Here is a 55,597-nt window from a genome sequence, read left to right as displayed (position 1 = left end):
CTGCGCAGGGTGGTGGACAGCTCCCGCGCCAGGACCTCGGAGTCGCTCATACTTAGACAGTCTAAGTTAGACTGTCTAAGTATTCAATCACCGGCGCTCGGTCACGGGCGCTCGGTCTCCAGGCGGACCGTCTCCTCCACCGTCATCTCGGTCGCGGCCATCAGCGTCGGGTCGAGCGGGCGCAGATAGGTCTGCTGCACGCCGGGGACCCGGTCCTCCACGACGAAGGTCGCGCGCGTGTAGACCTCGGAGCCGGGCGTCTGCACACGCGGCACCACCTTGAAGTCGGCGGTCATCCTCTCGCGCTCGATCTTCGTCAGCACGTATCCGCGCTGGTTGTTGTAGAACTTCAGATGCGGATTGATCTTGAGGAAGGGATGCGTGGCCGGGTCGGAGTCGGCCCCGTCTCCCCCGGTGCTGATCGAGGTGGCCACCAGCTCCGAGCCTACGGAAGGGCCGGTCGGGTCGTCGTAGTCGAGCTTGAGGTCGGAGGCCCAGTGGGCGTGCACGTCACCGGTGATCACGACCGCGTTGCGCACCTCGGCGTCGATCCACCCCTGGGTGATCCGCCGGCGCGAGGCCACGTAGCCGTCCCAGGCGTCCTGCGAGGTCACCTTGGCGGGCCCGGCGTTGTTGTCACGCTGGGCGAAGAAGACCTGCTGGCCCAGGATGTCCCACTGGGCGCGCGAGTGGCGGAAGCCGTCGAGCAGCCACGCCTCCTGCTCGGCCCCGGTGATGGAACGCGCCGGGTCGACCGCGGCCGGGCAGTCGCGGTAGCCGTCGCCGCACCCCTGGTCGTCGCGGTACTGACGGGTGTCGAGCATGTGGAAGGTGGCCGTGCGTCCCCACCGGACACGCCGGTAGAGCTGCATGTCGATGCCGCGCGGGATGCTCGTACGGCGCAGCGGCATGTTCTCGTAGTAGGCGCGGAAGGCGGCCTCGCGGCGCGACAGGAAGTTCGGCTGAGGCACCTCCGGCTTCTCCGGTACCTCGTCGGCCCAGTTGTTGTCGAGCTCGTGGTCGTCCCACACGACCAGCCACGGCGAGGCGGCGTGGGCGGCCTGCAGGTCGGGGTCGGACTTGTACTGGGCGTGGCGCTGGCGGTAGCCGGCCAGGGTCTCGGTCTCGGGACCCTCGTGGTGGCGGACGTTGCCGCCGGGGATGGTGTAGGTGTTCTTCGTGTACTCGTACTGGTAGTCGCCCAGGTGCAGCACCAGGTCGGGGCGCTCGGCGGCCAGGTGCCGGTAGGAGGTGAAGAAGCCGTGCTCGTACTGCGCGCAGGAGACGAAGGCCATCGACAACGCTCCGCCGTACGACAACGGGTGGGGCGCGGTGCGGGCCCGGCCCAGCGGCGAGACGTACGGCCCGACACGGAAGCGGTACCAGTACTCACGGTCCGACGGCAGGGAGTCGACCTCCACGTGGACGCTGTGACCCCATTCCGGCGCGGCGACGGCCACGCCCGCGCGCACCACACGCCTGGCCCGCTCGTCGGCGTAGATCTGCCACTGCACCGTGAAGGGCCGCTGCGGCATGCCGCCCAGTCCGTCCTCGGCCATCGGCTGCTGGGCCAGCCTGGTCCAGATGACGAAGCCGCCGTGGTCGGGGTCGCCGCTGGCGACTCCGAGGGTGAAGGGATCGGTGCGCAGGCCCCGGCCCGCCAGTGTCGCGGCGGTCTCGGAGCTCGGGTCGGGGTCGGCCAGGGCCGGGGTGGCCGGGAGGACGGCGGCCGCCGCTAAACCGGTCACGAGGAAGGATCTGCGGTTCAATCGGGACATGTCGCTGAGCTTTGACCACATTCATGAACATGTCGTGGACATCGCTGAAAAATCGCGACAACTTACTCGCGCGGAGCGAGGTTTCCTTCAGACCGAAAAAGGGCGGCACCCGGGCGCCGCCCTTTCGCGAGTGCTACCAGCCGCGCTCGGCCAGGCGGTGCGGCACCGGGATGTCGTCGACGTTGATGCCGACCATGGCCTCGCCCAGGCCGCGCGAGACCTTGGCGATGACGTCGGGGTCGTCGTAGAACGTCGTCGCCTTGACGATGGCGGCGGCACGCTCGGCCGGGTTGCCCGACTTGAAGATGCCGGAGCCCACGAAGACGCCCTCGGCGCCCAGCTGCATCATCATCGCGGCGTCGGCCGGGGTGGCGATGCCGCCCGCGGTGAACAGCACGACGGGCAGCTTGCCGGTCCTGGCGACCTCGACGACCAGCTCGTACGGCGCCTGCAGCTCCTTGGCGGCCACGTAGAGCTCGTCCTCGGGCAGCGAGGTGAGGCGCTTGATCTCCTGGCGGATCGTGCGCATGTGCGTGACGGCGTTGGAGACGTCGCCCGTGCCCGCCTCACCCTTGGAGCGGATCATGGCCGCGCCCTCGGTGATGCGGCGAAGGGCCTCGCCCAGGTTGGTCGCGCCGCACACGAAGGGCACGGTGAAGCGCCACTTGTCGATGTGGTTGGCGTAGTCGGCCGGGGTGAGCACCTCGGACTCGTCGATGTAGTCGACACCCAGCGACATGAGCACCTGGGCCTCGACGAAGTGGCCGATGCGGGCCTTGGCCATGACCGGGATGGAGACGGCGGCGATGATGCCGTCGATCATGTCGGGGTCGCTCATCCGCGACACGCCGCCCTGCGCGCGGATGTCGGCGGGGACCCGCTCCAGAGCCATGACGGCGACGGCGCCCGCGTCCTCGGCGATCTTCGCCTGCTCCGGCGTGACGACGTCCATGATGACGCCGCCCTTGAGCATCTCCGCCATGCCCCGCTTGACGCGAGCGGTTCCAGTGGCTGTTTCGGACACGTTTATGCACCTCACGAATGACTTGGGTTGGCTACTCCAGTTTACGGAGCATCCAGTGGCATCCGTTAAGGACCACTTCCGCGCTGCGGCTTCAGACCACTTCTACGGGGTGACCGGCTTCTTGGCGGCCAGGGCCACCCAGACCTGCCCGGGAGCGAAGTTCATCGGCTCGCCGTCGGGCGTGGTGAAGGTGGTGCCCTCCTCCTCGGAGGCACGCTTCCACTTGGCCTTGAAGGCCTTGCCGTCGCGCAGCACGATCGCGTCGCCCTTGCCGACGGTGTGCACCAGCGGCGTGTAGCTGGAGTTCTTGTCGTGGAACTGCGAGCGCTCGGTCTTGACCCACTGGACCACCACGGTCGGCGCGGACAGCTGGCCGCCCTCGGCCGCCATGTCCTTCTTGCCGTCCTGGTAGATCATCCACTGCTCCTCGTCCGCGGACCACACGAAGTCGAAGCGCGCGGCGGGCCAGCGCACGGTCTGCCGCTTCTTGTCCACCCCGCCCGTCTCGGGGGCCTCACCGAAGGTGAAGCCGATGTCCTTGGCCTTGCTCGCCTTCGGCGCGGCCTTGAGCAGGCTCCTGGTGGTGGCGAACAGGTTGTAGGGGGCGTAGCGGCCCGGCTGGCGGAAGTAGGCGCCGGGGTTCCTGGTGTCGCCCACGTCGAACAGCGAGGCCTCGGCGATGAACGGCAGCATCTTGGTCTGCGCCCCGGAGTAGGCGAAGGCCGGCTTGCCGAACATGGGCGCGATGTGCAGGTCGGAGATGCGGGCGCTGCGGACCGGGCCCACCTTGGCCGGGATCTTCGAGGAGAAAATCGCCATCAACCGGGTCAGTCCCGCCTCGACCTGCTCGATGTAGACGATGTCGGCGCTCTTCAGGCCCATCTGCGGCTTGCCCGCCGCGGTGTTCTCGATCTTGACTGCCAGCACCGGCTTGCGCTTGTCGTCGGGCAGGCCGGTGAAGGGGTGCGTGACCGCCTGCTCGGTCGGCTCGACGGAGGGCGAGGCGGAGGCCGCCTGCGGCTGGCTCGCGGGCGGGTCGTCGGAGGAACACGCCGCGACAGGGACCAGCACAGCCAGGGCAAGCAGCATCTTGCGCACGTTTCAGCTCCTCCGTGGGGAAAACGGGAGAAGCCTACCGGGCCAGCTTAAGGACTTGTCACAGTTTGTCCTACGATCACCCTCACTCCTTGGACATCGACTCCGGAGGGGTGTCGTCGATCTCGAAGAACTGGGGGAAGTCGGTCTTGCCCGCCAGGCGCAGGGTCCTGGCCAGCCAGCGGCGCTGCGCGACCCGCGTCACCGAGACGGCGTTGTTGTAGAAGCTGCGGGAGTAGACGACCTTGGCGATCGCCGCGTCGAGCTCCTCCACCAGGTCGGAACCGCCCGGGGACTCGGCCAGCTTCTCGCGGAAACGTTCCTGCTCCAGGGCTGCGCGCAGGGCCTGCGACAGGTTGCTCTCGGCGTGTTCGCGCTCGTCGGGCCCCGCCGTACGGGCCTCGTGGGCGGCGGCGGCCAGCACCAGCGAGGTGGCCGGGTCGAGCAGGCGCGAGCCGGCCAGCTCCAGGACGACCGCGCGGCGGCGGGTCAGCGCCGCCTCCAGCGCCTCGGCCGCGAGCTCCAGGCGGATGTGCAGCCGGTCGAGGCGGCCGGCGCGCCACGAGATGTAGACCGCGGTCAGCACCACCACGATCGCGACGATGAGGTAGATCACGAGCGCTCCATCACAGGTCCTCCGCGGCCCCGGCGGGGGGCGGGCACGGTCACAGGTCCTCGGCCCGGCGGGGCGGGCCGGGCACGGTCACAGGTCCTCCACGACCCGGCCGGCGCCGGCGGTCACCGTCTCGTAGACGCGCACCACGTCGCGCGCGACCGTCGACCAGTCGTACTTGCGCACCGCGACCAGCGCCTCCGCCGACAGCTTGGCCCGGCGCTCCGGGTCGGCCAGCAGCGCGCGGGCCTCCTCGGCCAGCGACTCGGGATCGCCGTTGCGGAACAACGCGCCCGCCTGACCCTCGCCGAGCACCCGGCGGAAGGCCGGGATGTCGCTGGCCAGCACGGTCGCCCCCGACGACATGGCCTCGGCCAGCACGATGCCGAAGCTCTCGCCGCCGGTGTTGGGCGCCACGAACACGTCGACCGAGTGGTAGGCGCGGATCTTGTCGGCCTCGCTCACCATGCCCAGCAGCGTCACCCGGTCGCGGATCGACTTGGGGATCTTGACCTCGCCCGGACCGGCGATCAGCAGCTTGGCGTCGGGGATGCGCTCCATGGCCTCCAGCAGGATCGGCAGGCCCTTGCGCGGTTCGTCCATACGCCCGAGGAAGCCCAGCGTCGTGCCGTCGGGACCCCACCCGTCGAGCGGCTCGGCCTCGGCGAAACGGCTGACGGTCACCCCGTTGGGGATCAGCACGGTGTCGCCGCCGAACTGCTCCACCAAAGACGTGCGCGCCGCGTCGGAGACGGCGATGCGGCCGTGCAGCTTCTCCAGCGCGCTGCGCAGCAGCGGCTCGGCGATCGCGATGGCGCGTGAGCGGTTGAAGGAGGCGTGGAAGGTCGCCACGATCGGCCCGGAGGCCGCCCAGCAGGCCAGCACGCCCAGCGACGGGATCAGCGGCTCGTGGATGTGCAGGACGTCGAAGTCGCCCTCGTTGATCCAGCGGCGCACCCGCGCCGCCGACAGGAACCCGAACGACATGCGCGCCACCGACCCGTTGTACGGCACGGGCACGGCACGGCCGGCGCCCGTCACGTACGGCGGCAGCTCGTCGTCGTCGCTGGCGGGGGCGATGACGGAGACGTCGTGGCCCTGCGCGATGAGCGCCTGCGTGAGGTCGTCGATGTGCTGCTTGACGCCGCCCGGCATGTCCCAGGAGTACGGGCAGACGATTCCCACCCTCACTGGTCGATCCACAGGCGCTGCATCATGTGCCAGTCTTCCGGGTGGTCGGCGATGCCCTTCTCGAAGACCTCCACCAGCCGCTGGGCGACAACGGCGACCTTCTCCTGCCTGGTGCCCTCGACGGGCACGGGGATCTCCGGGTCGATGATCAGACCCCAGTCGTCGCCGTGGAAGTACGGCAGCGCGGGCAGCAGCGCGGCGCCCGTCTGCACGGCCAGCAGGGCGGGGCCTGCGGGCACCTTGGTGGTGTGGCCGAAGAACTGCACCTCGATGCCGTTCTTGGTCAGGTCGCGCTCGGCGGGCAGGCAGACCACGCCGCCCCGCCGTACGCGCGAGGCCAGCGTGCCGATGGTGTGGCCCTCGCCGCCGGTCAGCGGCAGCACCTCCATGCCGAGTCCTTCGCGGAAGGCGGTGTAGCGGCGGTAGAGCGACTCGGGCTTGAGCCGCTCGGCGACCGTGGTGAAGCGGTGGCCGCTGCCGGTCAGCCAGGCGCCCGCCTGGTCCCAGTTGCCGATGTGCGGCAGCGCCAGCACGACGCCCCGGCCGGAGCCGAGGGTGTCGAAGATGTGGTGGCCGCCGGTGACGTGGGTGCGGCGCACGATCTCGTCGCTGGGCATCTTGGGCAGGCGGAAGACCTCGTGGAAGTAGCGGAAGTAGGAGCGCATGCCGCGACGGCTCAGCTCGCGCAGCTGCTCGCCCTCCAGGCCGGTCACCCTGCTCAGGTTGGCCTCCAGGCGCCGCACGCTCGGGCCGCGCCCGCGCCAGACGCGGTCGGCCGCCAGGTCGAAGCCGCGGCCGGTGAGCTTGTGCGGCAGCAGCGGAACCAGCTTCCAGCCGGCGGTGAACCCGGCCGCAACGGCCCGGTCGGCCATCGAGACGCTCATCGTTCTCCAGTCTGCTTGTGGAGTTCTCCGGTCTGCCTGCGGACGTGGACGACACGCTGCACCACGGTGATCGCGCTGCCCAGGGCCAGCAGCACCATGCCCAGGGCCAGCAGGGGCTCCCAGAACTGCGAGAAGCCCACCGCGCACAGGCCCACGACCAGGCGTTCGGGCCGCTCCACCAGGCCCACGTCGCAGGTGAGCCCCAGCCCTTCCGCGCGCGCCTTGACGTACGACACCAGCATCCCGGCCACCAGGCAGAACAGCACGACGGCGGCCAGCACGAGCTGCTCGTTGAGCACCAGGTAGGCGGCGACGCCCGAGAAGATCGCGGCGTCGGCCACCCGGTCGAAGGTGGAGTCGAGGAAGGCGCCCCACGTGCTGCCCCCGCCGCCGCCGAGCCTGGCCACGACGCCGTCGAGCAGGTCGAGCAGGGTGAACAGGCCGATGATGAACGCTCCCCACCACAGGTGGCCCATCGGGAACATCACCAGGGCGGTGACCACGGTGCCCGTGGTGCCGAACGCGGTGACGGCATCGGGGCCGACGCCCCGGCTCACCAGGGCCGTGCCGAGCGGGGTGAGGATCCGGGTCATGGCCGGGCGCAGGAGTTTCAGCATCGCAGCACGATCGTAGGCCATTTTCTTTGACGCTCACCTCTTGTGATATTCGCCACACGGGTATTTGGTGAACACACCGCGTCTTTGCGGTGGCCTTTCCGCCAAGGCGCGGCGTTCGGGACCTCAACCGACGACGCGGGAGGCGATGTGGCCGAGAAGAACCCCATGGGAGCCGCCGGCAGGGCACCCACGGCCGACAGGGCGGACGGCATACGCAACGTCGCACTAGTCGGCCATTCAGGGGCGGGGAAGACCACCCTCGTCGAGCACCTCCTGGCCGCCACCGGCACCATCCAGCGCACCGGCAGGGTGGAGGACGGCACCACGGTCAGCGACTTCGACGAGGTGGAGGTACGGCAGCAAAGGTCGGTGAACCTGTCACTGGCCCCCATGGTCCACAACGGCATCAAGATCAACCTGCTCGACACCCCCGGCTACGCCGACTTCGTCGGAGACCTGCGCGCCGGGCTGCGCGCGGCCGACGCGGCCCTCTTCGTGGTCTCGGCCTCCGACGGCATCGACGGCCTGACCCAGATGCTCTGGGAGGAGTGCGCCCAGGTCGGCATGCCCCGCGCGGTCGTCATCACCAAGATCGACCACCAGCGGGCCGACTTCGACGAGGTGCTGGCCGCCTGCCAGGACGTCTTCGGCGACGGCGTCGCGCCCCTGTATCTCCCCGTGGTGACCAACGGGCACGTCAACGGCCTGATCGGGCTGCTGTCGCAGAAGTTCTACAACTACGCCACCGGCACCCGGCAGGAGAAGGAGCCAGGCGCGGAGTACGAGTCGCAGATCGAGGAGTATCGCGGCAGCCTCATCGAGGGCATCATCCAGGAGAGCGAAGACGAGTCGCTCATGGACCGCTACCTGTCGGGCGACCACATCGAGACCAAGGTGCTCATCGACGACCTGGAGAAGGCGGTCTGCAAGGGCAACTTCTACCCGGTGCTGTGCAGCGGGATGGGCATCGGCGCGGCCGAGATCCTGGAGCTCATCACCCAGGGCTTCCCCTCGCCGCTGGAGCATCCGCTGGCCGAGATCACCACCGTCGACGGCAAGCCGGTCCAGGGCATCTCCTGCGACGCGGAGGGTTCGCTGGTCGCCGAGGTCGTCAAGACCACCAGCGACCCGTACGTGGGCCGCATCAGTCTCGTGCGCGTCTTCTCCGGCACCCTGCGCCCCGACATGACCGTGCACGTCTCCGGGCACGGCCTGGCCGACCGCGGCCACGAGGACCACGACGTCGACGAGCGCATCGGCACCCTGTCGTCGCCGCTGGGCAAGCACCAGCGCACCGTCGCCAAGGCGATCGCCGGCGACATCGTCGCGGTGGCCAAGCTCTCGCGCGCCGAGACCGGCGACACGCTGTCGGACGTGGAGCGTCCGCTGCTGATGACCGCCTGGACGATGCCCGACCCGCTGCTGCCCGTCGCCATCCGCGCCAAGTCCAAGGCCGACGAGGACAAGCTGTCGCAGGCGCTGGGCCGCCTGGTCGCCGAGGATCCGACGCTGCGGCTGGAGAACAACGCCGAGACCCGCCAGCTGGTGCTGTGGTGCATGGGTGAGGCGCACACCGACGTCCTGCTCGACCGGCTGGCCAAACGCCACGGCGTCGAGGTCGAACGGGTGGACCTGCGGGTCCCGCTCCGGGAGACCTTCGGCGGCAAGTGCCAGGCGATGGGCCGCAACGTCAAGCAGACCGGCGGCCACGGGCAGTACGCCATCTGCCACATCGAGGTCGAGCCCCTGCCGTCCGGCGGGGGTTTCGAGTTCGTGGACAAGATCGTGGGCGGCGTGGTGCCGCGGCAGTTCATCCCCTCGGTCGAGAAGGGCGTGCGCGCCCAGATGGACCGTGGCGTGCACGCCGGCTACCCGATGGTGGACGTGCGCGTCACGCTCTACGACGGCAAGGCGCACTCGGTCGACTCCTCCGACATGGCCTTCCAGATCGCCGGCCAGCTGGCGATGAAGGAGTGCGCGCAGAAGGTGCCGGTGCTGCTGCTGGAGCCCGTCGACGAGGTCTCGATCCTGGTGGCCGACGACTACGTCGGCTCCGTCATGTCCGACCTGTCGTCGCGGCGCGGCCGGGTGCTCGGCACCGAGCCGGTCGGCACCGGGCGCACCCTGGTCAAGGCCGAGGTGCCGGAGCTGGAGATCACCCGCTACGCGATCGACCTGCGCTCGATGTCGCACGGGACGGGCACGTTCACCCGGTCCTTCCTGCGTTACGAGCCGCTGCCCTCGCACCTGGCGGGCAAGCTCTCCACGGCCTCCGAGTGACGGGTCGCGGGGCGCCGCCGTGGCGGCGCCCCGCGCAGCTCGGGGAGCACATTTTCCTCTTTAGTCACATCAGCATCACGAATTGATTTCTATTTTCCGGCCAAAGCATCCCGGAGGCGATGCCAGACTGAGGAACCATGCGAACCGCACGACCTCTGCTCGCCGCCGCCGCCCTCGCGATCGTCGCGTCCGGCGCCGCCTACGCGTTCGGCCCTCGTGCGGACGCCGACCCCGCCACCGGCACCCCCTCACGTGCCGCGCTGCAGCCCGTCGGCACCTGCGCGCCCAACCCCAAGTACCCCAAGCGGCAGCTGCGCGGCGTGTGGATCGCCACGGTCAAGAACATCGACTGGCCCTCACGCACCGGCCTGACCGTCGCCAGGCAGCAGGCCGAGTACGTCAAGCTGCTCGACGCCGCCGCGGCGCGGCGCTTCAACGCCGTCTTCTTCCAGGTGCGCCCGGCTTCCGACGCGGTGTACAAGTCGTCGCTCGAGCCGTGGTCGCAGTACCTGACGGGCACCGCGGGCAAGGATCCCGGCTGGGACCCGCTGCCGTTCCTCATCGAGGAGGCGCACAAGCGCGGGCTGGAGTTCCACGCCTGGTTCAACCCCTATCGTGCCGCCTACGACGCCGACACCTCCAAGCTTCCCGCCGCCCACCCGGCGCGCGTGCATCCCGAGTGGACCGTGAAGTACGGCGACCGCCTGTACTACAACCCCGGACTGCCCGAGGTGCGCTCCCACGTCGTCAAGGTCATCTCCGACGTGGTGTCGCGCTACGACATCGACGGCGTGCACTTCGACGACTACTTCTACCCCTACCCGGGCGGCGGCGCCACGTTCGACGACTCCTCGGCCTTCCGCCGTCACGGCGGCGGCAAGAAGCTCGCCGACTGGCGACGCGACAACGTCAACACCCTGGTCGCGCAGGTCGACAAGGCCGTGCACGGGCTGAAGAACCACGTGAAGTTCGGCATCAGCCCGTTCGGCATCTGGCGCAACAAGGCCCAGGACCCCACCGGTTCCGCCACGTCGGGCATGTCGGCCTACGACTCGATCTACGCCGACGCGCGCCACTGGATCAAGTCCGGAACGGTCGACTACATCATGCCGCAGCTCTACTGGCCCCGCGGCTTCAAGATCGCCGACTACAAGGTGCTCGTGCCGTGGTGGGCCGGCGCCGTCAAGGGCACCGACGTCGACCTCTACATCGGCCAGGCGCTCTACCGGGTCGGCACCACCGACCAGGCCGCCTGGACCAAGCCCGGCGAGCTGCCCGCGCACCTGACGCTCAACCAGGCCTACAAGCAGGTCGACGGCGACGTGTACTTCAGCGCCAAGCAGATGCTCTCCAACCCCCTCGGGGTCATGGACCGCCTGGCGGCCGGCCACTACAAGCGCCCGGCCCTGCTGCCGCTCATGAAGGACCGCGCCGGCTCCTCCGCCCCCGCCGCCGCCAAGCCCTCGGGCGTGCAGGCCTCGGGCGCGGCGGTGAAGTGGGCGGACGCCGCCAACGCGCGGGCGTACGCGGTGTACCGCGTGCCCCAGGGCGACGCGGCCTGCGCCTCCGTCGACGGGCGCAACCTGGTCGCGGTGACCACCACGCCGGGCTTCACCGCCCCCGCGTCGGGGACCTACCTGGTGAGCTCGCTCAACCGGCTCCACGAGGAGAGCAAGACCACCAAGGTCAAGGTCACCCTGCCGTAGGCCGCCAGGCCGGCTTTTGATCACCTGGCGGCCCCGCTGCTAGGGTTAGCGGACACCGTCTCCCGGGGGCTGAGGCTGTTCGCGGTGATCGCCGGGACGCTCCCGGGGGCTGAGGCTGTTCGCGGTGATCGCCGGGACGCTCGCGGCGGGTGAGCGGTCTCGGCACGGAGAGTGCCGTCCTTCTCGGCTCGGGCACCGCGTCGCTCGTCCTCTTCGTCATGGGCGGCTACGGCTACCTGGCAACGGCCTGGGGGCTGACGACGCGGTGGTCCTCCGGCAGGCTCCGCGACCACCGAGGAGGACCGCGAGATGCAGGCGTGGGTGGACGACGCGCAGCGGATGTGCGACTCCACCCCGCGCCACCGGCCCCTCATCACCCCCGCCTGGACGACACGCGTGAAGCAGCCCCGTATGACGGATACCGGGCTGGTGGCCGCCGTACCCGGCCATCTGATGGTCCTGACCCACTCCGACCCGTACCTGTGCGTGACCGTGGAGACCTACACGCGGCGCCCGCCGGTGGAGACGAAGGGCTGGGACAACGTCGTCGAGGTCGGCTACCGGAGCCCCACGGGATCGATCGTCCTGCGTGACTCCATGATCGGCACCGAACTTCCCGACCTGTCGCTGCACGGCCGCGCCGGCGACAGGACCGTGACGTACGGGACACCGCGGAACCGCTGAGCGATCACGGGAGCCGGGCCCGGGTCTCCTCCACGAGCACGCGGGCGGCTTCCACTGTCTCCGTCAGGGACGCGGCGTCCTGCCCCGGCGCCCCGAGCAACGCGCGGGCCCGCTCGCCGAACCCCTCGGGCGCCGACGGGAACGCCGAGGCGACCGCCAGCGCGCCCTTCTCGTTGAGGCACCACCGGCGCTCCGCGGCGTACAGCGCCTGCACCAGCACCCCCACCGCCCGGGCCAGGCACAGCGAGACGTGCAGCACGTCGCCCCGCGCCGCGCTCTTGGCGGCGCCGTCGACGAGGAAGCCCGCTTCCCAGGCCCCCGCCACCAGCGCCTCCCGCAGCGCTTCGGGGTAGAGCGCCATCTCCCCGCGCAGCGCGGCCAGGCGGCCGCCGGGGTCGGCCAGGACGCGGGCGAGGGCCAGTTCGCCCGCGTAGCACGACGAGTAGAACCCCAGCGGATGCCCGGGCTGCACCCCGATCTCGTACCGTCCCGCTCTGCACGACTCCCACACGCGCTCGACCCGATCCAGGTCGCGCAGGATCCAGTCCACCGCGACGCCGTCGACGCGCAGCCAGGCGCCGCCGTCCACCCACGGGCCCCACCCGCCGGGTCCCGCCACGGGGGCGCCGGCCAGCCGCTCAAGGGCGGCCTCGTCGAGCCGGCCCCGGTAGTAGACGCCGAGGTCCCAGTCGGAACCGGGGTGGTGTTCGTCCCTGGCGCGGCTGCCGCCGAGCACGACGCCGACGACCCCGGGCACCTCGGCCAGCTCACCGGCCATCCGGGAGATCCGTTCCAGCATGGGAGGCAACGTTAGCCGGTGAACCCCCGCAGGGCGCGACTGGATATCGCCACCCCCGCCGTGACCAGGATGACCACGCCGATCAGCGCCACCGACCTCGCCCCGCCGAGTACCCCCGCCAGGGCGCCTCCCAGGACGGGGCCGATCGGCGCCAGGCCCCTGCCGAGCACGCCGAGCACCGAGGAGACGCGGCCGATCATGTCCTCGGGTACGAGGCGCGTGGTGACGACCGACAGCACGACGTTCAGCGCCGGGGTGGTCACCGACAGGACCATCAGCGGGAGCAGCGGCCACCACGGGCCGAACGGCAAGGCCATGACGAGCAGGCAGGCGCCGAAGACGGCGACGACCGCGACCATCAGCGGTCCCGGCGGGAGCAGGCGGCCGATCCTGGCCGACAGCAGGGCGCCCGCGAGGCCGCCGATCCCGATGCCGGCCATCACCGCCCCGGTGACGCGGGCGTCGCCGCCCCGCTCGGTGACCAGGACGATCAGCGGGATCATGAAGGCGCCGCCGAGCAGGTTGAGCGCGTTGACGAGCAGGGTGGCCTCGCGCAGGCCGCGCTGCCGCCACAACCACGCGAACGACTCGCCCAGCGCCCGGTGCATACGCTGCGGCGGCGCGGCGACCTCGGGACGGCGCGGCACCTTCGCCATGACGGTGAAGACCAGGGCGACCAGGTAGGTGACGGCGTCGAGGACGAACGGCACGGCACGGGCTATGCCGTACAGGAGCCCGCCCAGGGGCGGGCCGAGGAGGCGTGCGGCGTGGTTGCGCGACTCCTCCTGCGCGTAGGCGGTGGCGAGCTGTTGCGGCGGGACGATCGCGCGGATCGCGGTGGTGCGGGCGGGTTCGGTGAAGGCCTGGCAGGCGCCGTCGACGATGCCGAAGACCAGGAACTGCCAGGCGTCGAGCAGCCCGGTCATGACCAGGACGGCGAGCAGGACGGCGTTGGCCAGTTGCAGCGCCTGGGCGGTGATGAGCGTGCGGCGGCGGTCCCAGCGGTCCACCCAGACGCCGGCGGGCAGCTGGACCAGGACGGTGGCGGCGACCTTGGCTCCGGTGACCAGCCCGGCCAGGCCCGGCGAGCTGGTGAGCGCCAGGACCAGCAGCGGCATGGCGAGCTTGGTCAGCTCCACGCCGAGCTGGGAGACGGCGCCGCCGATCCACAACAGCTGGAACGGCCGGTTTCTGCGCAGCGGGGGATGGTCGGCCACGGATCTCCTTCGAGCTGTCGAGTCCGCGCCGGGCTGCGCCGGGGAGGGCAGGAGACGGCGGGGCGGGCGGCGGACGTCGCCGGGCCGGGAGTGAGTGATCCTACCGAGGGAAATTCACCACATAAGCCGCCACTCGCCTACGACAGGAGTCGTTCGCAGGCCCGGCGTGCCCGCTCCACCGCGCGTTCGTCGCGGAAGAGCTGGAGCTGCTGGTTCAGGGCCAGGAAGATCCCGTTGAGCTCGAACACCACCTGCTCGACGTCGGTCCCGGCCGCCAGCTCCCCCTCGCCGATCGCCACCCGCACGTCGTGCGCCAGCCGTACCCTCCACACCCGCAGCAGGCGCGCGACCTCCTCGCGCACGGCCCCGGCGCGGGCGTCGAACTCGATGGAGGCCGTGGCGAACAGGCATCCGCCGGGAAAGGTCTCCCGCTCCTCCACGAGGTAGCGGGCCCACGCATCGCACACGGCCCGCAGCCGCGCGAGGCCGGGCCGTTCGTGCTCGGCGGGTGCCCACACCAGGTGCGTGAAGAGCTCCGCGGCCCGGCGCAGGGTCGCCACCTGCAACCTCTCTTTCGTCCCGAAATGCCCCAGAACGCCGCCTTTGCTCAACCCCAGTTCCGTCGCGAGCCTCCCGATCGTCAGACCCTCCAGCCCTTCGACGGACGCGAGGGCGACGCCACAGGCGAGAATGCGATCACGGGTGTGGCGGGCTTCGGCCACAGAACGGCGAGGACTCACCCCACCCAATATAGCGATCGACCGGTTGCTATATTTCGGGCCAGACCATCACACCCCCGAGGAGACGAGCCCGTGCCGGGATCCCGCATCACCGCCCTGGGACACCACCAGCCCGACCGAGTCCTGACGAACGACGACCTGGCCACCATGGTCGACACCTCCGACGAGTGGATCCGGCGGCGCACCGGCATCGTCACCAGGCATTTGGCGGCCGAGCACGAGTCGGTCGCCGACCTGGCCGGACAGGCGGCCGCCAAGGCGCTGTCGGCCTCGGGCCTGGCCCCGGCCGACATCGGGCTGGTCACCGTGGCGACCTTCACCGCGATGGACCGCATGCCCTCCATCGCCGCCCGGGTCGCCCGGCACCTGGGCATCCCCTCGGCCGTCTGCTACGACCTCAACAACGGCTGCGCGGGTTTCTGCACGGCCCTGGCCACCGCCGACCACGCCGTCCGCGCGGGCGCAGCCGGGCACGCGCTGGTGATCGGCGCGGAGAAGATGTCGGACGTCACCGACTGGAACGACCGCACGAGCTGCGTCCTGCTCGGCGACGGCGCGGGCGCCGCCATCGTGAGCGCCGACGAGACGGCCGGGATCGGGCTGGTGTGCTGGGGTTCCGACCCCTCCCGAGGCGACGCCGTACGGCTTGCGGGCGCGTGGCACCCGCTCTTCGCCCAGGAGGGGCAGACCGTCTTCCGCTGGACGACCACGACCATGCCGGGCGTCGCCAAGGAGGCCTGCAGGCGTGCCGGCCTCGACATCACCGACCTGGCGGCCGTCGTCACCCACCAGGCCAACCTGCGCATCATCGAGGCGATCACGGACCGGCTGGGACTGCCCGAGCGGGCGATCGTCGCCACCGACGTGACCGAGTCGGGCAACACCTCGGCCGCCTCGGTGCCGATCGCGCTGTCGAAACTGGTGGCGCGGGGCGAGGTGCCGCCGGGGGCGCCGGTGCTGCTGCTGTCGTTCGGGGGCGGCCTGTCGTGGGCCGCCCAGGTGATCACCTGCCCCTGACACCCGGCCGGACGCTGGGATGATCCCCCCATGAAGGAACATCCCCTCGAAGGCGGCAACGTCAGCGCCGGTGTCGTCCGCGTCGGCGACACCGTGCGCCGGCCGGCCGGGCCGTGGACGCCTGCCGTCCACGCCCTGCTCACCCACCTCCACGAGGCGGGCTTCCGCGGCGCGCCGCGCCCGCTGGGGCTGGACGAGCAGGGCAGGGAGGTGCTGACGTTCGCCAGGGGCGAGGTGGTCTGGCCCGACCACTTCGCCCTGGTCGAGCCGGACGAACACCTCGCGGGCGTCGCCGCGCTCTTCAGGGAGCTGCACGACGCCTGCGAGGGCTTCACCCCTCCCCCGGACGCCCGCTGGCAGCGGCTGATCCCGCCCGAGGGCGACGACCTGATCGTCCACCACGACCTTGCCCCGTGGAACCTGGTGAAGGGCGACGGGTGGACGATCATCGACTGGGACGGCGCGGGACCGGGCTCCAGGCTCTGGGACCTGGCCTACGCCGTGCACGGATTCGTGCCCCTGATGGCGCACCCGCACTGGCGGCGCGACGACGCCGCCGCCCGGGTGCGGACGTTCGCCGACGCCTACGGCCTGGGCGAGGCCGATCGCCGGGCCCTGGTGCCGATGCTGGCCCGCCGTGCCCGCTCCATGCACGACTTCCTGCGCGACCAGGCGGCCGCCGGCGCGCGGCCCTGGGCCGGGCTGTGGGCGGACGGGCACGGCGCGGTGTGGCTGAACGACGCGGCCTACACCGAGGAACGCGAGCAGGAGTGGCTGACTGCCCTGCTCGCCTAGGGACCCCGGGCTGGGGACGCCGGGCTGGGCTCACAGGGCACGGCTCACAGGGCACGGCTCACAGGGCACGGCTCGCGGGACGTGTCCTGCTCAGCCGACCCAGGCGCGGGCCAGGAGCTCTCGGGTGTCGGCCAGCAGTTGCGGCAGCACCTTGGTGCGCGCGACGACGGGCATGAAGTTGGTGTCGCCGCCCCACCGGGGCACCACGTGCTGGTGCAGGTGGGCGGCGATGCCCGCGCCCGCGACGTGCCCGAGGTTCATGCCGACGTTGAAGCCCTGCGCCCCGCTGGCCTCCCGCAGCGCCCGCAGCGCCTTCTGCGTGAAGTCGCCCAGCTCGGCCACCTCGGTCGCGTCGAGTTCGTCGTAACCGGAGACGTGCCGGTAGGGCACGACCATCAGATGGCCCGAGTTGTACGGATAGAGGTTGAGCACGGCGAACACCGCACTGCCGCGGGCGACCACGAGCCCGTCCTCGTCGCTCAACTTCGGGATCTCGCAGAACGGGCAGCCGTCGTCGGCGCCCGACCCGGTGGGCTTGTTCTCGCCCTTGATGTAGGCCATCCGGTGCGGGGTCCACAAGCGGTCGAAGTTGTCGGGCTCATGCATGCCTAGCAGCATAGAGGGCCGCCCCTGGCGACCCACGGGCACCTGCGGCACAATCCCGGCATGACCCAGGAAACTGTGACAGAGGCTCCCCCCATCGAGACGCTCCCCTCCGAGGCACCCGTCAAGGGCAGCATCACCGTCGCCGACGAGGTGGTCGAGAAGGTGGCCGCGCTGGCCGCCCTGGAGGTGTCGGGGGTGGCCGACATGGGCGGTGACCTGGTGCGCGCCTTCGAGTCGGTCCGCGAGCGCATCGGCATCGGCCAGCGGCGCGCCAACCAGGGCGTGAACGCCACGATCGTAGGCCAGGAGGTCGCGATCGACCTGACCATCGTGGTGGAGTACGGGCATGTCGTGATGGAGGTCGCCACCGAGGTGCGCGCCAACGTGGCCCGGTCGGTCACCCGCATGCTGGGTATGGACGTCACCGAGGTGAATGTGACCGTCGACGACGTGCGCCTGCCCGGCGAGCCTCGTCCCGCCGTACGAGAAGAGGCCGAGTGAATCCGCTGGAGGCCGAGTGAATCCGCTGGAGCCCATGCCCGACGACTGGCAACGCGCGCTGGCCATCGTCGCGCATCCCGACGACCTGGAGTACGGCTGCGCTGCGGCCATCGCCGGCTGGACCGGCGCCGGCAAGCACGTCGCCTACCTCCTGGCCACCAGGGGCGAGGCGGGCATCGACACGCTGGAGCCCGGCAAGGCGGGCCCGCTGCGCGAACAGGAGCAGCGTGCCAGCGCCGCGGTCGTGGGCGTGGACGTGGTGGAGTTCCTCGACCACGCCGACGGGGTGATCACGTACGGCACGCGCCTGCGCGCCGACCTCGCCGCGGCGATCCGCAGGCACCGCCCCGAGCTGGTGATCACGCTCAACCACCACGACACCTGGGGCGGAACCTCCTGGAACACCCCCGACCACCGCGACCTGGGCCGGGCGGTTCTCGACGCCGCGGGCGACGCCGGCAACCGGTGGATCTTCCCCGGCGAGGGCGGCGAGCCGTGGAACGGCGTGCGCTGGGTGGCCGTGGCCGCCTCGCCGCAGGCCACGCATGCCGTGGACGTGACGGACACGCTGGAGCTCGGGGTGCGCTCGCTGGTGGAGCACCGTGCCTACATCAAGGCGCTGACCGACCAGGACCCGGAGGACTACGCGCGTGAGCTGCTCACCGGGTTCGCCACGCGGACGGCCGAGCGATTCGGCGGCCGTCCGGCGGTGACGTTCGAGCTGTTCGCCCGCTGAGAGGTGACGGGGGCGAGCCATGCCGACCCCGCGCGACGGGGGCGGGCCATGCCGACCCCCGCGACGTGGGCGGGGCCTTACCGGCCCCCGGCGACGTGCGCGGGGGGCCGGTAAGGCCCCGCGTACGTCTCACACCTGGACCCGGCGCTCCACGGCGTCGATGATCTCGGCCACGGCCTCGTCGACCGGCACGCCGTTCTTCTGCTCGCCGCTGCGGAAGCGGAAGGAGACGGCCCCGGCGGCGATGTCGTCGTCGCCCGCCAGAAGCATGAAGGGCACCTTCTGCTTCTGGGCGTTGCGGATCTTCTTCTGCATGCGGTCGTCGGAGGAGTCGACCTCGACGCGGATGCCGTGAGCCTTCAGCTTCTTGGCCACGTCGTGCAGGTAGGGCGCGTGCGCCTCGGCGATCGGGATGCCGACCACCTGCACCGGCGCGAGCCAGGCCGGGAAGGCGCCCGCGTAGTGCTCGACCAGCACGCCCAGGAACCGCTCGATGGAGCCGAACAGCGCCCGGTGGATCATGACGGGCGTCTGCCGCGAGCCGTCGGCGGCCTGGTATTCGAGGCCGAAGCGCTTGGGCTGGTTGAGGTCGAGCTGGATCGTCGACAGCTGCCAGGTGCGCCCGATGGCGTCCTTGGCCTGCACCGAGATCTTCGGACCGTAGAAGGCCGCGCCGCCCGGGTCGTCGACGAGCGTCAGCCCTGACTCCTCGGCCGTCTGGCGCAGCGCCTGGGTCGCTTCGTCCCAGTCGGCCTGCTCGCCGATGAACTTGTCGGAGTCGTCGCGGGTCGACAGCTCCAGGTAGAACTCGTCGAGCCCGAAGTCGCGCAGCACCGACAGCACGAAGTTGAGCAGCGACTTGATCTCGTCGGTCATCTGCTCGCGCGTGGTGTAGATGTGGGAGTCGTCCTGCGTCATGCCGCGCACGCGGGTCAGGCCGTGGACCACGCCCGACTTCTCGTAGCGGTAGACCGAGCCGAACTCCGACAGCCGCAGCGGCAGCTCGCGGTAGGAGCGGCCGCGCGCACGGTAGATCAGGTTGTGCATCGGGCAGTTCATCGGCTTGACGCGGTATTCGGTGCCGTCGAGCTCGAAGGCCGGGAACATGTCCTCGCCGTACCAGGGCAGGTGGCCCGAGGTCTCGAACAGCGAGGACTTGGTGAGGTGCGGCGTGTTGACGAACTCGTAGCCCGCCTCCAGCTGCCGCTGGCGCATGTAGTCCTCCATCTGCTTGCGGATGATTCCGCCCTTGGGATGGAAGACCGGCAGGCCGGAGCCGAGCTCCGGCGGGAAGGAGTACAGGTCGAGCTCGGCGCCGAGCTTGCGGTGGTCGCGCTTCTCGGCCTCCTCCAGCAGGTGGAGGTATTCGTCCTGCTTCTCGCGCGACTCCCACGCGGTGCCGTAGATGCGCTGCAGCTGCGGGTTCTTCTCCGAGCCACGCCAGTAGGCGCCGCCGGAGCGCATGAGCTTGAAGGCGGGGATGGACCGGGTGGAGGGCACGTGGGGCCCCCGGCACAGGTCCTTCCAGCACAGCGAACCGTCCTTGGGGTCGAGGTTGTCGTAGATGGTCAGCTGGCCGCCGCCCACCTCGACCGACTCCTCGGCGTCGGCGCCGCCCTTCAGCCCGATGAGCTCCAGCTTGTACGGCTCGGCCGCCAGCTCCTCGCGCGCCTGCTCGTCGGTGACGGGACGGCGCTGGAAGGTCTGCCCCTGCTTGACGATCTCGCGCATGCGCTTCTCGACGCGCTTGAGGTCGTCGGGCTGGAAGGGCTGCTTGACGTCGAAGTCGTAGTAGAAGCCGTTCTCGACGGGCGGGCCGATGCCCAGCTTGGCCTCGGGGAACAGCTCCTGCACGGCCTGGGCCATGACGTGGGCGGTGGAGTGGCGCACGATGGCCCGGCCGTCGGGCGAGCCGACCTCGACGGGCTCGACGACGTCGCCGTCGGCCACCTGGTGGTACAGGTCGCGCAGCTCGCCGTTGACCCGGGCGGCGACGACGGCGCGCCCGTCGGCCTCCAGCGCGTCACCGGCCGTCGTGCCGGCCGCGACCACACGCTCGGCTCCGGCGAGGGTGATGCGTAGCTCGGCTGACACGGTGACTCCCATTCGACAAGGCCTGAAGTGACGAAGGAAGCCTATCGCGGGTGATACCCCAGCCCGGTCAGCTCCTGGCGGGTGCCGTGGAAGACGTTGCGGTCGAGCGGGCTGTTGGAGTACTGGTGGATCGTCCAGTCCGTCCACGGCCCCGGCACCGCGGGGGCGCCGCGCGGGTGGTTGGGCGCGGCGATCCACAGCGGGTATTCGCCGAGCCCGGCGCAGTTGCCCTCCTTGGCGAAGTACACGTAGGTGTAGACGAACGGCCGCACCGTCGTGTGCTTCTCCACGTAGCGGCACCAGCGCCGGGCGTATCTGGCCACCTGCTCGGGCGGCAGGCCGTCGTTGGTCTCCAGGTCGAGGGCGATCAGGTCGCCCCGTCGCAGCCCTCCCGCGGCCTGGAGGCGGGCCAGGAAGTGCTGGGCGTGCGTGGCGGGGTCTCCCTTGGGGCGGGCGAAGTGGTAGGCGCCGCAGACCAGCCAGCTCTCACGCATGCCGGACCAGTTGTGCTCGAAGAACTTGTCGGCGTAGTCGCCGCCCTCGGTGGCCTTGGCGAAGGCGAACGAGACACCGGCCTTGGCGTGCTCGCTCCAGTCGACCCGCCCCTGCCAGTTGGAGACGTCTATGCCGTGCAGCAACCGTTTCACCCTGCGTGAGTGTATTGAGGCGCCCGGTGATCACTCGGGCGCCGCGCCGCTCTCATGCAAGCATAGTTCTCAGCAGTTGTCTGGTCCGGGGGAACTCGGCGTACTCCGAGGCGACGAAGTCGGTCACGCCGGACTTGGCCAGCGCCTCGATCTGGGCGCGCACGCTGTCCTCGTCGCCCACGATGGCCACGTCGCCCGGTCCCGCCGCGCCTTCCCTGTCGAGCATGGCCCGGTAGGAGGGCAGCTGGCCGTAGACGGCGAAGGCCTCGGCCGCCTTGGCCCGCGCGCCGTCCACGTCGTCGGTGACGCACACGGGCAGCGCGCACACGATGCGCTTGCCCGGGCGCAGGGCCGGGGCGACGTGCTCGGCGACGGTCTTGGGCCCGGTCATCCAGAGCACCGTGCCGTCGGCCAGTTCGTCGGCGAGCTTCAGCATGCGCGGGGCGAGCGCCGCGATGAGCACCGGCATGCCCGCTCCCGGCGTGCTCAGGCGCATGTGCCCCTGCAGGGTCTCGCCCGTGAAGTCGGCGGCCTCCCCGCGCACCAGCGGCAGCAGCACGTTGAGGTACTCCCTCATGTGCCTGGCCGGCTTGTCGAAGCTGTAGCCGTACATGTTCTCGATGACGATCTGGTGCGACAGGCCGATGCCCAGCGCCAGGCGGCCCTCCAAGGCCGCGTTGGCGGTCATGGCCTGCTGGGCCATGACGCCGGGGTGGCGCGGGTAGGTCGGCACGACCGCGGTGCCCAGCTCGATGCCGGGGACCTGGCTGCCGGCGACGGCCAGCGCGGTGAGCGCGTCGAGGCCGAAGATGTTGGAGATCCACGCGGAGGGGAATCCGTCGTCGGCGGCCTGCGCGATGCGGTCACGCAGTTTGCCGAGGTCCTTGGATTCGCTCAGGTACAGCCCGATGCGCATGTTACCGAACTCCATTCTGTTTGCTCGTTTGTAGGGTAGTCCCATGACCCATGAGCGCGCAGGGCAGCAGGCGCTGCCGAGCGACCTAGTCGACGTCGCCAAGCTGGTGACCGCCTACTACAGCGTGCGGCCCGATCTCGACGATCCCGGGCAACGGGTCGCCTTCGGCACGTCGGGGCATCGCGGCTCGTCGCTCGACGCCGCCTTCAACGAGACCCACATCCTGGCCACCAGCCAGGCGATCTGCGAATACCGCAGGCAGCAGGGTGTCACCGGGCCGCTCTTCCTGGGCGCCGACACCCATGCCCTGTCCGAGCCCGCGAAGGTCTCGGCGCTGGAGGTGTTCGCCGCCAACGACGTCACCGTCCTGGCCTCCGGCGAGTACACCCCGACGCCCGCGGTCTCGCTGGCGATCCTGACGCACCCGGGCTCCGACGGCGTCGTGGTCACGCCCTCGCACAACCCGCCGCGCGACGGCGGGTTCAAGTACAACCCGCCCAACGGCGGACCGGCCGACACCGACGCCACCGGGTGGATCCAGAACCGCGCCAACGAGCTCATCGCGGCCGGGCTGTCCGGCGTACGGCGCAAGCCGTACGGCAAGGACCTGGCCGAGTCCTACGACTTCCTCGGCGCCTACGTCGACGCGCTGCCCTCGGTGATCGACATCGACGCGATCAGGGACGCCGGGGTGCGCATCGGCGCCGACCCCCTGGGCGGCGCGAGCGTGGCCTACTGGGGCGCTATCGCCGAGCGGCACCGGCTCGACCTCACCGTGGTGAACCCCGAGACCGATCCCACCTGGCGTTTCATGACGCTCGACTGGGACGGCAAGATCCGCATGGACTGCTCCTCGCCGTACGCCATGGCCTCGCTCATCGGCGCGCGCGACCGCTTCGACATCTCCACGGGCAACGACGCCGACGCCGACAGGCACGGCATCGTCACCCCGGACGGGGGCCTGCTCAACCCCAACCACTACCTGGCCGTCGCGATCTCCTACCTGTACGGCAGGCGCGCCGACTGGCCCGCCGACGCGGCGGTGGGCAAGACGCTGGTGAGCAGCGGCATGATCGACCGGGTCGCCGAGACGCTCGGCAGGCGGCTGCACGAGGTGCCGGTCGGGTTCAAGTGGTTCGTGCCCGGTCTGCTCGACGGCTCCCTGGCCTTCGGCGGCGAGGAGAGCGCGGGCGCCTCGTTCCTGCGCCGCGACGGCTCGGTCTGGACGACCGACAAGGACGGCCTCATCCTGGCCCTGCTGGCCTCGGAGATCCTCGCCGTCACCGGCCGCTCGCCCTCGCAGCTCTACCGGGATCTGACCGGGAAGTTCGGCGAGCCCGCCTACGCCCGCGTCGACGCGCCCGCCTCCCGCGAGCAGAAGGCGGTCCTGGCCAAGCTCTCCCCCTCCGACGTCACCGCCTCCGAGCTGGCGGGCGAGCCGATCACGGACGTGCTCACCCGCGCCCCCGGCAACGACGCCCCGATCGGCGGGCTCAAGGTGAGCACCGAGAGCGCCTGGTTCGCGGCCCGTCCCTCGGGCACGGAGGACGTCTACAAGATCTACGCGGAGTCGTTCAAGGGACCCGACCACCTGGCCCGGGTCCAGGAGGAGGCACGAGCGGTGGTCACCGCGGCACTCGGCGGGTGAGCTTGAAGACGCCGTAGAGCGCCTCGATCCCGCCCAGGGCCATGACGACCAGGCCGGCCTTGTGCGGGTTGACCAGCCAGATCTCCTCGTCGAGGCCCCACAGCCACAGGGCCAGGCCGACGACGAAGGTGATCAGTCCGATGATGAGCGTCTTAGGCGATCTATCCACATACTCAGGCTAGGGGCGATCTAGGCCGGCGAGCTCCCGCTCGCCGACGAGATCGGCGTACATCCTTCGGATGATCTCAGCCGCTCGCGCTCGAGGTCGGCCCGCCGACCGGCCTCGACGCCGTCACGGTAACCGGTGCCGCTGGTGCGCGGCACCGTGCGCCGGATGCGGGGGTACTGCTCGGCCACCGCCCTCTCGACCTCGGCACGGCGGTCGGCCAGGACCAGCTCGGTGCCCGCCGAGCCGCTCCGCCGCAGCGCCTCCGACTCGGCCGCCGACAGCAGCCGGTAGACCTCGTCGGTGAAGCCGAGCATCCACGAGCGCCGGTAGGCCCGCGCGGCGGGGAAGCCCGCGGGCAGCTCGATGCCGGCCAGCCCGCGGGCCATCTGCAGCAGCAGCGAGGTGGCCAGCAGGTCGGCACGTTCGAGGTCGGCGGTGAAGCCGAAGACGTGCACCCGCTGGCCGCCGTCGCCCCGGCCGATGAGCAGCGGCCGGCAGCGCAGCGCCTGCGCGACGAGCGAGACCAGCCTGGCCTTCTCGCGGGCCCACGGGTCGGCCAGGGTGACGATGCGGTTGCCGGGCGCCGCGCGCCTGGGCCCGCCGAGGGTGACCTGCTCGATGCCGTACTTGGCCATCAGCGCCGAGGCGGCCGCCATGAAGGTGGCCCGCTCGTGCTCGTTGTCGGTGCCCTCCGCCTTGGCCAGCAGCTTCCTGACGCGCTCGAGTGTCCTGTGGTTCAAGCCACCGAGTCTAGGCCAGTCACCTGCCGGCCGCCGGGACCTCGTCCTGGAGCTCGATCGCCGGGAAGGTGCCGGTGTCGATGATGCCGTGCTCGCGGTAGAGCTGCTCGATGAGGGCGTGGGCCTGCGGCTCCAGCTTCCACACCGACCGCCAGTCGCGGGCGGTCGCCGGGGAGATGCCGATCTCGGCGGCGATGTCGACGGTGCGCGGCACGATGCCCTTGGCGATCTGCCGGTTCCAGTAGGAGCGGGCCTCGCGCATGAGGCGCGCCCGCTCGGCGATGTCGACGATCTGCGGGTTGGAGTCGAGCAGGACCATGTTGTCGTCCTCCTCGGCGACCAGCTCGACCAGCGCGGGCGGCAGCTCGGGACGGGCGGGCACCGGCTGGTGGTCGGCGTGCGGGCCCCACGGCACGCGGGGGTCGGCGTCGACGAGCGCCTCGGTGTTGTACAGCGCGGCGATCTGCGCCAGCAACGCCTCCTGGCGTCCGCTGTCGACGGCCAGCCCGGTGTGCTCGACCGCCTGGTCCATGGCCTTGTCGAGCCTGGACAGCGCGGCGCGGATCTTACGGTCGGGCGCGCCCTGCTCGCGCAGGTTCCTGGCCTTCTTGGCGGCCAGGGCGACCCTGGTCAGGCGGCGGTGCGCGTCGACCTCGCTCGCGGTGCGGTCGCTGACCTCGGCCAGGCCGAGCCGTACGAGCATGCGCTCAGGGGTCAGGCGCCACTTGATGCGGCCGGTGCCGCGGATGCGGTGCCGCTCGATCGCCATGCCGCGCTCCCACAACCAGGCCGCGACCAGCGGGGCCGCCAGACGGAAGATGGCCTCGGCCAGGCTGTGCGCGTCGAGCGACGACAGCACGGCCGTCAGGCAGGTCAGCGCCCACACCGCGATGCCGTCGATGCCCGCCGAGTAGTTCTCGCGCATGTTCCTGCGCGCCCGCACGGCGCTGGTGACGATGGCGACCTCGATGAAGGCGAACAGCAGCAGGCGCAGCGGCCCGTCGAGGCCGAGCACGTCGCCGGAGAAGCGCCACATGCCCTGCGCGGAGACGCCGGTGGCGATGCAGGCGGCCACGATGGTGAGCACGTCCTCGATGGGACGGGGCAGCACGTAGCGCTGCAGGAGGAGCGCGCCGGAACGCCAGGCTTGGCGTAGCAGGAAATAGGCCACGATGAGCGCAATCAGCCCAAAGAGACCGATCAGTCCGGCTATGACCGGCTTTTCGGAGACGAATGCAGCGATGTCATCAATTAGGGGCATCAGTGACTGTCCGTCAGGTTGGATATCCGACTGTATACGGACCGGATCATTGCAGAATGTTGGCCTCTTGTATGCCAAACGGCACCGCACTCCCCACAAATAGCTACAGCTTCCCCGGGTCTCATGCGAGATAGGAGTGCTTTGCCCTGATTTGGAGCCTTCGCCTCACCCGAGGGCGCGCGTGCCGGTTTTCACAGACGCACAACCGAGGCGCGGGGACCCCGCGGCCCGAGCCGGCGATCCACGCCGAGGACTGCTCGTCGGCGGCCTCAGGGTAAGACCAGGGTCGCCGGATGGGACCATCTGTAGCAGGATTTGTCCCGGCTACAGGTGCCCCTGCCAGGTAGGAATCGCATGTCAGAGTATGAGTTGTCGGAATTTCCTCTCGTGCAGTTCATGCGCGAGAGGTTCGACCCCGTCGCCGAGCTCGCCCGCATCCGCGGCGAGCAGCCGATGTTCCCCATGAACATCCCGGGCGACCAGACCGTCTGGCTGGTCACCAGGTATGAGGACGTCCGCGCGGTCCTGGGCGACCACGAGCGCTTCAGCAACGACTTCGGCAACATCATCGGCCTGGGCTCCAACCAGGACGACCCGGGAGGCCTCGGCTTCCGTGACCCGCCCGAGCACACCAGGCTGCGCAAGTATCTGACGCCGGAGTTCACCATGCGTCGCCTGCGCCGCCTGGAGCCGCGGATCGAGGGCATCGTGACCGACTACCTGGACCAGATGGAGGCCAAGGGCGCTCCGGCGGACCTGGTGGAGGACTTCTGCCTGCCGATCCCGTCGCTGGTGGTGTGCGAGCTGCTCGGCGTGCCGTACGAGGAACGCAAGGACTTCCTGCGGCTGTCGACCAACCGCTTCGACTTCTCGGCCGGTCCCGAGGCCTCCATCCAGGCGGTCAACGACGCCATGGCCTACCTGACCGACCTGGTCGCCCGCGAGCGCGAGAAGCCCGGCGACGGACTGCTCGGCACGCTGCTGCGCGAGCACGGCGACGAGCTCGACGACCGCACGCTGGCCAGCATGGCCGACGGGCTGCTGACCGGCGGCCACGACACCAGCACCAGCATGCTCGCGCTGGGCACGCTGTGGCTGCTGGAGAACCCCGCCGTGGCCGAGAAGGTGCGCGCCGAGGAGTCGTACATCGTGGACGTGGTGGAGGAGCTGCTGCGCTACATGAGCGTGGTGCAGGTGGCCTTCCCGCGCTTCGCCCGCGAGGACATGGAGTTCCTCGGCCAGAAGGTGACCAAGGGCCAGCTGGTGCTGTGCTCCCTGTCGGGCGCCAACCGCGACCCCGGCCTGGGCGACGGCATCGACCAGGTGCGCCCCGAGCGGCCCACCGCCTCCTCCCACCTGGCCTTCGGCCACGGCATCCACCGCTGCATCGGCGCGCCGCTGGCCCAGATGGAGATGCGCATCGCCTTCCCCGCTCTGCTGCGGCGCTTCCCCGGGCTGCGGCTGGACGTCGCCCCCGGCGAGGTGGCCTTCCGCAAGCTGGCCATCGTCTACGGACTGGAGGCCCTGCCCGTGGCCTGGTGAGGCCGGGCGGCGTAAGTTCACGAGTGTGAGCAGCATCGATCTGACCGCGATCGGCGCCGTCGTGTTCGACATCGACGGCGTCGCCACGGACACCGCCCGCGTGCACGCGGCGGCCTGGAAACACGTCCTCGACGGCTTCCTGCGCGGGCGGGGCGAGGAGCCGTTCGACATCCGCTCCGACTACCTGCGCCACGTCGACGGCCGCGCCAGGCTCGACGGCCTGCGCGCCTTCCTGGCCTCACGCGGCCTGGAGGTACCGGACGGCTCGGCCGACGACGAGCCCGGCCAGGTGAGCGTCCACGGGCTGGCCGGCGCCAAGGACGCCTTCTTCCTGGAGCAGGTCGGCAAGTACGGCGTGGCCGCCTTCCCGCAGGCCGTCGCGCTGCTGCACGAGCTGCGCCGCCGCGGATGCCGTACGGCCGCCGCCACCGCCTCGCGGCACGGCCGCACGCTGGTGCAGGGGGCGGGCCTGGCGCACCTGTTCGACCTGATCGTCGACGGGCACGACGCGGCGCTGATGAACCTGCCGGGCAAGCCCGACCCCGCCCTCTACCTGGAGGTGGCGCGGCGGCTGGACCTGCCGCCCGAGCGTACCGCGATCGTCGAGCGCGCGCTGGCGGGCATCGAGGCGGCGCACAAGGGCGGCTTCGGCACCGTCATCGCCGTCGAGGACGCCGCCGATCTGGCGGAGGTCACGGTGCTGGGCCGGGTCCCGCGTCCTGTGTGATCGGGAGACGGGATCCCTCAGTAGCCTGGTTGTCGTGAGTGTTCTGATCGACCCCCCGATCTGGCCCGGGCCGCGCGGGATGATGTGGTCGCATCTCGTCAGCGACGCGTCCCTCGACGAGCTGCACGACTTCGCGATCCGGCTGGGAGTGCCGGAGCGTGCCTTCGATCGCGATCACTACGACGTGCCGTCGACCGTGCACGCCCGCGCCGTCGAACTCGGAGCCGAACCGGTCAGCTCCCAGGAACTGCTGAAGAGGCTGATCGCCTCAGGCCTGCGGCGCCGCAAGCGCCGCTAGCTCGCGCTCCATGTTCGCCCTGGCCGGCTGCTCCCACCGCGCGTGCGCCTCATCGGTGCGGAACAGCCGCGGCGCCGACAGCAAGCGGCCGAGCACCTGGGCACGACCGGCCCTGAACAGGTCGTCGGGGACGTGGCGGTACTCCTGGCGGATCTCGCTCGCGTAGACGGCGTACCTCGGCTCGTCACTGGCCAGGATGGCCAGGTCGGCGTCACACAGCACCTGGCCGTCGAGGTCGTCGCCGGCAGGGTCGTGGGTGGCGGTCAGCCGCACCAGCCTGGCCACCTCGGCGACGGTCGAGGCCGGAACGCCGCATGACGGCAGGCGCTGCTGGGCGAGCTGGGCGCTGCGCTCCTCGTCGGAGCCCGGCCTGCCGTCGTAGACGGCGTCGTGGAACCAGGCGGCCAGCCGTACGGCCACGCCGTCGGCGGCGGTGAGCCGGTCGAGGGCGTCCAGGACCTGGTCGAGGTGATTTCTGGTGTGGTAGCGGCGGTGCGGCTCCGACCAGCGGGCGAGTAGTTCGGCGCGAAGGGAGCGAACGGCGGGGCGGTCTCCGAGCAGCTCGATCATCAGCGCTCCACCTCCGGGGGAACGACGAAGGCCCCGGTCCGTTTCCGGACCGGGGCCTCGCCTTTCGTAGCGGGGACAGGATTTGAACCTGCGACCTGTGGGTTATGAGCCCACCGAGCTACCGAGCTGCTCCACCCCGCGTCGTTGGTACAACTCTATCGTGCTTTCCGAGTGCCCGCGCACGTTTTCCGTCCGTGGCGCTGTGAGATGCTGGTGAGGTGAACCTGGAGGACCTCGTCCGGCTGCGCCGGGCGCGTGACCTGATGGATCGCGAGTACTTCAAGCCACTCGACGTTCCGGCGCTGGCGCGTGTCGCCCTCATGTCGCCGGGCCACTTCTCGCGCAGCTTCCGCGCCGCCTTCGGCGAGACGCCCTACAGCTACCTCATGACGCGGCGCATCGAGCGCGCCAAGGCGCTGCTGCGGCGCGGCGACCTGTCGGTGACGGAGGTCTGCTTCGAGGTCGGCTGCACCTCCCTGGGCACCTTCAGCACCCGCTTCACCGAGCTCGTCGGCGAGAGCCCCAGCGCCTACCGCGCGCGCGACCACGAGGACGGCGCGGCCATCCCCGCCTGCGTCGCCAAGATCCACACCCGGCCCACGCGCAGGTGACGGACCTCGCCGGCGTCCTGACCGTAAGGTGACACGTATGGGCATCAACCTTTCGCAGTGCTTCATCGCGGTCGACGACCACGACAAGGCGATCGCGTTCTACCGTGACGTCCTCGGGCTCGAGGTACGCAGCGACGTGGGGTTCGAGGGCATGCGCTGGGTGTCGGTCGGCGCCCCCGACCAGCCCGACGTGGCCATCGTCCTGGAGCCGCCGCTGGCCGACCCCAACGCCTCCGACGCCGACCGCGAGGCCGTGAACGTGCTCCTGGCCAAGGGGCTGCTGCGCGGGGTCATCTTCAGCACCGACGACTGCGACGCGCTCTTCGAGCGGGTCCGGGCCTCGGGCGCCGAGGTGCTGCAGGAGCCCATGGACCAGCCGTACGGCGTGCGCGACTGCTCCTTCCGCGACCCGGCGGGGAACATGCTGCGCTTCAACCAGCCGCGGAAGGGCTGAACGGCCGCCGGCAGGCCGCCCGCCCGCGACGTGTGGCCGCGGCCCACCCGCCTCTCGTCGCCGGTGGAGATCCATGGCCTGTCGGCGCGCCCGGCGCACGGCGGTCGAGGCGTGTAAATGTACGGCGTGACGCGGTGCCAGGCGCGGGCGAGTCACCAGCCGAACCCGCTGCACACCGACCGCCTGCTCTTCGAGATGTACATGGCCGCGCTGGACCATGTCCTGGGCCTAGTCGGCCCTGGAGACGTACAGCCTGGCGACCCGCACGGTCCGCCTCCAGTTGACGGCCGACGCGCGGCGGGTGCTCTTCCAGGCCGGGCCCGAGTACCAGGCCTATCAGGCACTCACGCGCGGGACCGACCGCCGGTGGTGGCAGGGCTCGTGGACGGACTGTGGTGGACGAGCGCCTGGATCGCGTTGTGGGCCGGTGTGGCCCTGCTGGTGGCCGCCGCGTTCACGGTCATGCTGATCTGGTTACCGACCCGGTACTCGAGACAACGGCTGATGGGCGGCGAGCCGACCTTCGGGTACCACCCCGAGCCGGACCGGGCCAGCAGCTCACTGATCAGGGCGCTCGGGCGGGGGCTACTGATCGAAGAGGTGCGCGAGGTCGTCAACGGCAGACGAGCGGGGCAGCTAGGCGACGCGTTCCTCGTCACCGACAGCCCCGGCCTGTACGAGGTGCACGACAGCGTCTTCAACGTGCCGACCCGCACGACTCAGGAGGTGCAGCGGAAGAGCGTGATCAGTCACTACTCGTCGCCCTCGCGCTCGTCCTCGGCCGTGGGTGAGGACGCCGAGGGACGGCTGCTGGCGCTGATCTCGACGGTTCGCGGGCTGGGTTCCGACCTGGTCGCCAAGGTGATCGTTCATGGCGCGATCGGCGCGGGCGCGTGGTTCCTGCTGCCCGATCCCTGGCCTCTTCCGGCGGCCGCCCTGGCGGGTGCGGTCGGCCTGTGGCGTTGTCTCGGCGTGGTCATGTTAGTCATCCAGCACCGTGACGGGGCGGCCGGACTAGGCGACGCGGGCCTTGGCCAGAGCGAACCACCTGGCGAGGGTGCGGTTCCTGCAGTCCCACAGCCTGACCTGGACGGGCTCGGTGAAACTGCCGGTCGGCCTGGAGGGGCAGGCCGGCACTCCGCCCGTCTACTTCCCGGTGTCGGTGTCGGACGACGCCCTCATGGCCTTCGAACGGCGCGGCCTCCCGCTGCGCGACGCGTTCGACAGCTCCTTCGACGAGATCCTGCGTGTGAGCACCCTCGGCTACACCGAGAGCCGGCGCCTCCTCTACCGGCGCATCATCGGCCTCGACGAGCCGTACGTCGCCCTGTGCCACGTGCTGTCCGGCGGGCTGGCCTGCGATCTGCTGCGTACGGCCCGGCAGCTGGTCCGCCTCGGCCACGCCCTCACCTCAGCGGCCCACCCGATGCGGACCATCCCAGCTTCGTCGACTACCTGTCCATGACCGAGCAGGACGCCGCGGTCAAACCGTCACATCCAATGCTGCGCGAGCTGTCCGCGGACCTGGTCGGCGAGGAACTCATGCGCAAGGCACCCTCCATCGTCCACACCATGGCCGAAGGCGACTGCCGCGCCCTGCCCTACGAGATCTCGTACGGCAACGCGGGCCGTACCGAACGAACCGTCGTCCATCGTCGACGCTCTGCTCGACAGGGCGCCACTCCCGCCGCTCCTGCGGGACTTCGCCGCCTACGCCTACTTCTGCGAGACCCTCAGGGAGCTCGTCGACCGGCTCGACGGCCCGACGATCGCCCGCTGTGCGGAGGACCCGAGGTGGCCGGGCAGCTTCGACGCCCTGGCCGGCGCCTGGTACGCCTTCGTGGTGGACGCGGAGATCGCCTGGGATGCCGTCTCCGCCTTCCGGGTGGAGTGGCGGTTCCCGGTACGCCGCCTGGAGAGAGGCCCGGCTGCCCGGCCTCGGCTTTCAGTATCTGTCAAGAGGGACGGCGCACCATGGGGACTCCGACCACGACATCAGACGAGAGGTCCTCACCGTCATGCAGGAATGGCTCAAGCGCGTCCCCTGGTTCGTGTGGGTTCTGGTGGGAGCCCTCTGGATCGGCCTGCGGGTCGCGGACATCTACCGGCACACGCACCCAGCCGATCGCGCCTCCGACGGGATCGGCGTGCTCTTCGGTCTCTTCGTCGTCGCCTGGGCCATCGGCGTCGCCCGCCCCAACCAGGCACGGCGTCGCGAAAGCGAGCACGACGAGGAGCGATGACCTCAGGGCCGGGCTCACCGACATCGGAAGCCCGTCGATGACCACCAGCCAGAAGCTCGTGCGGGTCTCGTTCGTCGTGGACGGTGAGGCCGAGCCACCTGACAAGATCGGCCACCGCGGGCGAGGGATGGAGATCCGCTGAGGTGTACGACGCTCAACCGCTGTACGCACACCTCACCCGAGCGTTTCCGCAGGGCAAGCGCCGCGTTCGTTTGACGTCCTGTGACTCCCGGGGGGTTCGACGCCTCGAGAGCTCGACGGGGACAGCCCGCCCAATGATCCAGGGATCAGAGTTCTGGGCAGCGAAAAGGCCCGCCAGGGGATCATTTCCTGACGGGCCTTCGATGTGTGGGCGATACTGGGATCGAACCAGTGACCTCTTCGGTGTGACGGCTTCTGATCAATACGAGGCGGTGTTAACCGGTGCCGACTCCTGCTGCCGTCTCTATCGACTCGCCTTCTGATCGAGTCCAAAACCATCCCGTATCAGCCGGTTCGCTGACTCCCGGCTGACGCGGAACCCGCTTTATGCGGCCACACTCGGGGCCTGTTTCACGACATACATCGCCACCAAGGCCGTGATGTGACTCATGATCTGCGTGATCTCGGCACCAGTGACGCCGATGAAGGCGAGTCCCATCGCCAGCGCCGCAAGTATCAGGGCGGGCATGACTGGACTACCGTGGGCGGGTAGGCTCGGCAAAGAGTCCTCCATGACGTAGGGGATTCCTAATCGCCCCTGGACAAGGGTTGGTCTTTGCGGTCTCGACCCATGTCCTTGGGCGATCTGTGTACATCGGAGCCTACGCCCACTCCCTGGGCCGCGTTTTACCTGGTAAACCCAAGGTTTCAGGGTATTTAGCGCCGTTCGCAAGTGGCGTGTTCGCAGGTAGAGCTCAAGATCAAAACGAAATACATGGTCGGAGCTCCAGATTCTCTGCTTGTGTGATCTCCGTCACACTCTCCCCCGCCCGATCTTTTCGCAGCGCATGGTGAGGGCGGGCCAGTCCCTCGGTGTCGGCGATGTGGAGTGCGGTGGCGAGCAGGTGGTGCTTTTCCGCGGCGGGGCGGGTGTGGTGGTCGCTGACGACGGTGCCGACGCCGGGCAGGGCGTGGACGAGGCCCTGGTGCTGGACGTGGCAGGGGGGAAAATCGGGCCACCTCAGCCACTCAGGACTGTGCTCGTGCCCGCCGCGTTCATCCCGGAGCTGAGTCCCCGCCGGAGGCATGCCCTAACGTGAAGCGTCTCCGGGCCGGGCATCGGGTGTCATGACTGGCTGCCTGGTCCGCATGCTGAGCTCCTGTAACCGCGCGAGTGCCTCCAAGGCCGCACGCTCGCGCGGCAGGGCCGCGCGGTGGGGCCGCCGCACAGGCTTATGGACGGGTACGCACCGTTAGGGAGGGTCCTACCGCGCATGGGTGAGATCATGGCGCAGGCTGAGAACACGGATCAGGGAGTGGGTCACCTCGGGCAAGTTCGCTCCCGGTGACAAGCTGCCCTCGGAACGGACCCTGCTCGATGAGTTCGGTATGGGCCGCACGACCGTGCGGTTGGTGCTCAACCGGCTTGCCGATGCGGGGCGGATCTCCGCTCAGCACGGGCGCGGCTACTTCGTGAACGAGCCCCGGTCATGACCGCCGATCTCCCTTCGTGGAAGATCCACGGGGAGCGGACGATCTACGACAATCGGTGGGTACGGTTGGCGCTGGCGGATGTCGAACCTGGCGGCGGTCCGTGACCGGATCATCGGCACCAACCCGTGCGAGGGCGTACGGCTTCCGGCACGTCGGCGCACGGCCGGAGACGATCGGATCATCGCTCGGGAACAGCTCCCCGCCGCCCTCCCTGGCCGGCACCGAGCGCTGGTCGGCCTGGCGGCTGGCACGGGCCTGCGCCGGGGAGAGTGCACGGGCTTGCGGTGGGAGGCGGTTGACCTCGAAGCCGGAACCCTGCGGGTTGAACGAACAGCAGTGGAGGTCGCCGGTAACATCACGAGCAAGCCGTATCCCAAGACCAAAGCCGGTCGGCGTGAAGTGCCACTTCCCGGCTTCGTGGTCGGACTGCTGCCCACCCATCGGGAGCTCTACAGCGCGAGCGTCCTCGGCGAGATCTTCACCAACTCGGCAGGCGGGCCGGTGCGCCGTACGCTTTCCGTACCAGGGTCTGGCGTCCTGCGCTCGTGGCAGCCGGTCTCCTCGGTGCGGTCTACGAGTCGGACGGCGTTTCCTCGGCTGGTGGCTCAACGCTGACGGCCTGGAGCATACTCGACCGTTCTGGACCCAGAGCAAGGCGATTCGCGCGGTGGCTGATAGGTCGGCCGGAGGACTACGCTTCCACGATCTTGGGCACTCGTACGCCACCTGGTTGGTCTCGGACGGAACGCCCGTGAACGACGTCGCGCGGATCCCGGGCATGAGCAGATCACGACCACGCTCAACCTCTACACACTCCACGAGGGAGCGTTTCGGCAGGGTGCGGGAGGTGTTTGCTGACTTCTCGCTGACTCTGGCGGCTGATGGAGATCAACAAGAGGTCGATGATCTCTCCCCGTCCGATTTCCAAGAGCAGTGATCACAAGCACCGACACGTGTCCCAAACAGCAAAAGGCCCGTCATCGCTGACGGGCCTTGCTTGTGTGGGCGATACTGGGATCGAACCAGTGACCTCTTCGGTGTGAACGAAGCGCTCTCCCGCTGAGCTAATCGCCCGGGATTCGCGGCTCCTTGCGGCGCCGACGGGTAAAACCATACCGCACTCCGAGACCATCCGTCGAAGCGACGCGGGAGGTGGAGGATTCGGGCGCAATGTTGCGCTTGGCCACCAGCATGGCGACTCGTCGCATAGCATCGTCGTGTCCCGGTAGGCGCGGAACGTGATCTTTAGTCCGATAGGCGCGGTAAGCGCTCACCCGGGGCAGCTCTACAAGACGCAAAACCCTTGCAAACACGACCCGGTTGGGGCCGTTTCGCCAGGTAGATGCCCAAATGTCCTGCTGTGATGTGCGTTACAGAAGGCCCTGGAAGCGGAATCTTTCCTACAGGTTTCTTCGTTCCGCGTCATAGCTCGGGACGAAGTCCGTCAGAGCAGTGATAGCCCCGAGAGGGGACCGTACGACGAAAAGGTTTGGCTGACGATGAACAGCACCACCGTCTCCGCCGAGCTTGGCCTTCGGCTTGTGGTCCCCGACCGTACAACCGTCCCCCTGCTCGCCGGACTGAGTTACACGGCCGACGACCCGTATGCCATCCGCATGGCCTTTCACGTGGGGAACGACGAGCCGGTCGAGTGGATCTTCGCCCGCGAGTTGCTGACCGTGGGCATCGTGCGCCGGGTCGGCGACGGGGACGTGCAGGTGTGGCCGGCACGCGCCGACGGCGAGCGGACCCTGCACATCTCTCTCACCTCGCCCTTCGGGCAGGCGCTCTTCGAGGTGCCGCTGGCGCCGCTGACGGAGTTCCTGCACCGCACCTACGAGCTGGTGCCGGCGGGCCGGGAGACCGACTTCATGGACCTGGACGCCGAGCTCACGAACATGCTCTGGCCGTCGTAGTCCCCACGACGACCGTCGAGGTCCCCACGACGGTCGTCGCAGTCCCCACGATGGTCGTCGCAGCCCTCACGATGGTCGTCGCAGTCCCGACGGCTCAGAGCAGGTCCTTCATCCGGGCGATCTCGATGCTCTGCCCGGAGTAGACCTCGCGCGCCATCATCCGCATCTGCTGATCACGCCCTGCCGCCAGCTCCCGCTCCGCCATCTTCAGCGCGCCCTCGTGGTGCCTGATCATGAGGGCGAGGAAGAGCCGGTCGAACCGAGCTCCGTTCGAGGCGCGCAGGGCGTTCAGCTGCTCCGGGGTCGCCATGCCGTCCATGCCCGTCGTGTGATCGTGGCCCGCCGTACGGCCCAGGCCGGACAGCCAGGTGGTCATCTGCCGGATCTCGGGCTCCTGGGTGAGCGCGATGCGTTCGGCGACGGCGCGCACCTTCGGGTCGGCCACGCGGCCCGGCGCCAGCCCGGCCATCTCCAGCGCCTGCCGGTGGTGCGGGATCATCGACTCGGCGAAGAGCACGTCGGCGGCGACCGGTTCCGTGGTGGCGCCGAGGGTCTCACCGGGCGTTGCCGTACGGCCGGCGCCGCCGGGACTGCCGGGCACGATCACCGGCGCACCCGTGCCCACGACGCCGGTGGGCTCCTCCTCGGAGCAGCCGGACAGCGCACCCATGAGGGCAACTGTCACCACAACTGTGACAATCGCACGACGCGCTCGGAACCTTCCTGCCATAGCTTCCATAGTGATGCACTCGTCCGGGAAGGAAGACCAGGTGATCTCCACCAAGTTGGCCGCGGCCGTCTGCGCGGCGTTGTTGCTGGCCTCGGCCTGCGCGACCCCGGAGCGCGAGGCCCAGCGGGTCGGGACGGCCCCGCCGGTCGTCCCTGGCACGTCGCAGCCCGCCACCGCGCCGTCGGGCAGCGCCTCCGCCGACGATGACGTGATGACGAGCGACAACGTGAAGCTGGTGGCCAACCTGCCGCGCCAGGCCCCTCTGAACGGCCCCATGGCGTGGAACTCCGACCTGGCCTTCCAGGGCACCTACGCCTACGTCGGCAACTTCAACGGTTTCAGCGTCGTCGACATCGCCGACCCGACCCAGCCGAAACTGGTCAGCTCGGTCTCCTGCCCAGGCCAGCAGAACGACGTGTCGGTCCACGGCGACCTGCTGATCCTGTCGGTCGACGAGACCCGCTCCGACGAGACGTGCACATCCAAGCACGGGACGAAGTGGGAAGGGCTGCGCCTGTTCGACATCAGCGACAAGAAGAGCCCGAAGTACGTCTCCTCGGTCGCCACGAACTGCGGCTCGCACACCCACACCATGATCCCCGGCAAGGACGGCCAGACGCTCTACGTCTACGTCTCCTCCCCCGGCCCCTCGCCCGACTCCGAGACCTGCCCGTCGCCGCACGAGCTGATCCAGGTCGTGGAGATCCCGCTGAAGGACCCGAAGAGCGCCAAGGTGGTCTCCAGCCCCGACATCTTCCCCGACGGCCAGCAGGGCTCCTTCCTGCACGGCTGCCACGACGTGACCGCCTTCCCCGAGAAGAACCTGGCCGCCGCGGCCTGCTTCGGCGACGGGGTGCTGCTCGACATCACCGACCCGGTCAAGCCTGTCGTGCTCCAGCAGGTCAGGGATACCGAGAACTTCGACATCTGGCACTCGGCGACCTTCAACAACGACGCCACCAAGGTCATCTTCGGCGACGAGCTGGGCGGCGGCGGCATGGCCACCTGCGACTCCAAGACGCCCGAGACCAAGGGCGCCAACGCCATCTACGACCTGAAGGACGGCAAGCTCGTACGGCGGGGCTACTTCAAGATGCCGCGCGAGCAGAAGGACACGGAGAACTGCGTCGCCCACAACGGCTCGCTCATCCCGGTGGCGGGCAAGGACATCATGGTCCAGGGCTGGTACCAGGGCGGCGTGTCGGTGTGGGACTTCACCGACTCCGACAACCCCAAGGAGATCGGCTTCTTCGAGCGCGGCCCCGACGGCTCGGGCTCGGTCATCGCCGGTTCGTGGTCGGCCTACTACTACAACGGCTACATCTACTCCAGCGACATCATCCGCGGCCTGGACGTGATCGAGATCTCCGACCCGCTCACCGATCCGGCCAAGCAGGTCAAGATGGACGACTTCAACGTGCAGACGCAGAAGATCTACTGAATCGCCCCTTCGCGCCAGCGGGAGTAGACGCTGGTGAAGGTGTGCGAGACGGTCTGGCCGATGATCAGCGACCGCCACGACACGACGAAACGGGTCGGGCGGTTGGATCGGTCGAGGCGCAGGTCCCAGGCGACGGTGTCGCGGGCGAAGGCGTTGTCGTCGCCCTGCTCGGTCCAGGTCATGATCCAGGCCTTGAACTGCTCGGGTGACCGGGAGAAGGGGATGACGGCGTTGTAGCGCGTGCCCGACCTGCGTACGCGGGGCGCCAGTTGCACGAAGTCGAGGAGCACCTCCAGGCCCGCGGTGGTGCGGACCGCCTGGATGTAGTCGTGGCCCGGCGGGTCGTAGACGCGCTTGCCTCCCATGAAGAGCTCTCCTTCGCGGACGGCGAAGGAGAACGGTGCGTCGGAGGGGTCCTCGGGTTTGACGCTGACCTCGAAGTCGCTGCGGGCGTTGTCGCTGAGCGCGCCGGGCGGCAGGCTCACCTTCCCGGTGGCGTCGAGCTTGAAGGAGCTCTGGGAGAGGAAGCCGTCGAAGGTGAGGTTCGCGAGAGAGGTCGCGGCGAGGGCTTCCTCGATCGCCAGGGCCAGGGCCATGGGTTCGGCAGGCGGGGGTTGCACGGCGCCGTCGGATGCCGGCGTCGGAGTGGGAGTCGCCGGGGGCGTGCTGGAGGGTGGTTTCCCGCCGCTGGCGGAGGGCGAGGGGCCGGGGTTCGTGCCCGCGGGTGGCGTGGAGGTGCCTCGGCCGGTGCTCGGCTGCGCGCCGGAGGAGGCTGATGCGGTGTCGGTGGGCCAGAACCGCCACAGCAGCCCGCCTGTGACCGCCACACCGGCACCGGCCGCCACCGCACCGGCCAGCATGCGGCGCCGGGAGAGCAGGCCCGACGAGGCAGTCGGCCCTGACGGGGCGGGCAGCCCTGGCGGGGTGGGCGGCGCTGGCAGGGTGGCTCCCTCTCCCAGCAGCTCCAGCAGCACCTGCCGGGCGCTGGGCCGCGACGCCGGGTCCTTGCTCAGGCAGCGGGCCACGATCGACCGCAGCGGTTCCGCCAGTTCCCCCAGCTCCGGCTCCCCGTGCAGGATGCGGTGCGCGGTGGCCGCGAAGGTGTCGTTGCCGAACGGCGGCCGCCCCGTGGCCGCGTGCACCATGGTCGACCCCCAGGCGAACAGGTCGGCCGGCGGCCCGATGTTCTCGCCGGTGAACTGCTCGGGAGCCATGTAGGGCGGTGTCCCTGCCGCGCCGTCCTTGGTGACGGTCGCCCCCACCAGCCGCGCGATCCCGAAGTCGATCACGCGTGGCCCGTCGGGTCCCATGAGCACGTTGCCCGGCTTGAAGTCGCGGTGCACCACGCCCGCCCGGTGGATGGCGGCCAGGGCGGTGGCGGTGCCGATGGCCAGGCGGGTGAGCGCCGCGCCGCGCAGGACGCCCATCGCCGACAGGGCGGGGCCGTCGATGTACTCGGCGGCCACGTAGGGCGGGTCGTGGTCGAGGTCGGAGGAGATGACGCGGGCGGTGCAGAACTCGTCGACCTGGCGGGCGGCGGCCAGTTCGCGGGCGAAGGCGCGGTCGAGCTCGCCGGTGAGCACCTTGATCGCGACGGGTTCGCCGCCGGGGTCGCGCCCCAGGTAGACCACGCCCTGGCCGCCCCGTCCGAGGCGGCCTTCGAGCCGGTAGGGGCCGAGAACCGTGGGGTCGCCGGGGCGCAGCGCGTCTAAGGGCACGGCAGCATGCTAGCGATCATGCGCGCCACCCGGAGGGCGGCCACACGAAGCCCAGGCGACCCCGAGCCGACCCCGGGAATCCGCACGGCCGCGGGAAACCCCGCGCGCCACCGCGGCCGGGACGTCACGGGTTCGGGTTGGCCGCGGCGCGCTCGGCGAAGACCTCCATCGCCTTCAGCGTCACCGGCCCCGGCGCCGCCGGCAGGTCGGTGTCGTCGACGCGCCCGATCGGCTGCACGTCGCGCGTCGTGGAGGTGAGGAACGCCTCCTCCGCGGAGTACAGCGCGCTGAGCGGAAGGTCGCTCTCCTCCGCCCCGAACCATTCCAGCACGAGCGCTCGCGTCACTCCCGCCAGGCACCCGGACTCGAGCGTCGGGGTGAGCAGCCGCCCGCCGGAGACGATGAAGATGTTCGACCCCGTCCCCTCGCACAGGTTTCCCACGAGGTTGCCGAAGATCGCCTCACCGCCGCCGCGCGCCTTGGCGTAGGCCAGGGCCTTGGCGTTGTCGCCGTAGGAGGTGGACTTCACCCCGGACAGCGCTCCGCGCTCGTTGCGCGGCCAGGGCACGACGGTGACGTTGGCGGTGGCCGGGAAGGCGGGCTGCTCGTCGACGATGACGACGGTGGTGGCGCCCTGGGTGCCGCGGTCGGAGCCGAGCGGTCCCGGCCCGCTGGTGTAGGTGACGCGGATGCGGCCGAGCTTCCAGGCGGGGGCGGCGGCCAGGAGCTTGCCGACGCCGTCGGCGATCGCGGCGGTGTCGGGCGCGGGCAGGTCCATGCGCTGGGCGCTGAGGGCCAGCCGGTCGAGGTGGCGGGTGAGCGCGAACGACCGTCCGTCGACGATCTTGATCGTCTCGAAGACGCCGTCGCCGACCATCAGGCCGTGGTCCCAGACCGAGACGCGGGCCTGCGCCGGGTCGAGGAGTTCCCCGTTGACCCAGACGGGAACGTTCATGCCAAGCCTCCTGAGGATGCGAGTTCGATGAGCCGTGCGGCTTTCAGTTCGGTCTCGTGCCATTCGCGCCGCGGCTCGCTGCCCCAGGTGATGCCGGCACCGGTACCGAACCGGATCTCGTCGCCGGTGATCCAGAACGTGCGGATGCCGACGGCCAGGGCCGCCGTGCGCCGGTCGGCGTCGACCCAGCCCACCGCCCCACAGTACGGCCCGCGGGGCGAAGGTTCGAGCTCATTGATGATGTGCAAAGCGGAAGATTTCGGTGCACCCGTGACCGAACCAGGAGGAAATGTGGCAGCGAACAGCTCCGGCCAGCCGCGCCCCGGCGCGAGCCGGGCCCGTACGGTCGAGACCAGGTGCACCAGTCCGGGATGCTCCTCGACCACGCACAGCTCGGGCACCTCGACCGAGCCGACCTCGGCCACGATGCCCAGGTCGTTGCGGACCAGGTCGACGATCATCACGTTCTCGGCGTAGTCCTTGTCGAGCAGGTCGGCGGCGCTCACCCCCGTGCCCTTGATCGGCCGCGAGGTGACCGTCATCCCGTCTCGGGAGAGGTAGAGCTCGGGCGAGGCCGACACCACGGTCAGCCCGGGAAGCCGGATGAAGGCGGCGTGCGGGGCGGGATTGCCCTCGGCCAGCCGGTGGGCCAGCGCCAGCGGGTCGTCGCCCGGCACCATGGGGGCGTCGAGCACGCGGCACAGGTTCGCCTGGTAGACCTCGCCCTGCCGGATGTAGTCGCGGATGCGCCGCACGCCCCGTTCGTAGCCGTCGCGGTCGAGGGAGCTGCGCCAGGAGGAGGGCGAGGGGCCCGCCCACGGGCCGGAGGCGGCGGGCAACGGCGCCTGCCGTACCTCGTCGAACCGCGCGCAGGTGACCTTGGCTTCGTAGTCGACCACGACGGCCCACCAGCCGGGCCCGTCGAGGGCGGCCAGGTCGGTGGTGACGTCCCGCAGGCCGGTGGCCAGCAGGCCTCCCACGTGGGCGAGACTGTCGTGCACGTCCCTATTGTTTCAGGAGTTCGACGAGCTCCAGCGCGGCGGGCAGCGGGGAGGGCGGCAGGGCGGCGTAGACGCGCCTGGACGGCAGCGACCCGCTCAGCCGCTTGAGCACCACGCCCTCGGGCACCGCACGCGCGGCCAGTTCGGGCACGAGCGTGACGCCCAGCCCGGCGGTGACGAAGCCGAACTTGCCCGACCATTCGGCCACCCGCAGCCCTCCGCGCGGGGTGAACCCGGCCGCCGTGGCCGCCTGCGTCAGCAGGGTCGGCTGGCCGCGCGGTGCCGCCTCGATCCAGGTCTCCCCCGCCAGGTCGGCCAGCTCGATCTCGTCGCTCGCGGCCAGCCGGTGCTCGCTCGGCAGCGCGACCAGCAGCTCGTCCTCCTTCAACGGCACCAGCCCGACCGGCGAGGTCGGCAGCCCGGCCGGGTAGTCGCTGATCACCGCCACGTCCAGGGCGCCGGCGTTCAGCCGCTCGACCAGGACCGGGGAGAGCCCTTCGACCAGCTGCACCTCCAGCCCCGGACGGGCCAGGCGGCGCAGCGCCGACGGCACGAGGTGCACGTTGGCGGTGGAGAAGGAGCCGATGCGCAGGGTGCCGCCCGTGCCGCGGTGGATCGCGGCCAGCTCCTCGCCCGCCCGCTCCAGCCGCTCCAGCACGCCCACGACGTGGCGGTGGAGCGCGGTGCCCGCAGGCGTCAGCCGTACTCCCCTGGCCAGCCGTTCGAACAGCGGGCCGCCCGCCTCCCGCTCCAGGGCGGCCACGCGGCGCGATACCGCGGACTGGGTGTAGCCCAGCAGTTCGCCCGCCGCGGTGAACGATCCGCTGCGGGCGATCTCGTCGAACAATCGCAAGGCATTCATCTCAAGCATGGCTGCCATGCAATCTAGTCGTTTGTGGAATGCCTGACGAATCCCTTGAATGGCCACATGATTGCTTTCCTTGGACAGGGCCGCATGGGCGTGCCCATGGCACGACGGCTGACGGACACCGGGCACGACGTGACGACGTGGCGGCGCGGAGACGGGCCGGTGGCCGGCGCGGTCGCCGGGGCCGACGTCGTGATCACGATGCTGCGTGACGGCGATGCGGTGCTGGAGGTGCTCGGCGACGCGCTCCCCGCCCTGAAACCGGGGACGACGGTGGTGGAGATGTCCACGATCGGGCCCGAGGCGGTCCGTCGGGTCAGGGCGCTGCTCCCCCCCGAGATCGCCCTGGTCGACGCGCCGGTGCTGGGCAGCGTGCAGCCCGCCGCCGACGGCACGCTGACCGTCCTGGCGGGCGGCGAGGTGTCAGGCGTGCGCGAGGTGCTGTCGGCCTTCGGGACCGTGCGCGAGCTGGGGCCGCTCGGGGCGGGGGCGGCCATGAAGCTCGCGGTGATGAACACGGTCGTGCCCGCGCAGGTGCTGGTCGCCGAGACGCTGGCGTACGGCGCCGCGCACGGCGTCGACCGTGACGCGTTGCTGGACGTGCTGGGCGCCACCCCGCTCGGCGCCGTGGCCGAGCGGCTGCGCGTGCCGTCGGAGCAGACACGCTACGCCCTCGAACTGGCCGCCAAGGACCTGCGCCTGGGCGCCTGGGAGGGCTCGACCCTGGCGGGCGCGGCGCTGGGCAGGCTCGACGGGGCCATCGCCGAGGGGTACGGCACGCGTGACCTGTCCTCGGTGGCGCCGTACGTGGCGCAGGCCGGCCTGGCGCGTGCCGTACCGGTCAATCCCGCCACGGTGCCGGCGACCAACGGCATGTACTCCCACGCGGTGCGCGCGGGCGGCACCCTCTACGTCTCCGGGCAGGTCGCCCTCGACGCCGACGGCAAGGTCGTCGGCGAGGGCGACATGACGGCCCAGGCGGAGGCGATCTTCGAGAACATCGGCAGGATCCTCGCCGACCAGGGCGCCTCCTTCCGCGACATCGCCTTCATCCGCAGCTACATGGTCGACATGGACCAGCGGGCGGCCTACGGCGCGGTGCGGCGGCGCTACATCACCGGCACGCCGCCCGCGAGCACGACCGTGGAGGTGTCCAGGCTGTTCGTGCCCGGACTCCTCCTGGAGGTCGACCTGATCGTCAGCCTCACTTCTTGACGGCGACGACGGTGTAGGGCGTCTCGGGCGTCGGCGTGGTGGTGAAGCGGGCGTTGGGCAGGTAGAGCCTGCCCCGCCACGCCGCGACCGTGGTGGGCACGTCGAAGCGCGGGTCGGTGATGCGCTTGGTGACCGTGCCCTTGGTGGCCGCCTCGTCGAGGGTCAGCACGGTGACGGTGTTGAGGCGGTTCTGCACCACGTAGAGGGTGGTGCCGCGCAGCAGCAGGCCGTCGCCGTTGACGAGGGTCTCGCCGCCCAGGTCCACCTCGGTGGTGACGCCGCTGGCGGGGTCGGCGCGGAAGAGCTTGCCGGTGTTCGACTGCACGATCAGCAGGCCGGTGCGGTCGGGGGTGACCTCGATGCCGTTGGCGTTGTTGCCGGTCGTGTACTGCATGGCGCCGGTGAGCGGGATCGCGGTGGCCGCCTCGGGCAGGGCGCCGCGCCGTCCCAGGGTCAGCTTGTAGATCGCCGGGTTGCGCGAGTCGGTGAAGTACGCGGCGCCGCGGTGCAGGATCACGTCGTTGACGAAGCTCGCGCCGGCCGCGGCCAGCTGGTAGCTCTTCAGCACCGCGCCGGTCCCGGTGTCGATCACGCGGGCGTCGCCGCCGGTGCCGCCCGCGACGAACAGGCGGTCCCGCTTGTCGGTCTTGAGGCCGAGCGAGGGGGTGCCGGGACCCTGGCTGATGATCGTGCCCTGGCCCGTCTTCAGATCGGCCCGGTAGATGGAGCCCGTCGCGCGGGAGCCGAAGTAGGCCTGCCCGTCGCGGTCGATGGCGATGCCCTCGGGCTGCCAGCCGTTGGGCAGGGCGATGGTGTCGGGGCGCGGGGGCCCGGCCTGGGCGGGCGCGGCACTCATGACCGTCAGCGTGACGCAGGCCACCGCGGTGGCGATGATCCTCAACTTCATGAGGGTCACTGTGCCCCTCTTTCCCAGGCGGACAAAGGGGCACAGAGCCACTTCACAGCGACTTGCCAGGAAGTCAGGCCAGCGGGCCGGTGACCGCCTCCACGGCCGAGACCACGACGCCGTCGGCCACCAGCCGGACCGCGGACTCGATCTCGGGGGCCAGGTAGCGGTCGGTGCCGGGGCCGGGGATCGTCTCGCGCAGCGCCGCCACCACCGCCGCGGTGGCGGGGGCAGGGGTGAGCGGGGCGCGCAGGTCGAGGGCGCGCGCCGCGGTGAGGATCTCCACGGCCAGCACCCTGGTCAGCCCGTCGACGGAGCGGCGCAGCTTGCGTGCGGCGCCCCAGCCCATGGAGACGTGGTCCTCCTGCATGGCGCTCGACGGGATGGAGTCGACGCTGGCCGGGGCGGCCAGGCGCTTCATCTCGCTGACGATCGCGGCCTGGGTGTACTGCGCGATCATGTGGCCGGAGTCGACGCCGGGGTCGTCGGCCAGGAAGGCGGGCAGTCCGTGGTTGCGCGCCTTGTCGAGGAAGCGGTCGGTGCGGCGCTCGGACATGGAGGCCACGTCGGCGGCGACCACGGCCAGGAAGTCCAGGACGTACGCCACGGGGGCGCCGTGGAAGTTGCCGTTGGACTCCACGCGCCCGTCGGCGAGCACCGCGGGGTTGTCGACGGCGCTGGCCAGCTCCCAGGTGGCGACCCTGGCGGCGTGGTCGACGGTGTCGCGGGCGGCGCCGGCGACCTGGGGGGCGCAGCGCAGGGAGTAGGCGTCCTGGACGCGGGTGCAGTTCTCGGGGTCGCGGTGGCTGGCCATGATCCCGGACCGGTCGAGGATCTTGGTCATGTTGGCGGCGGCCAGGGCCTGGCCCGGGTGCGGGCGCAGGGCCTGCAGCTCGGGGGCGAAGACCCGGTCGGTACCGAGCAGCGCCTCGACGCTCATCGCGGCGCTGATGTCGGCGGTCTTGAGGAGCCTGGTCAGGTCGTCGATGGCCAGGATCAGCATGCCGAGCATGCCGTCGGTGCCGTTGATCAGGGCCAGGCCCTCCTTGGCGGCCAGCTCGACCGGCTCGATGCCGGCCTGCTTCAGCGCCTCGGACGCGGAGGTGACAGTTCCGGACCTGTCGCGGACGGAACCCTCCCCCATGAGGGCGAGCGCCACATGGGCCAGCGGCGCCAGGTCACCGGAACAGCCCAGCGAGCCGTACTCGTGCACGATCGGGGTGATCCCCGCGCTGATCAGCCCCGCCAGCGCCTTGGCCGTGGTCGGCCGTACACCCGTGTGCCCGGTCGCCAGGGTGTGCAGGCGCAGCAGCATCAGCGCGCGCACGACCTCGGTCTCCACCTCGGGGCCGCTGCCCGCGGCGTGCGAGCGCACGAGCGATCGCTGCAACTGCGCGCGCAGGGCGGGATCGATGTGGCGGGTGGCCAGCGCGCCGAAACCGGTGGAGATGCCGTAGGCGGGCACCGGGCTCTCGGCCAGCTCCTCCACCCGCTGGCGGGCCGCCGCGATGGCGGCGACGGCGTCCTCGGTGAGGCGCACGGCGGCGCCTCCTCTGGCCACCTTGACCACGTCGGCGAAGCTCAGCGGCTCTGGGCCGACGTTCACGACTCCGTTGTCGCGCATACTCACGCACTCTCTCGCAGCTCGGTAACAGGCTAATGCGATGTTAGCTCCTTACAGGCGAACGTCGCCTCCAGCCCCCTTCTTCCTTTCTCCGTCACCACGATCGACCTGGGCGCGCGCCCCCTGACCAGCCACTCCTCCTCCAGCAGGACCCCGGTCAGCGCGGCGCCGAGCGCCCCGCCCAGGTGGGCCCTGCGCTCGGTCCAGTCGAGACACTCGGGCGCGAACCGCCTGCGCGCCCTCCTGGCGCCCTCGACGTCCACGCCGAGCCGCCCGAGCACGCGCTCCCCCTCGGCGGTCACCTCGCCCCCGGCCAGGTAGCCGCGTTCCCGCATCCCGTCGAACAGGGCCACGCCCGCCCGCCCCGCCAGGTGGTCGTAGCAGGTCCTGGCCTCCTCAAGCTGCCTGGCCTGACTCGACTGCCGCAGGCTTCGCACGGCGGGGCGAGCGCTGATCCTCGCCAGCGTCTCCAGCACCTCGGCGACCTCGTGCCCCTTGAGCCGGTAGTAGCGGTGCCTGCCCTGCTTGACCGCCTCGACCAGGCCTCCGTCGAGCAGCTTGGCCAGATGCGCGCTGGCCGTGGGCGCGCTCACCCCGGCGAGCCTGGCCAGCTCGCCCGCCGCCAGCGCCCGGCCCGACAGCAGCGCCGTCAGCATCGTCGCCCTCGTGGGATCCGCCATGAGCGCCGCGACCGGCGCGATGTCCGCCTCCATGCCTCCGACCGTACCGCCGCGACACTTCGACGCTCACCGAAGGATGCAATCCGGTTTGGGGACTCGCCCAGTATTCGCTACAGTTGCCTACGTCGCCGCGAACGAGCGGCAACGCGGAAGTGGCTCAGGGGTAGAGCATCACCTTGCCAAGGTGAGGGTCGCGGGTTCGAATCCCGTCTTCCGCTCGGAGCTTCCGGCTCGGTGGAGTGGCCGAGAGGCGAGGCAGCGGCCTGCAAAGCCGTCCACACGGGTTCAAATCCCGTCTCCACCTCGATGCAGAACGCGGACGATTAGCTCAGCGGGAGAGCGCTTCCCTGACACGGAAGAGGTCACTGGTTCAATCCCAGTATCGTCCACCATCTCCCTCTTCTCACGGCGCCTTCGAGACCGCCAGGTGCACCCCGAGCCCGATCAGGGCGGTGCCCGTCACGTAGTCGACCGCCCGGCGCACCCGCCGCCTGGCCAGAAACCTCCGCAGCACCGCCACCAGGTTGGCCAGCGCCCCGAACCACAACGCGTTGGTGACCAGCGCCGCGGCCGAGAGCGTCAGCACCTGCGCCATCCCCGCCCCCGCCGACACGAACTGCGGCACCAGCGCGATCATGAAGATCGCGACCTTGGGGTTGAGCGCGTTCGTCAGGAGCCCCTCGCTGAAGGCCGACACCCGGCCGCCACGGGCAGGGGCGCCGCTCGCGTCGGGCCCGGCCGTGCGACCGGCCGCCAGCCAGGCGCGCACGCCCAGGTAGAGCAGGTAGGCGGCGCCCACCACCTTGACGACGGTGAAGGCCAGCGCCGAGGCGGCCAGCAGCGCGGCGATGCCGGTGGCCGCGGCGACCACCCAGAAGAAGACCCCCACCGCGATGCCCGCCGCCGCGGCCATGCCGTGGCCGCGCCCTGACTGCACCGAGCGGCGCACCACGACGGCGAAGTCGGGCCCGGGCGACATCGAGCCCAGCATCACCACCCCGGCGAACGCCAGGATCTGCGGAAGGGAGTCCATGAATCCACCATAAGGGGCGTTGCGCCCGGCCCGGTGATCACGCCGCGTGCTTGGCTGACCCCCATGCAACCGGACGCCGTCGAGCGCCTCCTGGTGGCCAACGGCCTGCCGCAGCTCGTCAAGGGGTGGAGCGCGCGCACCCACGTGCTGCCCAGGATGCTGCCCGGCCTGGCCTTCTATCTCGGAGCGCTGGTGGCGGCGATCTTCCTGCCGCTGGAGAGCTGGGACATGCTGTGGATGGCCGTGGGCGGCTCGTGCGCGGCGGCACTGACGTGGGTGGCGTGCCGGCCGCTCAGGGAGCGACGGCATGTGATGCCGCGCTGGGCGGCGCTGGCCGTGCCGCCGCTGTTCGTCCTGGCTCCCGCGCTGATCGTGGTCGCCGACTACGCCAAGAACGGCGCCCCCGCCTACATGGAGCTCTCCGACGGGCTGGAGGCCGACCCTGCCTGGGCCGCCGCTGGCCTGGCGGTGACGCTGGCGGTGGGAGCGGCCCTCTGGCTGGTGCTCTGCTGCGTGGGCGTCAACCTCGGCGTGGTCGCGCTGATCCGCATCGCGGCCAAGCAGTCGCTGACCGACCTGAAGAACTCCGGCAAGCTGCACGGCCGGGCCATGCCGAGCATGCTCTTCGTCACCTTCCTGGCGTTCCTGAGCGCCGAGGTGTGGCAGCTGGGCGACCACATCAGCTGGAAACGCCTGACCCTCGTCCTGCTGCTGTTCGCGCTGGTCACGGTGATCGCCAGCGCCAGCCACCTGCGCGACGAGCTGGAGGACGCCAAGACCGCCTCGGCCCTGTCGGGCGGGGCGCACTGGAACCTGCTGACCGTGCTGGCCACCCGCCAGCTCGTCCAGGCGACCGTCGTGGGGCTGGGCGTCTTCGTGTTCTTCACGGTCCTCGGCGTGATCGCGGTCGATCCGGCCACGGCGAAGATCTGGGTGGGAGCGACGCCCAAGCCCTCGCACGTGCTCGGCGTGCCACAGGCGCTGCTGCGGTGCGCGGCGCTGCTGGCCGGGTTCGGGGCGATGAACTTCGCGGTCAGCACGATGACCAACTCCGGCGACCGGGCCGACTTCTTCCGCCCGATCGTGGCCGACCTGAAGGACCTGGTGGCCAGGACCCGCGATCGAGGGGACGCGTGATGGACGCTCTCGGGCAGCTGGCGGTGGTGCTCGGCCTCATGCTCGCCACCGTGCTGCTGGTGGGCGTGGGCGAGCGCATCCGCCGGCCCTACCCCGTGCTGGTGCTGCTGCTGGGCGTGGTGCTCGCGCTGGTGCCGGGCATCCCGATGATCTCCATCGAGCCGGACCTGATCCTGCCGCTGTTCCTGCCTCCGCTGATCTTCGCCGCCGCCCAGCGCACCTCGTGGGCCATGTTGTGGGCCAAGCGCCGCACGGTGTTGTGGATGGCGGGCGCGCTGGTGCTGGTCACGGTGGCCGCGGTCGCCTGGACCGCCTGGCTGGTGATTCCTGGCGTGACCGTGGCCGCCGCGGTGGCGCTGGGCGCGCTGACCGCGCCGCCCGACCCGGTCGCCGCCGAGGCGGTGGCCGAGCCGCTCAAACTGCCCCGCCGCCTGGTCACCACGCTGCAGACCGAGGGCCTGTGCAACGACGCGACCGCCCTGGTCGTGTACGGCGGAGCGGTGGCGGCCATGGCCAGCGGCAGCTACTCCCTGCCGACCGCCGTGCTGAACTTTCTCTACGAGGCGACCGTCGCCGTGCTGCTCGGGATCGGCGTCGGCCTGCTCGCCAAGAGGCTGCGCGACGGCATCGCCGAGCTGACCGCGCGCAGCGGCCTGACCCTCGTGGTCCCGTTCGCCACCTACCTGGCCGCCGACGCGATCGCCGCCTCCGGCGTGCTGGCGGTGCTGGCCGCCGGGCTGACGATGGGCCGCTCGGGCTTCGACGACCTCGGCGTGAGCGACCGCCTGTACGGCGGCGCGTTCTGGGACACGCTGGAGCTGCTCATCACCGGCCTGGCGTTCGGCCTCATCGGCCTGGAGCTGCGCGAGGTGATCGACACCGGCGGGGCCGACCTGGGCAGCGCCCTGCTGATCTGCCTGACCGTCGTGGTGGTGCGCTTCGTGTGGATGATGTTCGCGGGCCCGATCGCACGCCGGGTCTCCGGCCAGGACCAGGCCTCGGCGAGCCGGCGCGAGGACCTCGTGCTGGGCTTCTGCGGCATGCGCGGCCTGGCCACGCTGGCGCTGGCCCTGGCGTTGCCGCTGGCCACTCCGGCGCGGGGAGACCTGCTGCTGGCCGCCTTCGCCGTCATCGTCGTCACCCTGGTGCTTCCTGGGCTGACGCTGCCGACGCTGGTCTCGGCGCTGGGCGTGCGGGCCGAGGCAGACGCGCTCGAGGCGGCCACCAAGCCGCTGGCCATCCGCGCGGGCCGCGCGGCGCTGGCCCGGCTGGAGGAGCTGGAGCGGTCCGAGGACGTGCCGGACGAGATCGTGGGACGGCTGCGGGGCCGCCAGCGCATGATGCTGGCGGCGCTCGGCGACGAGCCGGCCGACGACGAGTTCGCCGACTACAAGCAGCAGCTGGAGCAGCGGGGCGAGCTCATGCGCAAGGTGCGGCGCATCGACACCGAGATGGTGGAGGCCGCGCGTCGCGAGATCCTGACCGCGCGCCGCGAACCGGGTGTCGACCCCCAGGCCGCCGACCAGGTGCTGCACCGCCTCGACCTGCACAGCGCAGGCGCGCTGTAAATCCGGACGAAACGTGGGTAGCGTCTCATCCCATGAGTAACGGTGCACGCCATGGGCTCGGCGCCGTCGCCGGGCTGCTGCTCACGCCGATCGTCCTGGCCGGTCTCACCTTCGGCCTGACCAGGGTGGTCACGGGGATGCGGATGTTCTACCTGCCCTGGATCGGGCTGCCGGTGCTCCTGGCCGCCGCGGCCCTGCTGGGGTTCGCGATGGGCTCGCGCCTGTCGCCGCTGGCCTCGCTGCTGCCGGGACTGGCCTACACGGCCCTGGGCGTGGTGCCCTTCGCGGGGATGGTGCTCGACGGCTTCCGCGTGAACGTCAGCACGCTCCTGCCCTCGGAGTTCGCCCTGGGGCTCGACACGCTGCTCTACACCGGCCTGATGCTCGCGCTCGGCCTGACGTTGCTGGTCGCCTCGTTCTTCCCGTCGCGGTGGCGGGCCAGGATCCGCCCCGCCGCCTGGACCCCGCAGCCCTACCAGCCGCTTCCGCAGGAGACGCAGCACCAGCAGGTGCACCAGCAGCCGCCCTACGGTCAGCCGAATCCCGACGACACGACCCGTCCGTTCCACCGGGAGTGACCCGTCCCGGCCAATCGCCCGACACCGCCGGGGGGCCGGGCGTAGCTTCTGGGGCATGCTCGCGAAGACCCTCACCAGCGTCCTGCTGGCCCTGCCGCTCGTCGCCGCACCCGCCCAGGCGGCGGGTGTTCGCGGTACCCCGGGAGCGCCGGGCATCGGCGACGCCTACTTCCCCGACTACGGCAACGGCGGTTACGACGCCAGGCACTACAGCCTGCGCCTCGACTACCAGCCGGGCGCCGACCTGCTGAAGGGCAGGGCCACCATCGTGGCCACCGCCACCCAGCACCTGAGCCGCTTCAACCTCGATTTCCTGCTGGCCGTACAGGAGGTGAAGGTCAACGGGCGCGCGGCGGCCTTCGCCAGGACCGGCACGCACGAGCTGGAGATCACGCCCGGCCGCACGCTGGCCAAGGGCGTGCCGTTCACCGTCGAGGTCGCCTACGCCGACACCCCCTCGGCCCACGACGTGCCCGGGGTCGTCAAGCCGTGGGTCAAACGCGCCGGCGGCGCGCTGGCGCTGGGCCAGCCGGAGGTCGCCTGGTGGTGGTTCCCCAGCAACGACCACCCGCTCGACAAGGCGACCTACGACATCGCGGTCACCGTCCCCCAGGGCACGGAGGCGATCAGCAACGGCGTCCTGACCGGAACGCGCACCCGCGAGGGCCGCACCACCTACCGGTGGAGGATGGACAAGCCGATGGCCTCCTACCTGGCCACGCTGTTCGTCGGCGACCTGGAGGTACGGCAGCGCACGCACCGCGGCCTGCCGGTCCTGACCGCCTACGACCCCACGCTCGGCCCGCGCGAGCGGTTCGCCAAGGACAGCGTCGAACGCACACCCGAGGTCGTCGGCCACCTGGCGAGCCTGTTCGGCCGCTACCCGTTCGGCTCGATGGGCGGCTCGGTGGTCAACGAGAACGTCGGCTTCGCCCTGGAGACGCAGACCCAGCCGGTCTACGACTCGGTCTTCTTCGACGGCGCCACCGACGTCGGCGTGGTCGTGCACGAGAACGCCCACCAGTGGTTCGGCGACAGCGTGGCGCTCAAGCGCTGGAAGGACATCTGGCTCAACGAGGGCTTCGCCACCTACGCCGAGTGGTTGTGGTCGGAGAAGCAGGGCACGGGCACCGCCGCCGAGCTCGCCAACGGCCTCTACGACGAGATCCCCGCCGACCATCCGCGCTTCTGGATGCGGGTGCCGGGCGATCCGACGCCCGCGTTCCTCTTCTACGCCTCCGTCTACTGGCGCGGCGGCATGACCCTGCAGGCGCTGCGCAGCGAGGTGGGCGACGCGGTCTTCTTCGACATCCTGAGGACCTGGGCCAGGATCAAGCAGCACGGCAACGCCGACACCGGGGAGTTCGTGTCGCTGGCCGAGAGGAAGGCCGGCAGGCAGCTCGACGCGCTCTTCCAGACCTGGCTGTACACCCCGGCCAAGCCCGCCGAGCGGCCTGCTCCGGACACGTTGGTCTCAACGAGATCACAATCCGCGGGGCCAAACTTCCTGGAATCCCACAAAAAGACCCACGAAAGGCTCCACGGACCTCTCTAGAGACAACCTTTTCCCTGTTCACAGCGACAAAGCCCCTGTGAGTGCACTGGCTCTGCGCGCGGGAGATCCGGCGCGCCTGGGAGACTACTGGGTGGCCGGCCGGCTCGGCCGGACCGAGGTCTACGAGGGATACGATCCCTGCGGGCAGCGGGTGGCGATCAGGATGGTGCCATCGGGCACCACCCGCCTCCGCAGGGATCTGCCCGCCATCATGCGGGTGGCCGGTCACTGCACGGCCCGGGTCATCGACGCCCGGGCCGAGCAGGACCCGGCCTGCCCGGCCTACACCGTCAGCGAGTTCGTGCCGGGCCCGAACCTTCGGGCGCTGGTCGGGCTCGAAGGGCCGTTCGGCCCCGACCGGCTGCGCCGCCTGGCGATCGGCACCGCCACCGCCCTGGTGGCCATCCACGAGGCCGGCGTGATCCACCGCGACCTGCGGCCCGACACCGTGCTGATCGGCCCGGAAGGCCCGAGGGTGACCGGGTTCGGCGTGGCGCGCGCCGCGGAGCTCTGGCCCGCCTACCTGGCGCCCGAGCTGTTCGCCGGCCGCCCGTCGGGGCCCGCGGCCGACGTCTTCGCCTGGGGCGCGGTCATGCTGTTCGCCGCCACCGGACGCGACGTGTTCGACGACCCCGCCCCCGACGGGGTGATGCACCTGGTGCTGTCGGGAGCCCCCGACCTGGGCGCGCTGGCCGAGCCGCTGCGCACGCTCGTCGGCGCGGCGCTGGCCAAGGACCCCGCGCAGCGGCCGAGCGCGCGCGAGCTGCTGCTGGCACTGCTGGGCACGTGGGACCCGAAGCGGGGCAGCCGGGAGGCGGCGTCGCTGGCCACCGTCCCGCGTCCCGGCATCGGCGAGATCGCCGAGTCGCGCTACCTGAGCCTGCCCCCGTCGCAGCGCCCCCTGGTGCCGCAGACGCTCCTGGCCCTGATCGGCGTCGACGACCAGGGCCGCGACACCGTACGGCACGCGCCTCTCGCAACGCTTCCCGCCTCGATCGTCCACCACTTCGCCGCGGCGGGGCTGCTGACGGTCGACGACGGACGGGTCACCCTGCGTCAGCTGGTCCTGCTGCGCGCCTGGCCTCGGCTGCACCGGTGGGTGGCCGAGCGGCGTCCCTGCCTGATCGAGACGGCGCGGTTGCGGCGCAGGCGCGTGGTGCTGCAGCGGGTGCTGGTCGGCGCGGTGGCCGCGCTGATGGCGGCCGCGGTGCTGGCGGCGTCGATGGCCGACATCCGGCTGCGCTGACCGGTCCGGCCTGCTGGAGGCGCTACAGGAAGGCCAGCTTCAGCGCCACGCCCAGCCCGCAGACGGCGATGAGGTAGCGCAGGGTGCGGCCGGGCAGCCGCCGGGCGATGGCCGGTCCGATCCAGCCGCCGGCCAGGAAGCCCAGGGCCAGCGGCGGCACCGAGGGCCAGTCGACCGGGCCGAACAGCGCGAAGCCGGTGGCCGCGACCACGTTGGCCAGCGCCGACAGCACGTTCTTGAGCGCGTTGTTGCGCATCGGGAGCTGGTCGAACATGGCCGACAACACGGCGAACATGAGCACGCCGCCCGCCGCGCCGAAGTAGCCGACGTAGATCGCCACGCCGAACAGCGCGACCTTCATCAGCGGGCCGTGCTCGTGCGTGGCGGCGGGCGGGCGGATGATCAGCAGGGAGGCGGCGGCGATCAGCCAGGGCGCCACCAGCTCGAAGGCGCGGGCGGGGGTGAGCAGCAGCAGGGCCGCGCCCGCCGCCCCGCCGAGCGCGGTGACCCAGCCCAGGCGCCTGACCCGCTCGCCCTGGCCGACGAGTTCGGGGCGGGAGCCGATCGCGCCGCCCAGGCCGGTGAAGACCAGCGCCACGGTGTTGGTCACGTTGGCCGCCACCGGCGGCAGGCCGAAGGCCAGCAGCGCCGGGTACGACAGCACGGAGGCGAGGCTGACGACCGTGCTGAGGATCCCGCTCAGCACCCCGATGCCGAGCAGCCCGAAGAACTCGGTCACCGGGGGCAGGTCTCTCGGAAGGCGACTCCGGGCAGGTGCCGTGACCATTCCCGCTCGTCGAGCCCGCGCCCGGCGGCCGCGCAGACCGCCGCGGCGGCCCGGTCGCCGTCGAGGTCGAGCACCGGCACGCCACCGGAGTGGAGCCGGCCGGAGGCGAACGACGACTCCCCGGAGACGGGCTCGATCGGCAGGCCCAGCGGTCGCTGGCCGGCCACGTCCCACAGGCGCAGCGTCGTGTCGTTGCCGGAGGTGGCCGCCATCGTGCCGTCGGGAGAGAAGACGATCTGCCCGATGTCGTCGGTGTGCCCGCCGAGTGAGGGGCCGATCCTGCGCCAGGTGGCCGCGTCGAGGAACTGCAGGCGGCCGTCGTTGTCGCCGACCGCCACGGTGCGGCCGTCCGGGCTGAACGCGGCGGCGCCGATGTACCCGAGGGGGAGCGCCGTCCTGGCGCCGGTCGTGACATCCACCCCCAATCCGTACCATGTGCCCGCCAGCGCGTTCGCGAGGGCCTGCCCCTTGGGGCCGATCGCCACGACATCCGAGATCTCCGCGATCGTGCGGGTGAGCTTGCGCGAGCGCACGTCCCAGATCTGGTTGCCGATCGCCAGCACCTGGCCGTCCGGGCTGAAGCGCAGCGGGCCGACGGGCGCGTCGAGCACGGCCGTCTCCTTGCCCTGGCGCACGTCCCACAGGCGCACCCGGTCGCCCTCCTGCTCGCCGTAGGCCAGCAGCGAGCCGTGCAGGGCGTACTGGAAGGAGCCCTGCGGCGTGGAGGCGGTGAAGGCGGCCACCTGCTCGCCGCGGCGGGTGACCACCAGCCTGCCGCCCGCGTCGGTGACGCCGGGCGC

General features: G+C 70.8%; 56 protein-coding genes, 5 tRNA genes and 1 pseudogene (2 of these 62 cut by a window edge). 28 read left to right on the top strand and 34 right to left on the bottom strand.

What is annotated here, in order from left to right; translation table 11 throughout:
- The 8 genes from HNR30_RS32360 to pgsA all read right to left on the bottom strand — a co-directional run.
- On the bottom strand, positions 1-50 hold the 5' portion of the coding sequence (locus tag HNR30_RS32360) for a MarR family winged helix-turn-helix transcriptional regulator (RefSeq protein ID WP_181613821.1). 382 nt of this gene lie to the left of the window's left edge; 50 of the gene's 432 nt are visible here — the first part of the coding sequence; it begins with the start codon at positions 48-50; its stop codon lies off the left edge, out of view.
- Between the two features lie 51 nt (positions 51-101).
- Entirely contained in the window at positions 102-1,748 is a 1,647-nt protein-coding gene (locus HNR30_RS32355; RefSeq protein ID WP_312894793.1) for an alkaline phosphatase D family protein, read from the bottom strand.
- A gap of 163 nt (positions 1,749-1,911) precedes the next feature.
- Positions 1,912-2,808 (bottom strand): pyridoxal 5'-phosphate synthase lyase subunit PdxS, encoded by an 897-nt coding sequence (gene pdxS, locus HNR30_RS32350; protein WP_376771769.1) that lies wholly within the window; start codon positions 2,806-2,808, stop codon positions 1,912-1,914.
- A gap of 96 nt (positions 2,809-2,904) precedes the next feature.
- The gene (locus tag HNR30_RS32345; RefSeq protein WP_181613964.1) at positions 2,905-3,891 is read right to left on the bottom strand and encodes a DUF3048 domain-containing protein; all 987 of its coding nucleotides are present in this window, start codon (positions 3,889-3,891) and stop codon (positions 2,905-2,907) included.
- Positions 3,892-3,982: 91 nt separating this feature from the next.
- Entirely contained in the window at positions 3,983-4,513 is a 531-nt protein-coding gene (locus HNR30_RS32340) for a hypothetical protein (RefSeq protein WP_181613818.1), read from the bottom strand.
- Positions 4,514-4,600: 87 nt separating this feature from the next.
- Positions 4,601-5,701, bottom strand: a complete 1,101-nt coding sequence (locus HNR30_RS32335) for a glycosyltransferase family 4 protein (RefSeq protein ID WP_181613817.1) — start codon at positions 5,699-5,701, stop codon at positions 4,601-4,603.
- Positions 5,698-6,585 (bottom strand): phosphatidylinositol mannoside acyltransferase, encoded by an 888-nt coding sequence (locus HNR30_RS32330; RefSeq protein ID WP_181613816.1) that lies wholly within the window; start codon positions 6,583-6,585, stop codon positions 5,698-5,700. The genes HNR30_RS32335 and HNR30_RS32330 overlap by 4 nt, the downstream gene beginning before the upstream one ends.
- On the bottom strand, positions 6,582-7,202 hold the full coding sequence (pgsA, locus tag HNR30_RS49565) for a phosphatidylinositol phosphate synthase (protein ID WP_181613815.1): 621 nt from the start codon (positions 7,200-7,202) through the stop codon (positions 6,582-6,584). The genes HNR30_RS32330 and pgsA overlap by 4 nt, the downstream gene beginning before the upstream one ends.
- 165 nt (positions 7,203-7,367) lie before the next feature.
- Between pgsA and HNR30_RS32320 the strand changes: the two genes are divergently transcribed.
- The 3 genes from HNR30_RS32320 to HNR30_RS32310 all read left to right on the top strand — a co-directional run bounded on the left by HNR30_RS32320 (position 7,368) and on the right by HNR30_RS32310 (position 11,872).
- A complete protein-coding gene (locus HNR30_RS32320) occupies positions 7,368-9,482 on the top strand; it encodes an elongation factor G-like protein EF-G2 (RefSeq protein WP_181613963.1) in 2,115 nt (704 codons plus the stop codon).
- 137 nt (positions 9,483-9,619) lie between these two features.
- Complete coding sequence (locus tag HNR30_RS32315) at positions 9,620-11,188, top strand: glycoside hydrolase family 10-like protein (RefSeq protein WP_181613814.1); 1,569 nt, start codon at positions 9,620-9,622, stop codon at positions 11,186-11,188.
- Positions 11,189-11,497: 309 nt separating this feature from the next.
- On the top strand, positions 11,498-11,872 hold the full coding sequence (locus HNR30_RS32310) for a hypothetical protein (RefSeq protein ID WP_181613813.1): 375 nt from the start codon (positions 11,498-11,500) through the stop codon (positions 11,870-11,872).
- Positions 11,873-11,876: 4 nt separating this feature from the next.
- Here HNR30_RS32310 and HNR30_RS32305 read toward each other — a convergent pair whose 3' ends face one another.
- The 4 genes and pseudogenes from HNR30_RS32305 to HNR30_RS48410 form a co-directional block, all read right to left on the bottom strand.
- Positions 11,877-12,671: a nucleotidyltransferase domain-containing protein gene (locus tag HNR30_RS32305; RefSeq protein ID WP_181613812.1), complete on the bottom strand. Its 795-nt coding sequence runs from the start codon at positions 12,669-12,671 to the stop codon at positions 11,877-11,879.
- 11 nt (positions 12,672-12,682) lie between these two features.
- On the bottom strand, positions 12,683-13,888 hold the full coding sequence (locus tag HNR30_RS32300) for an MFS transporter (RefSeq protein WP_312894791.1): 1,206 nt from the start codon (positions 13,886-13,888) through the stop codon (positions 12,683-12,685).
- Between the two features lie 137 nt (positions 13,889-14,025).
- Positions 14,026-14,448, bottom strand: a complete 423-nt coding sequence (locus HNR30_RS32295) for a TetR family transcriptional regulator C-terminal domain-containing protein (protein WP_246379867.1) — start codon at positions 14,446-14,448, stop codon at positions 14,026-14,028.
- A gap of 15 nt (positions 14,449-14,463) precedes the next feature.
- Positions 14,464-14,610 (bottom strand): annotated as a pseudogene (locus HNR30_RS48410) (TetR/AcrR family transcriptional regulator); the annotation flags it as partial.
- Between the two features lie 90 nt (positions 14,611-14,700).
- On the opposite strand from HNR30_RS48410, the gene HNR30_RS32290 reads away from it, so the two are divergent.
- Both HNR30_RS32290 and HNR30_RS32285 read left to right on the top strand, forming a co-directional pair.
- Positions 14,701-15,645, top strand: a complete 945-nt coding sequence (locus HNR30_RS32290; protein ID WP_181613810.1) for a beta-ketoacyl-ACP synthase III — start codon at positions 14,701-14,703, stop codon at positions 15,643-15,645.
- Between the two features lie 30 nt (positions 15,646-15,675).
- Positions 15,676-16,440 (top strand): phosphotransferase, encoded by a 765-nt coding sequence (locus tag HNR30_RS32285; protein WP_181613809.1) that lies wholly within the window; start codon positions 15,676-15,678, stop codon positions 16,438-16,440.
- A gap of 90 nt (positions 16,441-16,530) precedes the next feature.
- Here HNR30_RS32285 and HNR30_RS32280 read toward each other — a convergent pair whose 3' ends face one another.
- Positions 16,531-17,046: an HIT family protein gene (locus HNR30_RS32280; RefSeq protein WP_312894790.1), complete on the bottom strand. Its 516-nt coding sequence runs from the start codon at positions 17,044-17,046 to the stop codon at positions 16,531-16,533.
- A gap of 60 nt (positions 17,047-17,106) precedes the next feature.
- On the opposite strand from HNR30_RS32280, the gene HNR30_RS32275 reads away from it, so the two are divergent.
- Entirely contained in the window at positions 17,107-17,547 is a 441-nt protein-coding gene (locus HNR30_RS32275; RefSeq protein ID WP_181613807.1) for an Asp23/Gls24 family envelope stress response protein, read from the top strand.
- 34 nt (positions 17,548-17,581) lie between these two features.
- On the top strand, positions 17,582-18,283 hold the full coding sequence (locus tag HNR30_RS32270) for a PIG-L deacetylase family protein (protein WP_181613961.1): 702 nt from the start codon (positions 17,582-17,584) through the stop codon (positions 18,281-18,283).
- 129 nt (positions 18,284-18,412) lie between these two features.
- Here the strand turns inward: HNR30_RS32270 and thrS are convergent, their stop codons facing one another.
- The 3 genes from thrS to HNR30_RS32255 are packed head-to-tail and all read right to left on the bottom strand — an operon-like array spanning position 18,413 to position 21,940.
- Entirely contained in the window at positions 18,413-20,389 is a 1,977-nt protein-coding gene (thrS, locus tag HNR30_RS32265; RefSeq protein ID WP_181613806.1) for a threonine--tRNA ligase, read from the bottom strand.
- Positions 20,390-20,418: 29 nt separating this feature from the next.
- Positions 20,419-21,024: a glycoside hydrolase family 25 protein gene (locus tag HNR30_RS32260; RefSeq protein WP_181613805.1), complete on the bottom strand. Its 606-nt coding sequence runs from the start codon at positions 21,022-21,024 to the stop codon at positions 20,419-20,421.
- Between the two features lie 52 nt (positions 21,025-21,076).
- Positions 21,077-21,940, bottom strand: a complete 864-nt coding sequence (locus HNR30_RS32255) for a TIGR03564 family F420-dependent LLM class oxidoreductase (protein WP_181613804.1) — start codon at positions 21,938-21,940, stop codon at positions 21,077-21,079.
- A gap of 43 nt (positions 21,941-21,983) precedes the next feature.
- Between HNR30_RS32255 and pgm the strand changes: the two genes are divergently transcribed.
- Positions 21,984-23,588, top strand: coding sequence for a phosphoglucomutase (alpha-D-glucose-1,6-bisphosphate-dependent) (gene pgm / locus HNR30_RS32250; protein ID WP_181613803.1), 1,605 nt, complete (start codon positions 21,984-21,986; stop codon positions 23,586-23,588).
- Here pgm and HNR30_RS32245 read toward each other — a convergent pair.
- From HNR30_RS32245 to HNR30_RS32235, 3 genes are read right to left on the bottom strand one after another with little or no spacing between them, the layout of a single operon-like run.
- Positions 23,566-23,757 carry a DUF5708 family protein gene (locus tag HNR30_RS32245; RefSeq protein WP_181613802.1) on the bottom strand — a complete coding sequence of 64 codons (192 nt, stop codon included), beginning with the start codon at positions 23,755-23,757 and terminating at the stop codon, positions 23,566-23,568. The two genes, pgm and HNR30_RS32245, sit on opposite strands and share 23 nt — an antisense overlap.
- Before the next feature lie 20 nt (positions 23,758-23,777).
- Positions 23,778-24,497: a DUF2786 domain-containing protein gene (locus tag HNR30_RS32240; RefSeq protein ID WP_181613801.1), complete on the bottom strand. Its 720-nt coding sequence runs from the start codon at positions 24,495-24,497 to the stop codon at positions 23,778-23,780.
- Between the two features lie 19 nt (positions 24,498-24,516).
- A complete protein-coding gene (locus HNR30_RS32235) occupies positions 24,517-25,668 on the bottom strand; it encodes a hypothetical protein (protein ID WP_312894788.1) in 1,152 nt (383 codons plus the stop codon).
- Positions 25,669-26,112: 444 nt separating this feature from the next.
- Here HNR30_RS32235 and HNR30_RS32230 point away from each other — a divergent pair, with 444 nt between their 5' ends.
- From HNR30_RS32230 to HNR30_RS32220, 3 genes are read left to right on the top strand one after another with little or no spacing between them, the layout of a single operon-like run.
- Positions 26,113-27,300: a cytochrome P450 gene (locus tag HNR30_RS32230; RefSeq protein WP_181613799.1), complete on the top strand. Its 1,188-nt coding sequence runs from the start codon at positions 26,113-26,115 to the stop codon at positions 27,298-27,300.
- A gap of 25 nt (positions 27,301-27,325) precedes the next feature.
- Positions 27,326-28,027, top strand: coding sequence for an HAD family hydrolase (locus HNR30_RS32225; protein WP_181613798.1), 702 nt, complete (start codon positions 27,326-27,328; stop codon positions 28,025-28,027).
- Between the two features lie 34 nt (positions 28,028-28,061).
- Positions 28,062-28,325, top strand: a complete 264-nt coding sequence (locus tag HNR30_RS32220) for a DUF4031 domain-containing protein (protein ID WP_181613797.1) — start codon at positions 28,062-28,064, stop codon at positions 28,323-28,325.
- Here HNR30_RS32220 and HNR30_RS32215 read toward each other — a convergent pair.
- On the bottom strand, positions 28,296-28,895 hold the full coding sequence (locus HNR30_RS32215) for an HD domain-containing protein (RefSeq protein WP_181613796.1): 600 nt from the start codon (positions 28,893-28,895) through the stop codon (positions 28,296-28,298). The two genes, HNR30_RS32220 and HNR30_RS32215, sit on opposite strands and share 30 nt — an antisense overlap.
- 67 nt (positions 28,896-28,962) lie before the next feature.
- Positions 28,963-29,036, bottom strand: a tRNA-Met gene (locus HNR30_RS32210).
- Between the two features lie 122 nt (positions 29,037-29,158).
- Here HNR30_RS32210 and HNR30_RS32205 point away from each other — a divergent pair.
- The 4 genes from HNR30_RS32205 (at position 29,159) to HNR30_RS32190 (ending at position 32,203) form a co-directional block, all read left to right on the top strand.
- On the top strand, positions 29,159-29,506 hold the full coding sequence (locus HNR30_RS32205) for a helix-turn-helix transcriptional regulator (protein ID WP_220134268.1): 348 nt from the start codon (positions 29,159-29,161) through the stop codon (positions 29,504-29,506).
- Between the two features lie 37 nt (positions 29,507-29,543).
- A complete protein-coding gene (locus tag HNR30_RS32200) occupies positions 29,544-29,960 on the top strand; it encodes a VOC family protein (protein ID WP_181613794.1) in 417 nt (138 codons plus the stop codon).
- A 1,057-nt stretch (positions 29,961-31,017) separates the two neighbouring features.
- Entirely contained in the window at positions 31,018-31,425 is a 408-nt protein-coding gene (locus tag HNR30_RS32195; RefSeq protein ID WP_181613793.1) for a hypothetical protein, read from the top strand.
- A 553-nt stretch (positions 31,426-31,978) separates the two neighbouring features.
- On the top strand, positions 31,979-32,203 hold the full coding sequence (locus HNR30_RS32190; RefSeq protein WP_181613792.1) for a hypothetical protein: 225 nt from the start codon (positions 31,979-31,981) through the stop codon (positions 32,201-32,203).
- A 526-nt stretch (positions 32,204-32,729) separates the two neighbouring features.
- On the opposite strand, the gene HNR30_RS32185 is transcribed toward HNR30_RS32190, so the two are convergent.
- A complete protein-coding gene (locus tag HNR30_RS32185) occupies positions 32,730-32,873 on the bottom strand; it encodes a hypothetical protein (protein ID WP_181613791.1) in 144 nt (47 codons plus the stop codon).
- 749 nt (positions 32,874-33,622) lie between these two features.
- Between HNR30_RS32185 and HNR30_RS32180 the strand changes: the two genes are divergently transcribed.
- A complete protein-coding gene (locus HNR30_RS32180) occupies positions 33,623-33,838 on the top strand; it encodes a winged helix-turn-helix domain-containing protein (protein ID WP_181613790.1) in 216 nt (71 codons plus the stop codon).
- A 78-nt stretch (positions 33,839-33,916) separates the two neighbouring features.
- The gene (locus HNR30_RS50685) at positions 33,917-34,453 is read left to right on the top strand and encodes a site-specific integrase (RefSeq protein WP_181613789.1); all 537 of its coding nucleotides are present in this window, start codon (positions 33,917-33,919) and stop codon (positions 34,451-34,453) included.
- Between the two features lie 387 nt (positions 34,454-34,840).
- Here the strand turns inward: HNR30_RS50685 and HNR30_RS32170 are convergent.
- Positions 34,841-34,912, bottom strand: a tRNA-Val gene (locus HNR30_RS32170).
- Positions 34,913-35,337: 425 nt separating this feature from the next.
- Here HNR30_RS32170 and HNR30_RS32165 point away from each other — a divergent pair.
- Positions 35,338-35,754, top strand: a complete 417-nt coding sequence (locus HNR30_RS32165; protein ID WP_181613788.1) for an SsgA family sporulation/cell division regulator — start codon at positions 35,338-35,340, stop codon at positions 35,752-35,754.
- Between the two features lie 94 nt (positions 35,755-35,848).
- Here the strand turns inward: HNR30_RS32165 and HNR30_RS32160 are convergent, their stop codons facing one another.
- Complete coding sequence (locus HNR30_RS32160; RefSeq protein ID WP_181613787.1) at positions 35,849-36,424, bottom strand: DUF305 domain-containing protein; 576 nt, start codon at positions 36,422-36,424, stop codon at positions 35,849-35,851.
- Between the two features lie 100 nt (positions 36,425-36,524).
- On the opposite strand from HNR30_RS32160, the gene HNR30_RS32155 reads away from it, so the two are divergent.
- Positions 36,525-37,925, top strand: a complete 1,401-nt coding sequence (locus HNR30_RS32155; RefSeq protein WP_312894786.1) for an LVIVD repeat-containing protein — start codon at positions 36,525-36,527, stop codon at positions 37,923-37,925.
- Here HNR30_RS32155 and HNR30_RS32150 read toward each other — a convergent pair.
- From HNR30_RS32150 to HNR30_RS32135, 4 genes are all read right to left on the bottom strand, one after another.
- Positions 37,919-39,643, bottom strand: coding sequence for a serine/threonine-protein kinase (locus HNR30_RS32150; protein WP_181613785.1), 1,725 nt, complete (start codon positions 39,641-39,643; stop codon positions 37,919-37,921). The genes HNR30_RS32155 and HNR30_RS32150 overlap by 7 nt on opposite strands.
- A gap of 124 nt (positions 39,644-39,767) precedes the next feature.
- Complete coding sequence (locus HNR30_RS32145) at positions 39,768-40,598, bottom strand: aminotransferase class IV (RefSeq protein ID WP_181613784.1); 831 nt, start codon at positions 40,596-40,598, stop codon at positions 39,768-39,770.
- A complete protein-coding gene (locus tag HNR30_RS32140) occupies positions 40,595-41,599 on the bottom strand; it encodes a chorismate-binding protein (RefSeq protein WP_181613783.1) in 1,005 nt (334 codons plus the stop codon). The genes HNR30_RS32145 and HNR30_RS32140 overlap by 4 nt, the downstream gene beginning before the upstream one ends.
- Before the next feature lie 4 nt (positions 41,600-41,603).
- Positions 41,604-42,470: a LysR family transcriptional regulator gene (locus HNR30_RS32135; protein ID WP_181613782.1), complete on the bottom strand. Its 867-nt coding sequence runs from the start codon at positions 42,468-42,470 to the stop codon at positions 41,604-41,606.
- 57 nt (positions 42,471-42,527) lie between these two features.
- On the opposite strand from HNR30_RS32135, the gene HNR30_RS32130 reads away from it, so the two are divergent.
- Positions 42,528-43,682, top strand: coding sequence for a Rid family hydrolase (locus HNR30_RS32130; protein WP_181613781.1), 1,155 nt, complete (start codon positions 42,528-42,530; stop codon positions 43,680-43,682).
- On the opposite strand, the gene HNR30_RS32125 is transcribed toward HNR30_RS32130, so the two are convergent.
- From HNR30_RS32125 to HNR30_RS32115, 3 genes are all read right to left on the bottom strand, one after another.
- Entirely contained in the window at positions 43,672-44,589 is a 918-nt protein-coding gene (locus HNR30_RS32125; protein ID WP_181613780.1) for an SMP-30/gluconolactonase/LRE family protein, read from the bottom strand. The genes HNR30_RS32130 and HNR30_RS32125 overlap by 11 nt on opposite strands.
- 73 nt (positions 44,590-44,662) lie before the next feature.
- Positions 44,663-46,213 (bottom strand): histidine ammonia-lyase, encoded by a 1,551-nt coding sequence (gene hutH, locus HNR30_RS32120; protein ID WP_181613779.1) that lies wholly within the window; start codon positions 46,211-46,213, stop codon positions 44,663-44,665.
- 32 nt (positions 46,214-46,245) lie between these two features.
- Complete coding sequence (locus tag HNR30_RS32115; RefSeq protein ID WP_181613778.1) at positions 46,246-46,926, bottom strand: ArsR/SmtB family transcription factor; 681 nt, start codon at positions 46,924-46,926, stop codon at positions 46,246-46,248.
- Between the two features lie 113 nt (positions 46,927-47,039).
- Here HNR30_RS32115 and HNR30_RS32110 point away from each other — a divergent pair.
- The 3 genes from HNR30_RS32110 (at position 47,040) to HNR30_RS32100 (ending at position 47,285) form a co-directional block, all read left to right on the top strand.
- Positions 47,040-47,111: transfer RNA gene (locus HNR30_RS32110), tRNA-Gly, on the top strand.
- A 15-nt stretch (positions 47,112-47,126) separates the two neighbouring features.
- Positions 47,127-47,197: transfer RNA gene (locus HNR30_RS32105), tRNA-Cys, on the top strand.
- Positions 47,198-47,210: 13 nt separating this feature from the next.
- Positions 47,211-47,285 (top strand) — tRNA-Val (locus tag HNR30_RS32100).
- Positions 47,286-47,296: 11 nt separating this feature from the next.
- On the opposite strand, the gene HNR30_RS32095 is transcribed toward HNR30_RS32100, so the two are convergent.
- Entirely contained in the window at positions 47,297-47,926 is a 630-nt protein-coding gene (locus HNR30_RS32095) for a LysE family translocator (protein ID WP_181613777.1), read from the bottom strand.
- Between the two features lie 63 nt (positions 47,927-47,989).
- Between HNR30_RS32095 and HNR30_RS32090 the strand changes: the two genes are divergently transcribed.
- The 5 genes from HNR30_RS32090 to HNR30_RS32070 are packed head-to-tail and all read left to right on the top strand — an operon-like array spanning position 47,990 to position 54,010.
- Positions 47,990-49,063, top strand: a complete 1,074-nt coding sequence (locus tag HNR30_RS32090; RefSeq protein ID WP_181613776.1) for a hypothetical protein — start codon at positions 47,990-47,992, stop codon at positions 49,061-49,063.
- Positions 49,063-50,631: a cation:proton antiporter gene (locus tag HNR30_RS32085; protein ID WP_181613775.1), complete on the top strand. Its 1,569-nt coding sequence runs from the start codon at positions 49,063-49,065 to the stop codon at positions 50,629-50,631. The genes HNR30_RS32090 and HNR30_RS32085 overlap by 1 nt, the downstream gene beginning before the upstream one ends.
- Before the next feature lie 32 nt (positions 50,632-50,663).
- Positions 50,664-51,209, top strand: coding sequence for a hypothetical protein (locus tag HNR30_RS32080; protein WP_181613774.1), 546 nt, complete (start codon positions 50,664-50,666; stop codon positions 51,207-51,209).
- A gap of 55 nt (positions 51,210-51,264) precedes the next feature.
- Positions 51,265-52,764: a M1 family metallopeptidase gene (locus HNR30_RS32075; RefSeq protein WP_181613773.1), complete on the top strand. Its 1,500-nt coding sequence runs from the start codon at positions 51,265-51,267 to the stop codon at positions 52,762-52,764.
- A 37-nt stretch (positions 52,765-52,801) separates the two neighbouring features.
- Positions 52,802-54,010, top strand: coding sequence for a serine/threonine-protein kinase (locus HNR30_RS32070; protein ID WP_181613772.1), 1,209 nt, complete (start codon positions 52,802-52,804; stop codon positions 54,008-54,010).
- Positions 54,011-54,032: 22 nt separating this feature from the next.
- Here the strand turns inward: HNR30_RS32070 and HNR30_RS32065 are convergent, their stop codons facing one another.
- Together HNR30_RS32065 and HNR30_RS32060 are read right to left on the bottom strand one after the other, a co-directional pair.
- Positions 54,033-54,749, bottom strand: coding sequence for a sulfite exporter TauE/SafE family protein (locus tag HNR30_RS32065; RefSeq protein WP_312894784.1), 717 nt, complete (start codon positions 54,747-54,749; stop codon positions 54,033-54,035).
- A protein-coding gene (locus HNR30_RS32060) for a WD40 repeat domain-containing serine/threonine-protein kinase (RefSeq protein ID WP_181613770.1) crosses the window boundary here: on the bottom strand, positions 54,746-55,597 show its 3' end. The gene runs 2,439 nt beyond the window's last position; only the last 852 of its 3,291 coding nucleotides appear in the window; the start codon falls outside the window, past its right edge — the gene reads right to left on this strand; its stop codon occupies positions 54,746-54,748. The genes HNR30_RS32065 and HNR30_RS32060 overlap by 4 nt, the downstream gene beginning before the upstream one ends.

The organism is Nonomuraea soli (genome assembly GCF_013761175.1).
Classification (GTDB): domain Bacteria; phylum Actinomycetota; class Actinomycetes; order Streptosporangiales; family Streptosporangiaceae; genus Nonomuraea; species Nonomuraea soli.
Note: the sequence above shows the minus strand (reverse complement) of the source record. Positions and strands in the feature narration are given on the sequence as shown.

Coding starts and splice junctions, on each gene's coding strand:
- HNR30_RS32135 (WP_181613782.1), bottom strand. CDS start 42,470: ATGCTTGAGATGAATGCCTTGCGATTGTTCGACGAGATCGCCCGCAGC.
- HNR30_RS32285 (WP_181613809.1), top strand. CDS start 15,676: ATGAAGGAACATCCCCTCGAAGGCGGCAACGTCAGCGCCGGTGTCGTC.
- HNR30_RS32320 (WP_181613963.1), top strand. CDS start 7,368: ATGGGAGCCGCCGGCAGGGCACCCACGGCCGACAGGGCGGACGGCATA.
- HNR30_RS32345 (WP_181613964.1), bottom strand. CDS start 3,891: ATGCTGCTTGCCCTGGCTGTGCTGGTCCCTGTCGCGGCGTGTTCCTCC.
- thrS (WP_181613806.1), bottom strand. CDS start 20,389: ATGGGAGTCACCGTGTCAGCCGAGCTACGCATCACCCTCGCCGGAGCC.
- HNR30_RS32315 (WP_181613814.1), top strand. CDS start 9,620: ATGCGAACCGCACGACCTCTGCTCGCCGCCGCCGCCCTCGCGATCGTC.
- HNR30_RS32115 (WP_181613778.1), bottom strand. CDS start 46,926: ATGGAGGCGGACATCGCGCCGGTCGCGGCGCTCATGGCGGATCCCACG.
- pgsA (WP_181613815.1), bottom strand. CDS start 7,202: ATGCTGAAACTCCTGCGCCCGGCCATGACCCGGATCCTCACCCCGCTC.
- HNR30_RS32330 (WP_181613816.1), bottom strand. CDS start 6,585: ATGAGCGTCTCGATGGCCGACCGGGCCGTTGCGGCCGGGTTCACCGCC.
- HNR30_RS50685 (WP_181613789.1), top strand. CDS start 33,917: ATGTCGAACCTGGCGGCGGTCCGTGACCGGATCATCGGCACCAACCCG.
- HNR30_RS32160 (WP_181613787.1), bottom strand. CDS start 36,424: ATGGGTGCGCTGTCCGGCTGCTCCGAGGAGGAGCCCACCGGCGTCGTG.
- HNR30_RS32165 (WP_181613788.1), top strand. CDS start 35,338: ATGAACAGCACCACCGTCTCCGCCGAGCTTGGCCTTCGGCTTGTGGTC.
- HNR30_RS32280 (WP_312894790.1), bottom strand. CDS start 17,046: ATGCATGAGCCCGACAACTTCGACCGCTTGTGGACCCCGCACCGGATG.
- HNR30_RS32215 (WP_181613796.1), bottom strand. CDS start 28,895: ATGATCGAGCTGCTCGGAGACCGCCCCGCCGTTCGCTCCCTTCGCGCC.
- HNR30_RS32200 (WP_181613794.1), top strand. CDS start 29,544: ATGGGCATCAACCTTTCGCAGTGCTTCATCGCGGTCGACGACCACGAC.
- HNR30_RS32080 (WP_181613774.1), top strand. CDS start 50,664: ATGAGTAACGGTGCACGCCATGGGCTCGGCGCCGTCGCCGGGCTGCTG.
- HNR30_RS32095 (WP_181613777.1), bottom strand. CDS start 47,926: ATGGACTCCCTTCCGCAGATCCTGGCGTTCGCCGGGGTGGTGATGCTG.
- pgm (WP_181613803.1), top strand. CDS start 21,984: ATGACCCATGAGCGCGCAGGGCAGCAGGCGCTGCCGAGCGACCTAGTC.
- HNR30_RS32255 (WP_181613804.1), bottom strand. CDS start 21,940: ATGCGCATCGGGCTGTACCTGAGCGAATCCAAGGACCTCGGCAAACTG.
- hutH (WP_181613779.1), bottom strand. CDS start 46,213: ATGCGCGACAACGGAGTCGTGAACGTCGGCCCAGAGCCGCTGAGCTTC.
- HNR30_RS32185 (WP_181613791.1), bottom strand. CDS start 32,873: ATGCCCGCCCTGATACTTGCGGCGCTGGCGATGGGACTCGCCTTCATC.
- HNR30_RS32090 (WP_181613776.1), top strand. CDS start 47,990: ATGCAACCGGACGCCGTCGAGCGCCTCCTGGTGGCCAACGGCCTGCCG.
- HNR30_RS32305 (WP_181613812.1), bottom strand. CDS start 12,671: ATGCTGGAACGGATCTCCCGGATGGCCGGTGAGCTGGCCGAGGTGCCC.
- HNR30_RS32190 (WP_181613792.1), top strand. CDS start 31,979: ATGCAGGAATGGCTCAAGCGCGTCCCCTGGTTCGTGTGGGTTCTGGTG.
- HNR30_RS32275 (WP_181613807.1), top strand. CDS start 17,107: ATGACCCAGGAAACTGTGACAGAGGCTCCCCCCATCGAGACGCTCCCC.
- HNR30_RS32085 (WP_181613775.1), top strand. CDS start 49,063: ATGGACGCTCTCGGGCAGCTGGCGGTGGTGCTCGGCCTCATGCTCGCC.
- HNR30_RS32125 (WP_181613780.1), bottom strand. CDS start 44,589: ATGAAGTTGAGGATCATCGCCACCGCGGTGGCCTGCGTCACGCTGACG.
- HNR30_RS32230 (WP_181613799.1), top strand. CDS start 26,113: ATGTCAGAGTATGAGTTGTCGGAATTTCCTCTCGTGCAGTTCATGCGC.
- HNR30_RS32270 (WP_181613961.1), top strand. CDS start 17,582: ATGCCCGACGACTGGCAACGCGCGCTGGCCATCGTCGCGCATCCCGAC.
- HNR30_RS32310 (WP_181613813.1), top strand. CDS start 11,498: ATGCAGGCGTGGGTGGACGACGCGCAGCGGATGTGCGACTCCACCCCG.
- HNR30_RS32075 (WP_181613773.1), top strand. CDS start 51,265: ATGCTCGCGAAGACCCTCACCAGCGTCCTGCTGGCCCTGCCGCTCGTC.
- HNR30_RS32145 (WP_181613784.1), bottom strand. CDS start 40,598: ATGAACGTTCCCGTCTGGGTCAACGGGGAACTCCTCGACCCGGCGCAG.
- HNR30_RS32205 (WP_220134268.1), top strand. CDS start 29,159: ATGGATCGCGAGTACTTCAAGCCACTCGACGTTCCGGCGCTGGCGCGT.
- HNR30_RS32130 (WP_181613781.1), top strand. CDS start 42,528: ATGATTGCTTTCCTTGGACAGGGCCGCATGGGCGTGCCCATGGCACGA.